This window comes from Pantoea dispersa, assembly GCF_035783935.1.
GTDB classification, from domain to species: domain Bacteria; phylum Pseudomonadota; class Gammaproteobacteria; order Enterobacterales; family Enterobacteriaceae; genus Pantoea; species Pantoea dispersa_C.
Genome location: NZ_JALKOV010000001.1, coordinates 570,201 through 626,870, shown reverse-complemented (window position 1 = coordinate 626,870; position 56,670 = coordinate 570,201). Strand labels below are relative to the sequence as shown.

The following is a 56,670-nucleotide window of genomic DNA, read 5'->3' as shown; positions in this document are numbered from 1 at the left end:
TCGGGTGCTGGCCGCACTCCACCACTTCACCCACCACCACGCCATGAAAGGCACCGGCAACCGCATCAACGCCGTCGACTTCCAGACCGGCCATGGTGATTTGCTCAGACAGCGCAGCGCTGTCCAGGGCTGGATTTACCCATTCGCGTAACCAGAGTTCACTGAATTTCATTGGATAACCTGCCCTTATTTAAATTGTTTGAGGAAACGTAAATCGTTTTCGAAGAAGGCGCGCAGATCGGTCACACCGTAGCGCAGCATGGTCAGACGCTCCATGCCCATACCGAAGGCGAAGCCGGAGTAGATTTCCGGATCGATACCCACGTTGCGCAGCACGTTTGGATGCACCATGCCGCAGCCCAGCACTTCCAGCCATTTGCCGTTTTTGCCCATCACGTCCACTTCCGCGGACGGTTCGGTGAACGGGAAATAGGACGGGCGGAAGCGAATCTGCAGGTTCTCTTCGAAGAAGTTGTTCAGGAAGTCGTGCAGCGTGCCTTTCAGATTGGTGAAGCTGATGTCTTTATCGACGATCAGGCCTTCCATCTGATGGAACATCGGGGTGTGCGTCTGATCGTAATCGTTACGGTAAACGCGGCCCGGCGCGATGATACGAATCGGCGGCTGCTGATTTTTCATGGTGCGGATCTGCACGCCCGACGTCTGGGTACGCAGCAGGCGCGTGGCGTCGAACCAGAACGTGTCATGGTCAGCGCGTGCCGGGTGATGACCCGGAATATTCAGCGCATCGAAGTTGTGATAATCGTCTTCAATTTCCGGACCGGTCGCCACCGCAAAACCCAACTCGCCGAAAAAGGTTTCGATACGATCGATGGTGCGGGTCACCGGATGCAGACCGCCATTCTCAACGCGGCGGCCAGGCAGCGACACGTCGATGGTTTCTGCCGCCAGACGGGCGTTCAGTGCCGCGCTTTCCAGCGTATCTTTGCGCGCGTTGAGGCGGTCCTGCACCTGCTGTTTGGCTTCGTTGATGACCGCACCGGCCGCCGGGCGCTCTTCCGCTGGCAGTTCACGCAGGGTGGTCATTTGCAGCGTCAGGTGCCCTTTTTTACCCAGAAATTCGACGCGCACGGCGTCCAGGGCGGCGATATCCGACGCCTCGTCGATGGCGGCCGTGGCACGGGCCACCAGGTCTGCGAGTTGGGACATGATTTCCTCTTCTTCCAGCCGGGCTGGTCAGTTCTCGTTGGGATCGTGCGATCCGATTAAGTGTCGCCGGAAACAAAAAAGCCTCCACGAGGGAGGCTTTCAGCGCGATTTTTCGTTTCTTTTCTTATGCGCAAAAGCCCCTGACGATCAGGCGCTAAAGTAAAAAAAGAAACGGAAAATAGCAGCGTGCATGCTTGCGTTACCTTGTCTTGATAGAAACCGCACTATTGAAATGCCCTGCGGCTAAAATGTCAATCTTTTGCGTGGGTTGCAGGCAATAAAAAAGGGAGCAAGCTCCCTTTTTTACCTGACTTACGCCAGAGCTGATTTTGCCTTTTCAACCAGTGCAGTGAATGCCACTTTGTCGAATACAGCGATGTCAGCGAGGATTTTACGGTCGATTTCAATGGACGCTTTTTTCAGGCCATTGATGAAACGGCTGTAAGAGATGCCGTTCTGACGCGCCGCAGCGTTGATACGTGCGATCCACAGCTGACGGAACTGACGCTTACGCTGACGACGGTCGCGGTAAGCATACTGACCAGCTTTGATAACAGCCTGGAAGGCAACGCGGTAAACACGTGAACGTGCACCATAGTAGCCTTTAGCTTGTTTTAAGATTTTCTTGTGACGTGCGCGAGCAATTACACCACGTTTTACGCGAGCCATGTGAGCTCTCCTATATCATATTCTGTGATTTCCCCATCATCTTTCGTGCCGCAGTGGCGTTGGCTGCCTTCATTCATCCCGGTCACTTACTGATGTAAGCGCAGGGATTCATTCCGTTGCCGCCTGACTGCAACCCGAAATCTATCGGGGAATTAAAAAAAGGGTTTACTTATGCGTACGGCAGGCAGGCAACAACCAGACCCAGATCGCCTTTAGACACCATGCCTTTTGGACGCAGGTGACGTTTACGCTTGGTAGACTTTTTAGTCAGAATATGACGCAGGTTTGCGTGCTTACGCTTGAAGCCGCCAGAAGCGGTCTTCTTGAAGCGCTTAGCGGCGCCACGTACAGTTTTAATCTTTGGCATTTTTACAAATATCCACTTCGCATTGTTAATAAAATGAACCAGACAGGCGAATAAAATTCCGCGCAGCGCGAACGCTGCGCGGCATTATTACTTGAAAGCCTACTGTTTCTTCTTAGGTGCGAGCACCATAATCATCTGGCGGCCTTCGATCTTCGTCGGGAAGGATTCGACCACTGCCAGTTCATTCAGATCTTCTTTCACGCGGTTAAGCACTTCCATACCGATCTGTTGGTGCGCCATCTCACGACCACGGAAACGCAGCGTGATTTTGGCTTTATCGCCCTCTTCCAGAAAACGAATCAGGCTGCGGAGTTTTACCTGATAGTCGCCTTCATCGGTACCAGGACGGAATTTGATTTCCTTGACCTGGATAACTTTTTGCTTCTTCTTCTGTTCCTTAGAAGATTTGCTCTTTTCATAAAGGAACTTGCCGTAATCCATAATGCGGCAAACCGGCGGTTCGGCGTTCGGGCTAATTTCAACTAAATCTACGCCAGCTTCTTCTGCTTTCTCAATCGCTTCGCGCAGTGAGACAATGCCAAGTTGCTCGCCGTCTACGCCAGTTAAGCGCACTTCGGTGGCACGGATTTCGCCGTTGATACGGTTCGGACGCGTCGGTTGTACTCGTTTTCCGCCTTTAATAACCTTATTCCTCTAATTGGTGAAGATGTCGGCTGCGAATCTCTTGTTGCAGCTTCTCAACAAACACATCTACGTCCATGCTCCCGAGGTCTTTACCACGGCGGGTGCGCACGGCAACTTTGCCTGCTTCCACCTCTTTCTCACCGCAGACCAGCATATAAGGGACGCGACGTAATGTGTGCTCGCGGATTTTAAAGCCTATCTTCTCGTTTCTCAAGTCTGCTTTGACACGAATGCCAGCATTCTGCAATTTCTTCGTCAATTCACTGACATATTCTGCCTGGCCGTCGGTGATATTCATCACCACAGCCTGCACCGGCGCCAGCCAGCTCGGGAAGAAACCGGCGAACTCTTCGGTCAGAATCCCGATGAAGCGTTCCATTGAGCCAAGAATCGCACGGTGAATCATCACTGGCGTCTGACGGTCGTTGGTTTCGCCCACGTAGGTGGCATCCAGACGTTTTGGCAGGGAAAAGTCTAGCTGAACAGTGCCGCACTGCCAGGCGCGATCGAGACAATCGTGCAGGGTAAACTCAATTTTCGGGCCGTAGAAGGCGCCTTCACCCGGCTGATACTCGAACGGAATGTTGTTCTCTTTCAGCGCTTCGGCGAGATCCACTTCGGCACGATCCCACATTTCATCGCTGCCAATGCGTTTTTCAGGACGCGTCGACAGTTTCACCACGATCTTCTCAAAACCGAAGGTGCTGTACATGTCGTACACCATGCGGATGCAGCTGTTCACTTCATCACGCACCTGATCTTCGGTACAGAAAATGTGGGCGTCATCCTGCGTGAAGCCGCGTACGCGCATCAGACCGTGCAGCGCACCTGACGGTTCGTTACGGTGACAGCTACCAAACTCCGCCATACGCAGCGGCAGGTCGCGGTACGATTTCAGACCCTGATTAAAGATCTGCACGTGACCCGGACAGTTCATCGGCTTGATGCAGTATTCACGGTTCTCAGACGACGTGGTGAACATCGCTTCTTTGTAGTTTTCCCAGTGCCCGGTTTTTTCCCACAGCACACGGTCCATCATAAACGGACCTTTCACTTCCTGGTAGTCGTACTCTTTCAGCTTGGTGCGCACAAACACTTCCAGCTCGCGGAAGATGGTCCAGCCGTCGTTGTGCCAGAACACCATGCCCGGTGCTTCTTCCTGCATGTGGTAGAGATCAAGCTGCTTACCGATTTTACGGTGATCGCGTTTCGCGGCCTCTTCGAGGCGCTGCAGATACGCCGCCAGCTGCTTCTTATCCCCCCAGGCCGTACCGTAAATACGCTGCAGCATTTTGTTGTCGCTGTTGCCGCGCCAGTACGCACCGGAGATTTTCTGCAGTTTAAAGTGGTGGCAGAAACGCATATTCGGCACGTGCGGACCGCGGCACATGTCGATGTATTCTTCATGATGATACAGGCCAGGACGATCGTCATGGCTGATGTTTTCGTCAAGAATGGTGGTTTTATAGCTTTCGCCACGCGCGGCAAACACGTCACGCGCTTCCTGCCAGCTCACCTTCTTCTTCACGACGTCGTAATTGGTCTCTGCCAGCTGGTGCATGCGCTTTTCCAGCTGCTCAAGATCTTCCTGCGTCAGCGTATGGTCGAGATCGACATCATAATAGAAGCCGTTATCGATAACCGGGCCGATGGCCATTTTGGTGTTCGGCCACAGCTGTTTAATCGCATGCCCTAACAGGTGCGCACAGGAGTGACGAATGATCTCCAGACCGGCTTCATCTTTGGCGGTAATAATTGCGACCTGCGCATCAGTGGTGATCGGATCGACCGCATCCACCAGCTCGCCATTGACGCGACCGGCGATACAGGCTTTCGCCAGACCCGGACCGATATCCAGCGCAATATCCATCACGCTGACCGGACGGTCGAATACGCGCTGGCTGCCATCAGGAAGAGTAATTACTGGCATTTCATATCCTTAATTGCAGTGGTAAGCCACACGAAAGCCTACATGCAACATTGAGTTCTGGTTTGGTTTACCTGGCGTGATGTCAGACCCACATTGTCGGAATGACGCCAGGCGCGTAAAGCGGCAACGATGATAACAGCTTTCCGCAGTGAGCAAAACCCAGGAAGAAATGCGCTAAGCCAAAGAGAGATCAAAAAAAACCGCCGCGCGGCACTGGCCGGGCGACGGTTGGATAATCCGCGCTCGCTTACATCGCGTAAGAGAGCTGGACCGTGGTTTTGGTGTCGGTACGGTCTGGCGCAGAGGCTGGCGGATTGTTGTTCCAGGTAACGTTGTAGCCCAGTTTCAGCGCGAAGTGGTCATTGATGGCCACCTGCAGCGCAGTTTCTGAGTTCAGCGTGGTGTCATCACCGAAGCTGCTCAGCACGGACACACCCTGGATGAATTTGGTGGTGTCAGTCAGCTGCCACTGGTAGCTCAGTGCGCCATAGCCCAGCGCTTTGGTTTCGTGGCCGCCATCGTGGAAGTCATCGTAACGCACACCCGGACCGAATTCAGCACGCAGCGAGTGCACCGGACCGTTCAGAATCTGACGACCGTAACCGGCGGTCAGCACATCGCGTGAATCATAACCGTTCAGGCGATCGCTCAGCCAGCTTGCCTGACCGAACAGGTAGTCGGCGCTGTTGAGGTTGTAACGGCTACGGCCACCGATGTTGTAGGTTTCTGAAGAACGCTCATCGTTAGATGAGGTGTTCGCGGCGTTGCCCCACAGGCTGTACGCCGTTGAGGTCTGATACCAGGTCATGCTGGTCGACGCCGTCAGGGATGAGCTGGTGGTGTTACCGGTCTGCGCCAGGTAACCGGCTGACGCGGTGCCTTCGAACGGTTTTTTTGCCGTAGAAGGGTCATCCATTGAGGTGAAGACTGCGTTATCTGCAAAGGCCTGGTGACAAAATGCTCCGGCGGAGAGCAACAGAACAGCGGACAGCTTATTAAAGGCTTTCATTAAAAGGTAACCCGTACGACAGTTGAAAAAGAGATGAGTCTGGAGAAATTCCCCGGGCAATCAATGCAATTTACGGTAAGTTTTGTAAAAAAGTATGAAAGCACCAGAATCGCCAGGTTTTGCGCTGGCACCGCGTGTGGATTGGGAATCTTCCCATTTCCGGTGCGCATTATAGGCGGCAAATACCCAAATAGCAGCCTAAATGCTACAAGAATTTTCTGCGCCACCTGACAGGACTTTACGCTGTCAGCAGGGCGGCGGTTGTGCAGAATTCGCTCTATCGGAGGCGCTGGTCTACGCTGAAATCTGTTCGATAACAATGAGGTGAAAAGATGAGCGATCTCGACCTTAAGCGTTACATTGTCACTTTCCGCTATCAGGAAAAGGGGCTCAGCGATCTGCAGGCGCTGAACAGTGCCATGGTGAACGGTGGCTACAGCACCACGCTGCACGATGAGGACGGTCATCCGCATGAGCTGGGCACTAACAGCTTTGGCATCGTCAGCGCGCTGGAGAAACAGGCGCTGGCCGAACACGCAGCGGGGATCGCCGCGGTGGCGCTGGACCAGCAGCCGGAGGTTGACGTCACCACGCTGGATGCGTTTCTCAAGGCCCAAGCCTGACGCACCACGCAAATTGCATATTGCCGCTGGAGTTGTGCAAGTTTTGCGCGTTACAATCGATCTTACGCAGCGAATAAAGAGGATTACCCGATGTGGTCAGCCATTAGTCGTCTGTTAAGCGAATATGCCGGCGATGCCGACATTACGGAACGCCATGAATTGCCCGGTGGCGATGTACACCCCGCGTGGCGCCTGCGCTACGGTGAGCTGGAGGTGTTCGTCAAATGTAATACGCGCGACATGCTGACGCTGTTCAGCTGGGAAGCCGATCAGCTGGATCTGCTGGCGCGGACGCAGACGGTGCGCGTGCCGAAGGTTTACGGCGTCGGCAACGATCGTGATACCAGCTTTCTACTGCTGGAGTACATTCCCCCTCAGCCGCTCGACGCGCACAGCGCCTTTCAGCTCGGCCAGCAGCTGGCGCATCTGCACCAGTGGAGCGAGCAACCGCAGTTTGGTCTCGACTTTGACAACAACATCACCACCACGCCACAGCCCAACAGCTGGCTGCGCCGCTGGTCGGTGTTTTTCGCCGAACAGCGCATCGGCTGGCAGCTACAGCTGGCGGCGGAAAAAGGCGTGCACTATGGCGACATGGAATTGATTGTCGACTGTGTGCAGCGCAGCCTGGCGAACCACCATCCGCAGCCTTCGTTACTGCATGGCGATCTGTGGCCGGCTAACTGCGCCGGTAGCGCCAGCGGTCCGTGGCTCTTTGATCCTGCCTGCTACTGGGGCGATCGCGAATGCGACCTGGCGATGCTCAGCTATTATGCCGATCTGCCGCGCCAGATTTACGAAGGGTATCACGCCGTCTGGCCGCTGCCGGAGGGCTTCTCGCAGCGCCAGCCGGTGTATCAGCTCTACTATCTGCTAAACCGCGCCAACGTGTTTGGCGGCAACTGGGCCGGCGAAGCGCAGTTCGCGATCGGCCAGTTGCTGGATGAGGATGCGCTGGGTCAGCGTCAGGCCAGACCGGCCTGATGCGTTACAGCATGCCGAGCAGTTTTAATACAAAGTAACCGGCGACGGCGATGATCACCGGCAGGATATACAGCGGAAAAATCTGCAGCAAAATGGTGTGGCGCGGCACGTGGATTTTCTCTTCCAGCTGCGCCCGCGTGCGCCCTTCACTGCCCTTCGCCTGCTCCAGAATCATCTGGTCTTCAATGCCTTCTTTGATATGGCGCGCCTGACGACCCATGCGTGCGCCTGACGCCTGCAGAGCGATGCCCACGAATATCAGGATATAGATCAGCCAGAAGCCAATATTGGCCCCGCCGTTGAACTCCGGCACCGGCGAATTGTTCCAGAACACGTTGAGGAACGGCGTGTTGAACTTAATCATATCCACCATCACGTGCACGAAATCGAGCATCACGGCGTCAATGCCGGGCTGCTTTTCGCTGTGTTTGAACATGAAGCCCAGGATGGAGATAAGGGTGGATAACAGCGCCGGAATAAAAATCACCCAGCCAGCCACTCGCTTGAGGATGGCGATGCGGCCAGCCTGTTGATACGTCATGGTGTCTTCCCTTCACAAACAGTAGTTTTGCCCTAAGTCTACCTGCACTACCGTAAATTTTCCTGAAAAATGCGTAACCTGCCGTAAGTCGGTTTTCGCCGCCGGCCATGTTAAGGTAGGGCAAACTGTCAACGGAGCTGTTGTATGACCTATCGTCGCCCTGTGCTGGCCGCTATTTTTGATATGGATGGCTTACTGATTGATTCCGAACCGCTATGGGATCGCGCCGAGCTGGAAGTGTTTGCCAGCCTGAATGTGGACATTAGCCGCCGTCACGAACTACCGGATACGCTCGGCCTGCGCATCGATCAAACCGTGCGCATGTGGTACGAAGCGCTGCCGTGGAACGGGCCGGATCAGGCCGAAGTCACTCAGCGCATTATTGCCCGCGCGCTGGCGCTGGTCGAAGAGACGCGGCCGCTGTTGCCTGGCGTTGTGCAGGCGCTGCAGCTGTGTCAGCAGCAGGGCCTGACGATTGCGCTGGCCTCGGCGTCACCGATGCACATGCTGGAACGCGTGCTGGAGATGTTCGATCTGCGGCACTACTTTAGCGCCCTTGCCTCAGCAGAAGCGCTGCCTTACAGCAAACCGCATCCGCAGGTCTATCTCGATGCTGCGGCAAAGCTGGGGGTTGATCCGCTCAACTGCGTGGCGCTGGAAGACTCGTTCAACGGCATGATCGCCAGTAAAGCCGCACGCATGCGCTCGATTGTGGTGCCCGCTGCCGACCATCGCCACGACGCGCGCTGGACGCTGGCCAATGTGCAGCTGGAGAGCCTGGCACAGCTGCAGGCGCAACATCTGTTTAACTGAGCGGTGGGCCACGCGCGATAACCGGTCTGCTGTGTCGCATTATCACTACGTGAGAAAGTAAGCCAGACCGTTCATTTCCCGCGCTTTTTTCAGGCGCGGGCAGCGAAAAAAATTCACTCTTCGTTACAGCGTCACCGTTCTCATTTACTGGATAAATCCCTATACTGGATGCATCGACAGTTTTTGCAGCCAGGTTTCATCATGACGGCCGAAGGCCACATCATTTTCGCCATCGCCAGTGCCATTTTTGCCAAACGCGCCGAACTGACGCCCGTGATGGCCAGCGCCGACTGGTGGCATCTGGTGCCGGCTGCACTGCTCACCTGTCTGCTGCCGGATATCGATCACCCCAAATCGGTGCTGGGCCAGCGGCTGAGGTGGCTGTCACAGCCCATCGCTCGCGCGTTCGGCCATCGCGGCTTTACCCACAGCCTGCTGGCGGTGGCGGTCAGCCTGTGGCTGTTTCAGATTAACGTGCCGGCCGACTGGTTCCTGCCAGCGGACGTGTTACAGGGCATGACGCTCGGTTATCTCAGCCACATTGTCGCCGATATGCTGACGCCCGCCGGCGTGCCGCTGCTGTGGCCGTGCCGCTGGCGCTTCCGCCTGCCTTTACTGAACAGTCAGAAAGGCAATCAGCTGGAACGTGCGCTGTGCCTGGCGCTGGTGGGTTATGCGCTGTGGTTTCCGCCGGGTATGCCGTCGTTTGGCGCCAATGGCTGGCCGGAACAGCTGTTCAACAACCTGCAGAACGGGATTGGCCGGCTGGTTAACGGCAGCGCGCGCTGATATCCACATCGAAGGTTGCTGAAAAAATCGCCTTAAATTCCATTTAGTTATAATCCAGACGATTTAGATATATTGTTCCCGCAGGGCCAACTGGTACCATGCCGCGACAGTTACAGAGGATCCCTCTGCTATTTTCGGTTACGCGGTGCGATCGCGTGGCGACCTTCAGGAGTTAACAATGAATATTCCTCTGATCCTCAACATCGTGGCATTTGTCGCGCTGCTGATTGCGCTTAACCGCGTCGGCAACCAGAGCTGGAGCCTGTCGAAGCGTGTGCTGACTGGCCTGGTGCTGGGGGTGATTTTTGGCCTGGCGCTGCAGGCCATTTATGGCGAAAACAGCCCGGTGGTGAAAGAGTCAATTGGCTGGTTTAACATCGTCGGCAACGGCTATGTGCAGCTGCTGCAGATGATTGTGATGCCGCTGGTGTTTGCCTCGATTCTCAGTGCGGTCGCGCGGCTGCATAATGCCTCGTCGCTGGGCAAAATCAGCGTGCTGACCATCGGCGTGCTGCTGTTCACCACCGCCATTTCCGCGCTGGTGGGCGTGCTGGTAACCGGTCTGTTCCACCTGAGTGCGGAAGGTCTGGTACAGGGTGCGCAGGAAACCGCGCGTCTCAGCGCCATCCAGAGCAACTACGTCGGTAAAGTCGCCGATCTGAGTACGCCGCAGCTGCTGCTCTCCTTTATCCCGAAAAACCCGTTTGCCGATCTGGCCGGCGCCAATCCGACGTCGATCATCAGCGTAGTGATTTTCGCCGCCTTCCTCGGTGTGGCGGCACTGCAGCTGCTGAAAGATGACAAAGCCAAAGGCGAGCGCGTGCTGGTGGCGATCGATACCCTGCAATCCTGGGTCATGAAGCTGGTGCGTCTGATCATGAAGCTGACGCCGTACGGCGTGCTGGCGCTGATGACCAAAGTGGTTGCCGGTTCCAACCTGCAGGACATTATCAAGCTGGGCGGTTTCGTGGTGGCCTCGTATCTCGGCCTCGCGATTATGTTTGGCGTCCACGCGCTGCTGCTGTCGATCAACGGCATCAACCCGCTGCGCTTCTTCCGTAAAGTGTGGCCGGTGATCACCTTCGCTTTCACCAGCCGCTCCAGCGCCGCCAGTATTCCGCTGAACGTGGAGACGCAGACGCGCCGTCTGGGCGTACCGGAATCCATCGCCAGCTTCTCGGCCTCATTTGGCGCCACCATCGGCCAGAACGGCTGTGCCGGTCTCTATCCCACTATGCTGGCGGTGATGGTAGCGCCGACCGTGGGCATCAACCCGTTTGATCCGGTGTGGATCGCTACGCTGGTCGGTATTGTCACCCTGAGCTCAGCCGGTGTAGCGGGCGTCGGTGGCGGCGCGACCTTTGCCGCGCTGATCGTGCTGCCGGCGATGGGCCTGCCGGTCACGCTGGTGGCGCTGCTGATCTCCATTGAGCCGCTGATTGATATGGGCCGTACCGCGCTCAACGTCAACGGTTCGATGACCGCCGGTTCACTGACCAGCCGCTGGCTGGGGATGACCGACAAGAAAGTGCTGGAAAGCGACGAACACGCGGAACTGGCGCACCGCTGACAGACGCGCTATTCCGCAACGGCAGGCCGGTTAAGCCTGCCGTTTTTTTTTGCCGTTTCTGCACATTTTTGCCCAATCGTGGCGCGCACGTCAGGAAATCGTTAAGCATGGTAAGCAGAGGAAAAATCGCCGGTTTTTCGCTTGAGTTTGCCCGCTGAAAGGCGAATGCTGCGGGGAGTTACCGCAGGAGAACCCCCATGAGAAACGTTATCGCCTCACTGCTGGCGTTAACCCTGTTAGCGCCGACCGTTAGTTTTGCTCATCCCTGGGGCTGGGGTCCTGGCCCCGGCCCGCACTGGGGTGGACCGGGACCACGCTGGGGCCATCCCGGACCGCTGCGTTTTCTGCCAGAGGCCGCCACGGCGGTACTGATTGGCGGACTCACGTATTATCTGCTCAACGGGAACTACTATCAGCGCCACGGCGATACCTACGTGGTGGTCGAGCCCCCGGCAGCGCCGCCGGTCAATGCGATGCGCGTACTGGATTACAACGGCAGACGTTATTACGTGCAGGATGGTCACTATTATCAGCGTGACATCGGCGGCAGCTATGTTGAGGTGCCGCGGCCCTATGGGCTGTAAGCGCACCAACAAAAACGGCCCGTCAGAGACGGGCCGTTTACTGTTCTGCTGCCGTTACTGCGCGGCTTGCGGGTCGGTATCGTAATCTTTACAGCTCTGGAAGCCGTAATTCATGACGCGACCGGTGTCGTTATAGCTCACGAAATAGGTCTGCGGCTTGCCATCGCGCTCACCGATCACATAGGTCTGGCAGGTACCGCGAGCGTGTACCATGGTGATTTCGGTAGAAGCCGGTCCGGCAATCTGGCGTACCTGTTCACGCGTCATGCCTTTTTTAACGTCCTTTACCACAGGCTTAGTCACGTAGCTTTCCGCACGATCGTAAGTTGTACAACCAGACAGGGCTGCCAGCGTCATTGCGGCAGCGATACATCCCAGCACTTTATTCATCTTGTTGTTCCTCATACATTGTCCATGTCTCACTAAGCCTGGAACATAATTCCAGATTTATCAACTCAATGGCTGCGCTTTCAGCGCATTGTTACGCGTCAGGATTTCGTAAAGATGCTGTGTTGCCGCCACCAGCTCCGTATAATCGCGGCGCAAGATACATCTTAAAGCGAAAAATAAAATTGAGGATCAATGACACCTGCACACCCTAACCGGCTGGTTTATGCCATCACGCTCGGCCTGCTGGCCGCGCTTGGCCCCCTTTGTATCGATCTCTATTTGCCCGCCCTGCCCGAGCTGGCACGCGATCTCGGCACTGAAACAGCGACGGCTCAGCTCAGCCTGACCGCCGGTCTGCTGGGGCTGGGTGCCGGACAGCTGCTGTTTGGTCCGATGAGCGACAAATTTGGCCGCATTCGGCCGTTGCTGCTGTCGCTGGCGCTGCTGTTTATCGCCTCGATTGGCTGTGCGCTGGCGAAGGATATTCATGCTTTACTGGTGGCGCGTCTGTTTGAAGGGCTGGCCGGTGCCGGCGGTGCGGTGCTGTCGCGCGCCATTGCCCGCGACATGTACAGCGGCCATGAGCTGACGCGCTTTTTCGCGCTGCTGATGCTGGTCAATGGCCTGGCGCCGATTGGTGCACCGGTGCTGGGCGGCGCGCTGATGACGGTGCTGAACTGGCGCGGCATCTTTGTGGTGCTGGGCGCAATTGCCGTGCTGCTTATTCTGCTGGCGCGCTGGAAGCTGCACGAAACCCTGCCCGCCGAACGCCGCAGCCAGGGATCGATCTTCTCTGCCTGGGCGGCGCTCGGCCAGGTCATCACCCACCGGCCATTCATGGGCTTCTGCCTGACGCAGGGCTTCATGATGTCCGGTATGTTTGCTTACATCGGCGCCTCGCCGTTTGTGCTGCAGCAGATTTACGGCCTGTCACCGCAGGCGTTCAGCCTGTGCTTTGCGGCGAACGGCATTGGCCTGGTGATTGCCTCGCAAACCAGTGCCCGGCTCTGTCCGCTGTGGGGCGAATACCGCGTGCTGAAAGGCGGTCTGACGCTGGCGTTTATTGCCTCCAGCTGCCTGCTGCTGGCCGGCGTGAGCGGCGCACCGCTGCCGCTGGTGCTGGTGGCGCTGTTCTTTACCATTGCCAGCAACGGCGTGATCGCCACTACCGCGTCATCACTGGCGATGCAGAGCCAGGGCCACCGCGCCGGCAGCGCTTCGGCGGTGATTGGCGTGGCGATGTTTTCGCTCGGCGCGCTCAGCGTACCGATCACCGGCCTCGGCGGTACTTCGGTGGTCAGCATGACCGCCACCATCTTTGGCTGCTTTATGCTGGCGATTGTGATGTTCAACCTGCTGGCGCAGAAGCCGAAAAGCGCCTGAATTGCCAGCAGAAACACCGCACAGTAAGCCGTTCGGCTTGTTGTTTTTCAGCGGAGGCGTTAGCTTAAACACAGGATTCGCATTGTGCCGTCAGGCTAAGACTTGAGGAGAGGTTCATGTCACTGCAGCAGGAAATCATTCAGGCCCTGGGTGTTAAGCCAGTTATCGACCCGCAGCAGGAGATCCGCGTCAGCGTCGATTTCCTGAAATCCTATCTGAAAGCCCACCCGTTTTTGAAAACGCTGGTGCTTGGCATCAGCGGCGGTCAGGACTCAACGCTGACCGGCAAGCTGGCGCAGACGGCCATCACTGAACTGCGTGAAGAGACCGGCGATCATGATTACGGTTTCATCGCCGTGCGCCTGCCGTATGGCGTGCAGGCTGATGAGCAGGATTGTCAGGATGCCCTGGCGTTTATCCAGCCGGACCGCACGCTGGTGGTCAACATCAAAGAAGCGGTGCTGGCCAGCGAGCGCGCGCTGCAGGAAGCGGGCATCGCGCTGTCAGATTTTGTGCGCGGCAACGAGAAAGCGCGCGAGCGCATGAAAGCCCAGTACAGCATTGCCGGCATGACCAAAGGCGTGGTGGTGGGCACCGATCACGCGGCTGAAGCGGTGACCGGCTTCTTTACCAAGTACGGCGACGGCGGCAGCGATATCAACCCGATCTTCCGCCTCAACAAGGGCCAGGGCAAACAGCTGCTGAAAGCGCTCGGCTGCCCGGAGCATCTTTATCTCAAGCACCCCACCGCCGATCTGGAGGACGATCGTCCCGGTCTGCAGGATGAAGTGGCGCTCGGCGTAACCTATCAGCAGATTGATGATTTCCTCGAAGGCAAAACCATCGATGCCGACGCGGCGAAAATCATTGAAGGCTGGTACACCAAAACCGAGCATAAACGCCGTCCGCCGATTACGGTGTTCGACGACTTCTGGAAGAAGTAACCCCAACGGCTTCCCGCGCGCTGCGGGAAGCCCGATCACGCCTCGCCGCTGGCGAGAAAACGCGCACGCTGATATACTGTATGCACAACCAGTAAGCGGAGCGTTCTTTGGTCAGACGAGCAAAAAGCCATCGCCTCGAATTTGATGCGGCGGCTATCTATCAATATCCCGAACATCTGCGTCAGTGGCTGGAAGGCTTGCCTAACCAGCCGGGCGTTTATACGTTTCATGGCGATAACGACAACCTGCCGCTGTATATCGGCAAAAGCATCAACCTGCGCAGCCGGGTGATGGCGCATTTTCGCACCGCGGACGAAGCCAGCATGCTGCGCCAGGCGCGACGCGTCAGCTGGATCCCGACTGCCGGGGACGTCGGCGCGCAGCTGCTTGAAGCGCAGATGATCAAAACCCAGCAGCCGCTGTTTAACAAGCGCCTGCGCAAAAACCGTCAGCTCTGCTCACTGCAGCTCGGCGACGGCGCACCGCAGGTGGTTTACGCGCGCGATCTCGATTTCTCCACCTCGCCAGACCTGTACGGATTGTTCCGCAGCCGCTTTGCCGCGTTAGAAAAACTGAAAAGCCTCGCTGATGAGCTGCGCCTGTGTCACGGCCTGCTCGGGCTGGAGCGTCTGCAGCCGGGACGCGGCTGCTTTCGCGCGGCGCTGAAGCGCTGTGCCGGTGCCTGCTGTGGGGCGGAACCGCTGGCGGCGCATCAGCAGCGCCTGCTGGCCGGACTGGAGCAGCTGCGCGTGGTGTGCTGGCCGTGGCAGGGCCCGGTTGGCATGGTGGAGCGCGGTACGGAGATGACGCAGATCCACGTCATCGACCACTGGTTCTGGCTGGGATCGGTCAGCAGTGAGCAGGAAGCGCGCCAGCTGCAGCGTGCGCGTCACGGCTTCGACCATGACGGCTACAAAATCCTCTGCCGCCCGCTGCTGTCCGGCGTTTATCCGCTGATAGAGCTGTAACGCAAAACCGCCGACGCTGCCCAAAGCAGCATGTGCCATGGACAACGTCGGCGGTCTCAAACCGGTAAGCTAAACGGCTTATTCACCTTCAGCCGGCGGTGGCGGCATTTTACCGTCGTGCGGGCCTTTTTCTGTCAGACGTTTCTCAAAGTTAGCGTTGTACTGCTTCTTCTGCTCCGGCGTCAGCACGTTATAGATCTTGTTCTGGGTTTCCAGCATCTTCAGCGCATGCTCTTTCGCATTGGCGCTCATTTTGTCTGCCTGCGCTTCCGCTTTGGCCCGGTCAAAGCTATCGGATGCGATGATGCTGTGGTTAGCACGACGCTCTTCCAGAGATGGACGCTTCATGTCTTTGTGGCTGTCACGCAGGATATCGCGAATCTGGGTTTTCTGCGCGTCAGTCAGATTGAGGTCTTTGAACATCATGTCCATGCCGTGATGGCGCATCGGCTTGTGCATCGGTTTTTCGCTGCCCGCTGGCGGCGGTGTCAGGTTGTCAGCCGCAGCATGGACGATATTGGCTGCGCCGAAAGCCATTGCGGTAGCCAGAAAGAGGGAGGTCAGTTTACGCATAATATTGTCCTTACTTTTCAGTTTAATGACGACAGCCTGTGTCGCGTCTTCGGAAACAAGCATACGACGCTGAACGTCAACTACTCAGAGGCTGAGTAAAGCCCTGCAAGCATAAAAGACAGATATCGGGCAATCATGGAGAGATTGCGAAGAAATGCGTGAGGAATTGCAAAAGAGTATGACGATCAAGGGGAAAGCGCAGGAATTAAGGAGGAGTGTAATGGCTTTGTCGGTTTTGCGGAAGGAAAAATGCCATCAGGATAGGCACTTTTTGTTCTCTACCGGATCCTCTCCCTGCAGCGGGAGAGGATTCCGTTCAGGAGAAGCATCAGGCTTACAGTTCCAGCGCCTGAGTCTGCTCACTCTCCTCCACCAGCATCAGTCCGGCGCGCAGGCCCGGTGCCACATTCGGATTGGGGAACAGCACGTATTCGCGCGCCTGCTGCACGTAATAGCGTCTGTCGCCCTCTTCTGCCAGTAGCGTGCCCTGCGGAAAGGCGGTGAAGTTAAGGGTTTCCGGTCCCATGTGCAGAACAAACTGCTCGCCGTGGCGGGTGATCTGCTGTGCCACGCGATAGTGCCGCGGCGTTTCGCGTACTGCCGGCAGCGCCTCACCATACAGCAGTGCCGCCAGCGCGCGCTGCACGCCGCTGAACTGGGTGAGATCGTTCTCGCCAAACGGCAGCGCTTTGCCCAGCTCCAGCGTGCAGCTGGCCGCTGCATGATGCTCACAGCTGTAGTGAGTGAAAGTGCCGCCGGGCGCACGGTGGAACACCAGCGCCTCCAGCTCGGCCGCTGCCAGCCAGTGTAAAAAATCCGCTGGCCACGGCTGGCTGTTAAGCGGCATCACGCCAAAGCGCGCATGCCAGGAACCGCGAATCGCGGTGTGCAAATCAAGATGCCAGCGAATTTCATGATCGAGGCATTCCCGCCAGAAGTTCTCCAGCGCCTGCTCCAGTTGTAGCGCGCGCTGCGCCTCCGGCACATCAGCCACCTGCTGCCAGCGGCCACCAAACAGCCGGTTGATATCATAATGCTGGTAGCGTTTACCGCTGCGCAGCGCCGACGGGTTACCCAGAATCACCAGCAAGCGCACCGCCAGCGGTTTTTCCCCCTGCAGCAGCGGCGTCAGCAGCAGATTGAGAATCTCCACCGGCGCGGTTTCACTGCCGTGAATCCCGGCGGAAAGCACCAGCGCCTGCTGCGTGGGCGTATGCGGTGTCAGGGACAGGATGCCCTCATCGTGCCACTGCCAGTGCAGATGGGCGTTACTGCCCTGCCGCTGCGCGGGCGGCCTGCCTGACAGGGTTTGCTGTAAAAAGTCCTGCATGTTTACTCCTTTCTGACACAGGGGCACACATTTGCCCCCGGCGTTAACGCTGAAACGCGTAGACACTGCCTAAGTCTAGCAGCTGTGTCAGCTCATCCAGCGCGCTCCGCCCTTCGCTCAGCAGCTGCGGATCGGCGAGATCGGCCTGCGTCAGGCGATCGCGATAGTGACGGTCCACCCAGTCATTCAGACGTGCAAACAGGCGATCGTTCATCAGCACGGCTGGATTGACCGCCTGGCGCTCCGCCTCGGTTAACACCACGCGCAGGCGCAGACAAGCCGGTCCGCCGCCGTTGCACATGCTCTCGCGCAGATCAAACACCTGCAGCTCACGAATCGGGCCGCCGCTCTCTACCAGCTCGCTCAGGTAGCGCCACACGCCGGGATGCTGGCGCGACTCTTCCGGCAGCACCAGCCGCATGCCGCCGTCCGGATGCTGCAGCAGCTGACTGTTGAACAGATAGGTATTCACCGCATCGGTCACCGACACGCGATCGCGCGGCACCACAATCGGCTGGAAGCCCGGCACCTGCGCCGCCAGTTGTTGCAGCAGCTGCGGCTGATCGACAAACGCCTCTTCGTGACAGAAAAACACCTGCTGATTGCTGACCGCAATCACGTCGTTGTGGAACACGCCCTGATCGATCACCGCCGGATTTTGCTGCGCGAACAGCGTGCGCGCGCTGTCGAGCTGATGCAATCTCGCCACCGCCGCGCTGGCTTCACGCGTCTGACGCGCCGGATAGCGCGCCGGTGCGCTGCCCGCCGGCTGGCCGTCGCGGCCGTAAACAAACAGCTGCACGCCGGGCGCGCCATAATCAGCGCCGAAGCGGTTATGGTTGGCCGCGCCTTCGTCACCGAACAGCGCCACCTGCGGCAGCGCGTCGTGCACGCTGAAGTGGCGGCCATCGCGGAAGATGGCGCGCAGCAGGTCAGCAGTTTCCGGCGCTTCGATCGCCCTGTGAAACTTATTGTTGAGGTTGGCAACGGTCAAATGCACTTTGCCATCGGCGCTGTCGGCAGAGGGCGAAACCGTGGCCGCATTGGCCACCCACATCGCCGACGCCGAACTGGCCGCTGACAGCAGTTGCGGTGCCTGCTGCGCCGCTTTGGCCAGCACCTGCGCATCGCTGCCGCTGAATCCCAGCTGGCGCAGCAGCGGCAGGTTGGGCCGCTCGTGCGGGGGAATCACGCCCTGGACATAGCCCATGTCGGCCAGCGCCTTCATTTTCAGCAGCCCCTGTTTGGCCGCCAGACGCGGATTGGAGGGCTGTAGCTGGTTACGCGTGGAGGCTTCGTTGCCAAACGACAGGCCGGCGTAGTGGTGCGTCAGGCCAACCAGACCATCAAAGTTTGCTTCAAACGCCTTCATGACGAAGCTCCTGCGGCAGAGAAATCGAGGCCCGGCGACAGGCTGCCCGGCAGCGCTAAACTGCTGCTCTCCAGCGAGGCCATCGGCCAGGCGCAGTAATCCGCTGCATACCAGGCGCTGGCACGGTGGTTACCGGAGGCGCCCACGCCGCCAAACGGTGCTGAGCTGGCGGCGCCGGTCAGCGGTTTATTCCAGTTCACGATCCCGGCACGCGCTTCCAGCAGCAGCTGATCAAACTGCGCACGCTGCGGTGACACCAGCCCGCACGACAATCCATAGCGCGTGTCATTGGCGAGACCAATTGCCTGCTCATAGTGGTCATAGCGAATCACCTGCAGCAGCGGTCCGAACACCTCTTCGTCAGGCAGCCCGGCGACGCCGGTCATGTCGATGATGCCGGGCGTGATAATCGCGCTGTCGCGATCCGGCCAGCGCATCGCCAGCAGCACCTCGCCACCCAGCTCAACCCGCTGCTGCCAGGCGGCGAAGATCTGCCCGGCGGCGGCCGGAGAAATCACGCTGCCCATAAACGGCTGCGGTTCGGCGTCCCACGCTGCCGGTTTGAGGCGCGCGCTCACCTCGACCAGGCGCTGCAGGAAGGCGTCGCCCGCCGCACCGCGCTTCACCAGCAAGCGACGTGCGCAGGTGCAGCGCTGACCGGCCGTAATAAAGGCCGACTGAATGGCGATGTGCACTGCGCCGTCAATGTCGGCCGGATCCTCCACGATCAGCGCATTATTGCCGCCCATCTCCAGCGCCAGCATCTTCTCCGGCTGCCCGGCGAACTGACGGTGCAGGTGATAGCCGGTGGCCGCGCTGCCGGTAAACAGCAGACCGTCAATCTGCGACGCCTGCGCCAGCGCCTGACCGGTTTCGCGCCCGCCCTGCAACAGCGCCAGCGTGCCCGCCGGCAGGCCCGCTTCCTGCCACAGCTGCACAGTTTTCTCTGCGGTTGCAGGCGTCAGTTCGCTCGGTTTAAACAGAACGCAGTTGCCCGCCAGCAGCGCCGGCACGATATGTCCGTTTGGCAGATGGCCAGGGAAGTTATACGGCCCAAACACCGCCAGCACGCCATGCGGCCGGTGGCGCAGTGAACTCTCGCCCTCCGCCTGCTCGCCGGTGCGGGTGTGATAAGCCTTGATCGAAATGGCCACTTTATTGATCATCGCCTGCACTTCGGTCAGGGTTTCCCAGCGTGGTTTGCCGGTCTCACGCGCGATGATTGCCGCCAGTTCCGCTTTGTCCCGCTCCAGCAGCCGGGCAAAATCCTCCACCCGCGCCTGACGCGCCGCAAACGGCTGACGCGCCCACGCCGGGAACGCGGCACGCGCCGCCTCACAGGCTTCAGCCACCTGCGCCACAGACGCTGCGTTGCCCTGCCATAAAGTCTCGCCACTCACCGGATTACTTTTACTTAAGCTCTCCGCGCCGCCCGCCAGCCATTCACCGTTAATAAACTGCGTCATGCATTATTCTCCTCGCGACCGACGGTAACCACCCGCAGCGTGTCGCCATAGTCGCAGCGCAGCGCCGTGCGCTGCTGCTGATTCATCTGTACCTGACCGGATGCCACATCCACCGGCAGCAGCGCCACACGGAACTGGTGATAGTCACAGTTCGCCACCAGACACAGCGGCCAGCGCGCATCGGCTTCGCCCTCGCTGGCGGTCAGCACTTTGCTCTTGCGGATAGCGCGGATGCGGTCGATCTCGCACTCCAGCGTCGGGCCGCCGTCGAAGATGTCGATATAGTTGAGGTAGCGGAAACCCTCGGCTTCCAGTACCGCGCGCGCCGGCGCGGTTTTCGGGTGCACTTCGCCAATCACCTGCTGTGCCGCTTCCGACAGATAGTGGATATACAGCGGATGCTTGGGCATCAGCTCGGCGATAAACGCTTTCTGGCCGGTGCCGCTGAGAAAATCGGCCTGGCGAAACTCCATCGAGAAGAAACGGCTGCCCACGCTGTCCCAGAACGGTGAATGTCCCTGCTCGTCGCTGACGCCGCGCATCTCGGCTACCACGTGCTTCATAAAGCGTTCGCGGAAGTTCGCCATAAACAGAAAGCGCGACTTGGACAGCAGATGGCCATTTTTCCCGTCGCGGTAGTCAGGATCGAGGAACAGGGTGCACAGCTCGCTGCTGCCGGTGTGATCGTTACTCAGCGACAGCGTCGGCAAACTGGCGTAGACGTTCAGCTCTTTCGAAGCGTGCACCTGGGTGCCGACGCGAAAGTTGTACCAGGGATCCTGCAGGCCCACCGCCACTTCAATGGCACAGATGCCAACGGCGCGATTGTCGCTGCTGTCCGCCAGCACAAACACGTAGCCCTGTTCGGCGCGCGGCAGTGCGTCCTGCCAGGTCTGCAGCGAGCGCTCAATGCGCGCCTTCAGCGTCTCGCTGTCGACGGGCAGCGACGTGAGCCCGCCGCCGGTTTTACCCGCCAGCGCCAGCAGCTGCGGCAGATCGTCACGTTCGACGGGGCGAATCACCATCATGATGTGGCTCCTTTGAGCACGCGTGCGCAGGCGCGTTCAAAGCGTGCCAGCCCCTCTTTCACTTCACCCTCGCTGATATTCAGCGCCGGCGCAAAGCGCACCACGTTCGCACCGGCAATCAGCACCATCACGCCCTCTTCGGCCGCTGTCAGGTTGAACTGTTTGGCCTTACCGGCAAAATCGTCATTCAGCACCGCGCCAATCAGCAGGCCCAGGCCGCGAATCTCTTTAAATACCGGCAGCCGCTGGTTGATCTCCTGCAGCGCCGTGACAAACCACTGATGACGCTCGGCCACGCCAGCCATAAAGTCGGGCTGGTTGATCAGCTCCATCACTTTACCGGCCACCGCACCGGCCAGCGGGTTGCCGCCGTAGGTGGTGCCGTGCGTACCGACGCCCATCACCTGCGCCAGATCTTCGCGCGTCAGCATGGCACCTATCGGGAAGCCGCCACCCAGCGCCTTGGCGGTGCTCAGCACATCAGGCGTCACGCCGTAATGCATATAAGCGTACAGCGAGCCGGTACGACCGACGCCGCTCTGCACTTCATCAAAAATCAGCAGTGCCTGGTGGCGATCGCACAGCTCGCGCAGCCCGCGCAGGAACGCCGGATCCGCCGGCAGTACGCCGCCCTCACCCTGAATCGGCTCGACGATCACCGCGCAGGTCTGGTCATTAATTAAGGCCGCCGCCGAGGCCAGATCGTTAAAGGTGGCATGCTGAATGGCAGGCGGTAACGGGGCGAAATCGCGTGAATAGGCGGGCTGGCCACCGGCCGATACGGTAAACAGCGTGCGACCGTGGAAGGCATTGGTGAAGGCAACGATGCCGTTTTTCTCAGGCCCGACGCGGTCATGCGCCACTTTGCGCGCCAGCTTCAGCGCGGCTTCGTTGGCTTCCGCCCCGGAGTTACAGAAGAACACGCGGTCGGCAAAGGTGGCATCAATCAGCTGCTTCGCCAGGCGCAGAATCGGTTCATTGGTATAGCCGTTACCGGTATGCCACAGTTTGCCGGCCTGTTCGGTCAGCGCCTGCTGCAGCGCGGGATGGGCATGGCCAAGCGCGTTCACCGCGATGCCACCGGCAAAATCGATGTACTCTTTGCCCTGCTGATCCCACAGCGTAGAACCTTCAGCACGCACCGGCACAAAAGCCGCTGGGGCATAAACCGGCATCATCCATTGATCGAAATCGTGACGTGAAACCTGCAGTGACATAGCCATTTCTCCTGCCTCACTTCGGGTGAAGCTTTTGTTTTAAAATTGTTAAAATTTGCTGAGTTGCAGCTCGACTATAGAGTGCAGTTAACGTGCCAGCCAGAGGAAAAAATGCATAAATCAGGTTCGTTAACGAAATATCAATAAGTTACACCCTTTCGCTATGCACATTTAATGCATAAAAAGTGAATAACCATCCGATGACAGCGGCACCGCAGTAATTTGTTTAGCGGATTTATGCATTCGCAAAATGAAATATTGCTTTTGTGATCGCACAGCGGATATTTCGCCAAAATGAGGCGTCTGCTGCGCCATTTTGGGGCGCGCTGCGCTTAGCGGGTGCAAGCAGCACATCATTGTGCGCATTAAATTTGTGCAGTCAGCCCTAAAGGTATTAACAACTAATTAACTCGTTCCGTGCATTATTCGCGCACCGTGTCCGCGCTTAAATAACAGCCTTAACCGGATTATTATTGCTGTTAATAAAACGATACTTCAGGTAAACGCAGATAATTCATTCAGTGATTATCAGTCTGCTTTGATTTATGCGCATTGAACTTTATGACATAGGCTTGTGCTATTTTCAGAAATAAAAGGCTATTTCATTTAAGGTTTTTAAGGATATTAATAGTGATTAAATATCAATAGATTAGATATTTATTGCTGGTAAAGTAGCCAGATTAAAACGATAAGAAAAACCGATTCTCATTTCCGGATAATGGAATGAACGCATAAAAATCGCACAAATAGCCAATCCGAAATTTTCTGTTACAACTATTGCACTACTGATCTTTACCATTTTGTGTCATTTTCTTGTCACCCCACAGGGGGTTAAAAAATTAGAAAATAACACAGGGTAAAAAATTAAATGATGAAGCGCACTTTACTGGCAGCAGTCATGCCACTGCTGCTGGGAGTTTCTGTGGCTCAGGCTGCGGAGATCTATAATAAGGATGGTAACAAGCTGGATTTGGTGGGCAAGATTAATGTGTCGCACCTGTTCTCCCATGACGCCAGCAATGATGGCGACACCTCGTCTTACGCACGCTTCGGTTTCAAGGGCGAAACCAAAATCAACGATCAGCTGACCGGCTACGGTTTCTGGCAATCGCAATTCAGCCTGCGTAACACCGAAGGCGCAGATGCGCAGACCGGTAACAAAACCCGTCTCGGCTATGCCGGCCTGAAAATGGGTCAGTTTGGCTCTGTTGACTACGGCCGTAACTATGGCCTGATTTACGACGTGCTGGGCTATACCGATATGCTGCCTTTCTTCGGCGGTGACTCCGGCTATGTTGATGCTTTCCTGTCCGGTCGCTCCACCGGCGTGCTGACGTGGCGTAACAAAGACTTCTTCGGTCTGGTGAAAGGCTGGAACGTCGCGGCCCAGTACGAAGGGAAAAACGAGCGCAGCGACAGCGCGGCAACACCTAACCTGGCAGTGCGCCGTTCCAACGGTGACGGTTTTGCCGTTTCCACTTCGTATGACACCGACTTTGGCCTGAGCGCGGTGGCCGCCTATGCCAGCCTCGATCGCGTTAGCGCGCAGAACCGTGCCACTTTCGGCCGCGGTGAAAAAGCGGAACACTGGGAAACCGGCCTGAAATATGATGCTAACCAGCTGTATCTGGCCACCATCTACGGCGAATCGCATAACGCTACGCCAGTCGGTAACAACGGTTTCGCCAACAAAGCGGTAAACTTTGAAGCCGTCGCGCAGTATCAGTTCCTCAATGGTTTGCGTCCGTCACTGGGCTACGTGACCTCGAAAGGCAAGGATCTTGAGAACGTTGGCGACGCCTGGCTGTTCAAATACGCGTCCGTCGGTGCCACTTACTACTTCAACAAGAACATGTCAGTGTACAGCGAATACCGCATCAACCTGCTGAAAGATGACAACGCGCTGCGCCTGAAAACCGATGATATTACCGCGGTAGGTCTGGTGTACCAGTTCTGATAGTGATTTACCCTCATCGCATCCCGGCTTGTGTCGGCTGAGGATTCGCCAGGGGCAGCGCAGGCTGCCCTTTTTTCTTGGGTGCCGCGCGGATTACGGTGCCAGCAGGTCGAAGCGGTTTTCGCTCGCCTGATCCAGCATCATCGGCGGTTGCACCTGCAGCGTAATCCAGTTGGACGTCACGCGTTGCTGCTTGCTGTCCTCCAGCGTCACCGACAGACGATAGCTGTTACTGGCCTCAGGCGAGGCATCCCAGGCCGGCATAATAATGCTCCAGCCCTGCGGATCGTCGGGATTCGCCCCGGGCGTCAGGCTCAGCGCCTGCGTATCGCCCTGCCAGCTCACTTTACGGATCGGATTGGCGCTGCGGATCTGCAGTTTCAGCGGCAGGCTCTCACCCGCATTGAGCTGCCACGGCGGCGTGGCGAGGAACACCGACAGGGTTTTACGCTGGCGGAACTCCAGTACCGGCGTATTACTGCGCGTGACCAAATCATAGCGGCTGCCGCGCAGCGAACGCGCGGCGGCGACATTATCCGGATTGAGCTGCTGGCTGAGCGCCACGCCAAAACGGTAGTTGAGGCGTAACCCGAGCTGATCCTGGCTCTCGCCTTCATTACTGGTTTTGTGGCTGGCCGATACCGTGACCAGTGGCACCGGCGTATAGGAAACGCCGAGCGTCAGCGCCGATGGATTGTGATAGCTGTTGCCGGAATTAAACAGATCGACATTGTTGCCGAGATATTGCTGCCAGCTGACCGACACGCCCAGCTGGCGGTAAAACGGCAGATAACCCTGAGTGGTGACATCATACCCGCGCGCCAGCCGCTGCTGCTGGAACGGATTGCGGTTGCGCCAGCCGGACAGCGGCGTGTAGTAGTTGGCGGATAAGCGCAGATAATCGCTCCAGGCTTCGGTGCCCAGCGAGGCGCGCTGCAGTCCGCTGTCAAACAGCCGGTCAACAAAGCCGTTGTAGCCCAGCAGCCAGCCGCCCGCGGTCCAGCGCTGGCCCAGCCCGGCATTGCCCACCATGCCGTCATCGGTCTGGTGCACGCCAAGCTGGCTAAACGTGAGGTAATTGTAGCGATCGGCCCACGGTGTCAGCAGCGAGGCGCCGCTGCCGCTGAAGTTACCGTCCATATCGACGTTAAGATCGATCTGCGCCTGGCCATAAGGCGACAGCAGCGACTGCCCTTCATCCGCCACGCGGGTGGCGACCTCATCGCGAAAATGGTTAAACGCCCAGATACCGGCCTGCTGGCCAAGCGTGGTGTCGCTGTCGCTGTTCTGGCTGGCCTCGCCGATGGTTTTGGCGATGCCCGCCAGCTTTTTGCTGAATGCCGCGGTATCGTCCTGATAGCCCAGTGCCGGTAAGGTTTCGGCGATTTTCTGGAAACGCGCGGGGTCGGCGAACGGCGTCGCGGAAACTTCGGTGTCGTCGGTGAAGGCCTGCGCAGGCGCAACGGCAACAAGAACGGGGGCACCGAGGGCGGTGGCAGCGAAAATTTTGCGGGTCAGAACAAGTGGCAGCATAGCAAAAGAGTATTCGTTTCAGTTTAGAATTTGAGGTAGCTCACAAAACTGTACGACTTTACCTTAACATATCCTCATGCCAACGTAGGACTTGTCTTGCTATGTTTCAGATTTTACGCCGCCAGCGGGCGTAGCAGGAAATCAGGCGGGAAATGTGCCATGCAATACCCTCTCCCGCGCGGGAGAGGGTCGGAATCAGGAGGCACGAGCCCTCCGCTTTAAAAACCTAGACTGTCCAGCAGGTCGTCAACCTGGTCCTGGCTGGAGACGACGCCCGGCGCATTCGCGTGAATCTGCGGACCGTTCAGCAGGCTGTTGCCCTCTTTACGCGCCGCCGCATTGGCTTCCGGCATGTTTTCCAGCAGCACCATCAGCAGCTGACGTTCGATCTCCTGGATCACATCCATCATGCGCTTGATCACCTGACCGGTCAGGTCCTGGAAATCCTGCGCCATCATGATCTCCAGCAGCTGCTTGTTGGTGTACGCAGTGTGAGACGGCACGTCGTCAAGGAACTGGCGCGTATCCGAAACCAACTCGCGTGCATCCGCCAGCTCGATCGGGTTCTCAAACCAGGCATCCCAGCGGCCTTTCAGCTGGCTGGCGCTGGCTTCCATCTGGTCCTGGTGTGGCTGCGCGGCTTCCACACAGTTCAGCGCACGTTCCGCTGCCTGTGCGGTCATCTGCACCACATAATCCAGACGATCGCGCGCGTCCGGAATCGCTTCTGCCGCTTCGGCAATCGCCTGATCCAGCCCCAGTTCGCGCAGGCTGTCACGCAGCATACGCGTCAGTGAGCCAATCCGGGCAATAATGTCGTGTGCCGAGGCTTCGTCAGTTGGTTTCGAAAGGTCGCTCATCACATCTCCTTACATACCCAGTTTTTCGAAGATTTTACCCAGCTTCTCTTCCAGCGTGGCGGCGGTGAAAGGCTTCACCACGTAGCCGCTGGCACCGGCCTGTGCGGCAGCGATGATGTTCTCTTTCTTGGCTTCGGCGGTCACCATCAGCACCGGCAGTTTGCCCAGCGTGGCATCGGCGCGAATGGTCTGCAGCAGTTCCAGGCCGTCCATGTTCGGCATGTTCCAGTCAGAGACGACGAAATCGAAGCCGCCGGCACGCAGTTTGGTCAGGGCATCGACGCCGTCCTCGGCCTCTTCCACGTTATTGAAACCCAGCTCTTTCAGCAGGTTACGCACGATACGACGCATCGTATTGAAGTCGTCCACCACCAAAAAGCGCATATTTTTATCAGCCATATCTACTCCTGTGTTGTCTTGTCCGGCAGGACCGGCTCGTTAAATTCGCAATGCCTGTCCGGCGCTAATTTTTGCCAGCATGTGCTGGCTGATGTGGCCTAAATCGACCACTTCACTGGTGCCGCCCATCGCTATCGCTTCGCGCGGCATACCAAATACCACACAGCTGGCTTCATCCTGGGCGATGGTCCACGCGCCGGCGCGATGCATTTCCAGCATCCCGGCCGCGCCGTCGTTACCCATGCCCGTCAGAATGACGCCCACTGCATTTCGTCCTGCGTTGACCGCAACCGAGCGGAACAGCACGTCCACCGACGGTTTATGGCGGTTGACCGGCGGCCCGTCGTTCAGTTTCACCACGTAGTTGGCACCGCTGCGCGCCAGCTCCATGTGCATCGCACCCGGCGCGATGTAAGCGTGGCCGGGCAGGATACGCTCGCCGTCTTCCGCCTCTTTCACGGTGATCTGGCACAGCTTGTTCAGCCGCTCGGCAAACGAGCGGGTAAAGCCGGGCGGCATGTGCTGGGTGATCAGCAGCGCCGGGCTGGTGGCCGGCAGCGGCTGCAGCACGTGGCGAATCGCTTCGGTACCGCCGGTGGACGAGCCGATGGCGATCAGCTTTTCACTGCTCAGCAGCGGTCCGGCTTTCAGCATCACCGGCTGCGGCGTGGCGGCACGCGCATGCAGTTTGGCGCGCGCGGCGGCGCGGATTTTATCGGCGATCATCTGGCTATAGGCCAGCATGCCTTCGCGGATACCGAGCTGCGGCTTGGTAACGAAATCCACCGCGCCCAACTCCAGCGCGCGCAGCGTCACCTCCGAGCCTTTCCCGGTCAGCGACGACACCATCACCACCGGCATCGGTCGCAGGCGCATCAGTTTTTCAAGGAAGTCGAGGCCATCCATACGCGGCATCTCGACATCCAGCGTCAGCACCTGCGGGTTGTACTGTTTGATCAAATCCCGCGCCACCAGCGGGTCCGGCGCCGTCGCGACCATCTCCATATCGGGATGGCTGTTGATGATCTCCGTCATCAACTGGCGCATCAGCGCGGAGTCATCCACGCACATCACGGTGATTTTGCTCATCGTCTTTCCTTGGTCAGTCCATAGACAGTCTGTCCACGCAGCCAGAACTCTTTACTGATCTGACTGAAGTTTTCCGAATGCCCGGCAAACAGCAGACCGCCCGGCTTCAGCAGGGGTACAAAACGGCGCAGAATTTTTTCCTGCGTCTCTTTATCGAAATAGATCATCACGTTACGACAGAAAATCGCATCGAACGGTCCCGGTAGCGCCCAGTCGTTCGCCAGCAGGTTGAGCTGCGAATAGTTGACCATGTTGGCCAGCTCGCTGCGTACGCGCACCATGCCGGCGTGCGGACCGGTGCCCCGCAGGAAGAAGCGCTGCAGCTGCGACTGCGATAAGGTGCGCAGCTCCTCCTGGCGATACACGCCCGCCACCGCTTTCTCCAGCACCTGGGTATCAATATCGCTGGCGTGGACGGAAAATTTCCCCGGTCCGGTGCCCAGCGTTTCCGCCAGCGTCATGGCAATCGAGTACGGCTCTTCGCCGGTTGAGGCGGCGGTACTCCACACGCTGTAGCTGCCGCTGCGCTGGCGCGCATGCTCTGCGAGGATCGGAAAATGGTGCGCCTCACGGAAAAATGACGTCAGGTTGGTGGTCAGCGCGTTAATAAATGCCTGCCACTCGGCACTGTTCGGGTCCTGCTCCAGCAGCGCCAGGTAGCGACCAAAATCATCAATATTCAGCATGCGCAGACGACGCACTAAACGGTTGTACACCATCTCCCGTTTGTGGTCGGCCAGCACGATGCCCGCACGCTGATAGATCAGCTGGCTGATACGACGAAAATGTGTATCGGAAAGCGGCAGGCGCTGCACCATTTGTGAGAGCAGCGTCGTGGCTTCATTTTGATCCAATAACGTCGATTTCTTCATTTCGGGTCACCCGGCAACAAACTGATTAAATTGTGATACTGCGGTTGCTACTGTGCTGCCAGTGCACACCATTCACACGGGCCGCCCTGCGGCGGCCACAAGGGTTAAAAGGTTTCCCAGTTATCGTCAGCGCCACGTGCTCCTGCCGGTTGCGCCAGCGCCTGTGGCGCCGACTGACGCGCAATTTTTGGCGCTGTAGTTACGTTAACGGCCTGGGCGACAAATTCTTTACCAATATTGAACACTGCGACCGACTGTTTCAGTCGGCTGGCCTGATCTTCCAGCGCGGCAGCAGCCGTCGCCGACTCTTCGACCAGCGCGGCGTTCTGCTGGGTCACGCGATCCATCTCGTTCACCGCCAGGCCAACCTGGTCGATACCGCGGCTCTGCTCATCGGAAGCCGAGGCGATTTCACCCATGATGTCGGTCACGCGGGTGACCGCATTGACGATTTCGCTCATGGTCTCGCCCGCACTCTCCACCAGCACCGAACCGGTGTTGACGCGGCTGACGGAATCTTCAATCAGGCCTTTGATCTCCTTCGCCGCCTGCGCGCTGCGCTGGGCCAGACTGCGCACTTCACCGGCAACCACGGCGAAACCACGCCCCTGCTCACCGGCGCGAGCGGCTTCCACCGCGGCGTTGAGCGCAAGGATATTGGTCTGGAAGGCGATGCCGTCGATCACGCTGGTGATATCGGCAATCTTCTTCGAGCTGCCGGCGATGTCCTTCATGGTGGTGACGACGCCGTCGACCACTTTGCCACCCTGCTGCGCCGTTTCGGACGCATTCAGCGCCAGCTTCGACGCCTGACGGGCGTTTTCCGCGTTCTGCTTCACGGTGGCGGTGAGCTGCTCCATGCTGGCGGCAGTCTGCTCCAGCGACGCGGCCTGCTGTTCGGTTCGCGAGGAGAGATCGTTGTTGCCCATGGCGATTTCGCTGGCGCCGGTGTAGATGGCGTCCGAACCGTCGCGCACGATGCGCACGGTGCGCGCCAGCTCCTGCTGCATGTGCTGCAGCGAACTGAGCAGATCGCCCATTTCGTTGCGCACGCTGACATCGACCGGCTGCGTCAGATCGCCGCGCGCAATATGGCGGATGTGCTCAATGCTCTGCTGCAGCGGACGGATCAGCGCCGTACGCATGCCGCTCCACACCAGCGCGATCACCAGCAGCGTCACCAGCAGCGTGCCGATCACCAGCATCATCGCGTGCTGATAGGCGCTCTGGTTGGCGTCAATGCCCTGTTTCGCCAGCACGATGTTGTAGGCCAGCCAGGCGTTGTAATCCTTTTCAAATTTGTCCTGAAAACCCTGCGTTGGCTGATCGACAAAGCCCTTAAAGTTGCCGGCACTGAGAAAATCAATCAGCTCGGCCAGCGCACCGCGAAACGCGTTGTAGTTGGCCTGCAGCGTCAGGACGTTTTCCGCGCTTTTACCTTTTTCCGACAGGTTGGCATTAAACTCGGCAAAGCTCTGATCGGCGGTCTTCAGCTCTGCGGTGGCCAGCGCCACCAGATCTTTCACCGTGGCGCCGGAACCGGCCTGCTGGCTATCCAGCAGATAACGGATACCGGCACGGTTCAGCGTGTTACGCGCCTGTACCAGTGAAACCCATGAGGTGCCCATTGCCCGCTGCAGGGTGCTAAGGCGTTGGTTATACGCAAAATTCTCTTTATCGGCTTTCACCGTTGAAAAAAACATTCCTCCGGAAAACAGCTGCAGTAAGGCAAATAACGCCAGCACGCACAGCAGGCCGGATACCACTCGAACACGACTAAACATAAACACCTCATTAATTGGCGGATCGCTGGTGTTATCGGCGCGCAGGCGCGGATCTTTATGCGGAGTGATGAGGGTAAGGCCGGCAGGAAGCCCTCTCCCGGCTGGGGAGAGGGTAAAACTCAGCGAAACATTAAAACGTTTCCCAGTTTCCGTCCGTCACCGGGGCGGTGACGGCGCTGCGCCGCGTCGGCTGTGCCGGTGCCACAACGGCGCGCACGGCGGCGGGCGCGACAACACGCGGAATGCGGAATACCGCTACCGACTGGCTGAGGCGACTGGCCTGCTCTTCCAGCGAGGCCGCGGCGGCGGCCGACTCTTCCACCAGCGAGGCGTTCTGCTGGGTGACGCGGTCCATCTCGGTCACTGCCTGACCCACCTGGTCGATGCCGCGGCTCTGCTCATCCGAGGCCGACGCGATTTCGCCCATGATGTCCGTCACGCGCGTTACTGCGCCGACGATATCCTGCATGGTGTCACCTGCGGTGCCGACCAGTTGCGAACCGGCATTGACCCGGCTGACCGAATCCTCAATCAGGCCTTTGATCTCCTTCGCTGCCTGGGCGCTGCGCTGCGCCAGATTCCGCACCTCACCGGCCACCACGGCAAAACCGCGCCCCTGCTCGCCAGCACGCGCCGCTTCGACGGCGGCGTTGAGCGCGAGGATGTTAGTCTGGAAGGCGATACCGTCGATCACGCTGATGATGTCAGCGATTTTCTTCGAGCTGCCGGCGATATCATGCATGGTGCGCACTACGCCATCGACCACCTCGCCCCCTTTGCGCGCGGTATCTGATGCGCTGAGCGCCAGCTGCGAGGCCTGGCGGGCGTTTTCGGCGTTCTGTTTCACCGTGGCGGTGAGCTGCTCCATGCTGGCCGCGGTCTGTTCCAGCGACGCCGCCTGCTGCTCGGTACGCGCCGAGAGATCGTTATTGCCGGCGGAAATTTCGCTGGCACCGGTAAAGATGGCGTCCGAGCCGTCACGCACGTTGCCGACGGTGTGCACCAGCGACTGCTGCATCTCGTGCAGGCTGCTCGCCAGCTGGCTCATCTCATTGCGTCCTTCCACGGCAATGGTTTGCGTCAGATCGCCGGCGGCGATGTGGCGAATGTGCCCGAGCAGCTGATGCAGCGGCTGAATCAGCACTGTGCGCAGGCCAAACCAGCAGGCGACGATGACCGCGATCACCATCACGGCAACAATCGCCAGCAGCCACATCATGGTGTGGAAGGCACGCTGGTTCTGCGCCACGCCTTCGGCGGCTAAAGCACTTTGCGCGCTGCGCCACTCCTCGTAGGTGGCTTTCATTTTCACCTGTTTGGCTTCGATGTTCTGATCAAACATGCCCTGCAGATCGTTGGCTTTCAGCCGGGCCAGCATTGCCTTCAGGCCGTTATTGAACGCGGCATAATCCGCTTCCAGCCGGTCGCGCAGCGCATCCGGCAGCCCCGGCGTCGCCGGCAGATCGTAATAGCGCTGATAGTGGCCGGCCGCGGTGTCGAGCTGTTTCTCCGTCTGCGCAATCAGCGCGTTGAGCTGGCCGCCGTTGGTTTGTGATGCCATGCTGCCCTGCATGCGCAGCATGGCGCGGTTGAGCACGGTACGGGTCTGGTTGAGTTCAATCCAGGCATCGGACATGGCAGCGACGTTATTGCTTGACGTTTGTGCCACGGCAAACGCCTCTTTATCTTTTTGTAATGCCGACCAGAACAGCCCGCCGGACAGTAATTGCATAGCACCGAACACCAGCAGGACCGCGATCAGGCTGGTGACGACATTGATTCGTTTTAACATGGTGTCTCCAAAAAGGGGGTTAACGCCCTGTTTATCGACCGCTGCGCTGAATATTTGAGAGGGTTTACCGGACTTTACGAGGGATAATGCTGAATTAAAGCTTTTTTACAGCGTTTTATAAGTAAAGAAAGCAGGGGATGCGGGAGCGGCGCGTTGTCCGCTCCCGTTTCAGCTTAGAACGTTTCCCAGTTGGCGTCGCTGACCGGCGCGGTCAGCGCTTTGCGCGGCACGCTGGCCTGCGGCGGGGCGATTTGCGGATGACGCACGCCCGTGCTGCTGCCAGGCTGCGCGCCACGTGGAATGCGGAACACCGCCACCGACTGGCTGAGGCGACTGGCCTGCTCCTCCAGCGAGGCCGCTGCCGCCGCCGACTCTTCCACCAGCGAGGCGTTCTGCTGCGTCACGCGATCCATCTCGGTGACCGCCTGACCGACCTGATCGATACCGCGACTCTGCTCGTCCGACGCCGAGGCAATCTCGCCCATGATGTCGGTCACGCGCGTCACCGCATTAACGATTTCGCCCATGGTTTCGCCCGCCGTGCCGACCAGCTGCGAGCCGCTGTCAACGCGCCGTACCGAATCTTCGATCAGCCCTTTGATCTCCTTCGCCGCCTGCGCGCTGCGCTGGGCGAGGTTGCGCACTTCACCGGCCACCACCGCGAAGCCGCGGCCCTGCTCACCGGCGCGTGCCGCTTCGACGGCGGCGTTGAGCGCCAGAATATTGGTCTGGAAAGCGATGCCGTCAATCACGCTGGTAATATCGGCGATCTTCTTCGAGCTGCCGGCAATATCCTGCATGGTGCGCACCACCCCTTCCACCACTTCGCCGCCCTTCTGCGCGGTTTCCGACGCGCTGAGCGCCAGCTGCGAGGCCTGACGCGCGTTTTCGGCGTTCTGCTTCACCGTGGCGGTGAGCTGCTCCATGCTGGCCGCGGTCTGCTCCAGCGAGGCCGCCTGCTGCTCGGTACGCGCCGAGAGATCGTTATTGCCGGCCGAGATTTCGCTGGCCCCGGTGAAGATGGCGTCCGAACCGTCGCGCACGTTGCTGACGGTGCGCACCAGCGCCTGCTGCATCTCCTGCAGCTTGCCTGCCAGCTGGCTCATTTCGTTACGTCCTTCGACGACGATGGCCTGGGTTAAATCGCCCTGCGCAATGTGTTCGATGTGCTGGATGCTGTCATTGAGCGGCTTGATCAGCACCTTACGCAGGCCGAACCAGCACAGCACGATCACGCCCACCACCAGCGCCAGCACCAGACCCAGCAGCCACATCATGTGCTCGTAAGCCGCACTGTTCGCCGCCACGCCCGCCGCCGTCAGACGATCCTGGTCGGCGCGCCATTGGGTGTAGTTTTCCAGAAACGCGCTCTGCGTCGGTGCGACCGGCACTTTGCCCGCCGCCACGGTGTCGTTACGCTGCAGCACCTGCTCCATTTCTGCCAGTGCGCTGGCGTATGCCTTATAGGTCTGTTCCAGCTGCTGATTGAGCTGCAGGTTCTGGCCCGGCGTGTCCGGTGTGTTTTTAAACAGCGTAAAGTTATCCTGCGCCGCCTGCAGGAATGTCCTGCTCTGCCCGAACAGCGTACCGATGTCGGCTTCGGTGCCGGTCAGTTTGCTGGTGGCGATGCGCAGCTGAATGCGCGTCAGGATCACCCGGCTTTGGTTAAGGCTCATGTATGCATCATTGATGGCGGCAATATTTTTGCTCGCCAGCTGAGAGGTATTGAAACTTTTTTTGTCGTCACTCAGCGCTTTAAAAAACAGCGAGCCGGAAGCCAGCTGCAGTACGCCAAACACCAACAACACCAGCAACAGGCTGGTCACAACGCGGATTTTCGTAAACATAGTTTGCCCTGGGAAATGAAGAAAAATCGTGCAATACAGTTATCGACCTGGCGGCGGGAATATTGAGCGAGGGCAGGAAATATTTGTCGGCTTTGCTATTGATTTATAACGGTTTAATAAAGGATGTAATAGTCACGGGCCGCATCAGCGACCCGTGACTCTCTGCGAACGATTATGCGCTACGCAGCGTATCGACCAGCGCCATCTCTTCACTGCTCAGCAGTTTTTCGATGTCGACCAGAATCAGCATGCGCTCGCCCAGCGCGCCAAGACCGGTGAGGTACTCGGTCGACATGGTGACGGCAAATTCCGGTGCCGGACGGATTTGATCCTGGGTCAGCGACAGCACGTCAGACACGCCATCGACCACGATGCCGACCACGCGATGCTCCAGATTCAGCACGATCACCACGGTGTTTTCATTGTACTCAACGTCCGGCTGCGAGAACTTCACGCGCAGGTCGATAATCGGCACAATCACGCCGCGCAGGTTAGTCACGCCCTTGATGAACTCCGGCGTGTTAGCGATACGCGTTACCTGATCGTAACCGCGAATCTCCTGCACTTTAAGGATGTCGATGCCGTACTCTTCGTCACCGAGGGTGAAAACCAGGAACTCCTGGCCAACGGTTTCGCCGGCGATTTTCGTCACGGTTGCCATGTCAGTCATTTTTTTACCCTTTCGTTATTTGTTACGCTGCGGCACCGGCCACACGCTTCTCACGGTTCAATGATTGCAGTGCCGATACGTCGACAATCAGCGCAACGCTGCCATCGCCGAGGATGGTGGCGGCGGAAATGCCCGGCACTTTGCGGTAGTTGCTCTCCAGGTTCTTCACCACCACCTGATGCTGACCAATCAGCTGATCGACCAGCAGCGCATAGCGACGTCCCGCGCTCTGCAGGATCACCACGATGCCCTGCGTGGCGTCGGTTTTGGCGTTCTGCACGTCAAACACGTTCCACAACTCCACCAGCGGCAGGTATTCGCCGCGCACTTCCAGCACGCGCTCGCCACCGGCCAGCGGCTTCAGCTCTTCGGCGGTCGGCTGCAGCGACTCCATCACCGCATTCAGCGGCAGGATGAACACTTCGTCCGCCACGCGCACTGACATGCCGTCGAGGATCGCCAGCGTCAGCGGCAGCAGAATGCGAATGGTGGTACCTTTGCCCTGCTTCGAGGAGATTTCAACGTGACCGCCCATCTCCTGAATATTACGTTTCACCACGTCCATGCCGACGCCGCGCCCTGACACATCGGTCACCTGCTCGGCGGTCGAGAAGCCCGGCGCGAAGATCAGCATGCCGACTTCTTCATCGCTCATGCTGTCGCTGACCGGCAGACCCGAGGACAGCGCTTTCGCCAGGATGCGTTCGCGGTTGAGGCCGGCACCGTCATCGATCACTTCAATGCAGATGTTACCGCCCTGATGTTCCGCCGACAGCGTCAGATTACCGACCGCCGTTTTGTTGGCTGCCAGCCGTTTTTCCGGCGTTTCGATGCCGTGGTCGAGGCTGTTACGCACCAGGTGCGTTAACGGATCGATAATGCGCTCAATCAGGCTCTTATCCAGTTCGGTCGAGCTGCCGAGCAGCGTCAGTTCAACCTCTTTGCCCAGCTTGCTGGCCAGATCGCGCACCAGGCGCGGGAAGCGGCTGAACACGTACTCCATCGGCATCATACGAATCGACATCACCGATTCCTGCAGATCGCGGGCGTTACGCTCCAGCTGACCCATGCTGTTGAGCAGGTCACCATGTGCCACCGGATCCAGCGCACCGGAACGCTGCGCCAGCATCGACTGGGTAATCACCAGCTCGCCGACCAGGTTGATCAGCTGATCCACTTTTTCCACCGCGACGCGAATACTGCTGGATTCGCTGCTTTTAGCAGGTGCGGCAGCACGCTTGCTCTCACGCTTCACCGCCGGAGTGATGTCAGTAACGGTAGCGGTTTGCTGCAGCGGCGCTTCGGCGTCGGCCCCGGCTGCAACGGCGGGCGCAGCGGCGATGGCGGGCGCGGCGTCCTGCGGGAACTGAATCTGCGCTTCATCAATCACGAAGCACAGCACCGCCACGATATCGTCTTTGCCGACACCGTCGATGGTGGCTTCCAGCGTGTTGGTGCCTTTTACCACATCGGTCAGGGTGCCGAGATTGCCCAGCTCTTCCAGCAGCAGGTCCGGCTCTTTCTCTTTCAGATTGATCAGCTGCAGGCGCAGACCGCTGCTGGCGGGTGCGGCAGGTACTGCCACGTCGGCGAGCGCCACGACAGGGGCTGCCACTGCCGGAGCGATTCCTTTGGCTTCCAGCGCCAGCTGGCGCAGGGCTTCGCAGATGTAGTTAAAGTTTTCTGCGTTCGGCTCCTGCGCGGTTTTATAAGCATCGAGCTGTTCCTGCATAATATCTTTGGTTTCCAAAAACAGGTTGATGATGTCGGTGCTGAGCTGCATTTCGCCACGGCGCGCACCATCCAGAATGTTTTCCAGGATGTGGGTGGTTTCCTGTAAAACCGTAAAGCCAAACGTACCGGCTCCGCCCTTAATGGAGTGGGCGGCGCGGAAGATGGCATTCAACTGCTCGGAATCGGGCTCCTGGGGATCCAGTCCCAACAGGTGTTGCTCCATATCCGCTAACAGCTCATCGGCTTCATCAAAAAACGTCTGGTAAAAATCGCTGATGTCCATGCTCACGGGATCACCTCGGCTGTGAGGGTTGGTCTGGTGTCACCGCGCTGGCGGCGGGCGTCGCCGCTGCCGGCGGATTCGCCGCAGCGGCCGGGGTTGCCGGTGCTGCGGTGGAACCCGTGGGGGCAGTTGGCGCCGTCGGACCAGCCGGTGCGGTAATGCTTGGTAAAATTTGCGCCGGGTCACTCACCTGGACGGCATCGCTCTCGGCATTCTCTTTTTCAATCGCCGCTTCGGTGTCATGGTTCAACACCAGCAGACTGATACGACGGTTCACCGCGTCATTGGCGCCACGGTTTTTTAGCTTCATGGTGTCGGCCATGCCGACCACGCGCAGCATTTTGCCGCCGTCCAGACCGCCCGCGACCAGCTCACGACGTGAGGCATTGGCGCGGTCCGCTGACAGTTCCCAGTTGCTGTAGCCGCGATCGCCGCTGGCGTACTGGAAGTCATCGGTGTGGCCGGACAGGCTGATTTTGTTGGGTATATCGTTCAGCAGCGGTGCAATGGCGCGCAGGATATCGCGCATATACGGCTCCACTTCGGCGCTGCCGGTTTTAAACATCGGGCGGTTCTGGCTATCGATAATCTGAATGCGCAGTCCCTCTTCCACCATGTTGATGATCAGATGCGGACGCAGCGCTTTCAGGCGCGGATCGGCCTCGATCAGCTGGTCGAGCTTTTCACGCAGCCGGTTCAGGCGGATGTCATCCAGCTGGCGCTTTTGCGCATCCATATCGACCTGCTTTTGCACTTCGCCTTTTTTCTGCGTCGGATCATCACCGCCGCCGGGAATCGGGCTTTCGCTGTCGCTGCTGCGCTGGCCACCGGTCAGAGCAACCTTGAGCGGCGTTTTAAAGTATTCTGCAATCTGCACCAGCTCCTGCGGGTTGGCGATCGAGATCAGCCACATCACCATAAAGAACGCCATCATCGCCGTCATAAAGTCGGCATAGGCAATCTTCCACGAGCCATGGCTGCCTTCATGCTTTTTATGTTTGCGCCGTTTGACCAGCACAATCGGGCGATTTCCGTGCTTCATGAAGGCGTATCCGAGGTCTGCTTAGCCGGGTTTTTCGCGTTACGCACGTGCTCTTCCAGTTCGGTAAAGGACGGACGCTCGGTGGAATACAGGGTCTTACGGCCAAACTCGACGGCAATCTGCGGCGCGTAACCGTTCAGGCTGGAGAGCAGCGTGACTTTGACGCACTGCATCATCTTGGTGGTTTCCGCGCACTTCTGGCGCAGCACCGAGGCCAGCGGCGAAATGAAGCCGTACGCCAGCAGAATACCGAGGAAGGTTCCCACCATGGCGTGTGCAATCAGCGCGCCCAGCTCGGCCGCCGGACGGTCCGCCGATGCCAGCGCGTGCACCACGCCCATTACCGCGGCGACGATACCGAACGCCGGCAGGCCATCACCGACCGCCGCTAAGCTTTGTGCTGGTACTTCGCACTCGTGTTCGTAGGTTTCGATCTCTTCGTCCATCAGGGCTTCGATCTCGAAGGCATTCATATTTCCGCTCACCATCAGACGTAAATAGTCGGTAATAAAATCCACTAAAGGTTTATCGGACAAAATACGCGGATAGTTAGCAAAAATTTCGCTCTGGCTGGGATCTTCGATATCGCGTTCCAGCGACAGCATGCCCTGCTGACGTGATTTCGCCATCAGGCGATACAGCAGCGCCATTAAATCCATGTATACGGCTTTGTTATATTTTGAGCCGCGCATTAACAACGGCAGCGCTTTCAGTGTCTTTTTAATCGATTTGCCGTTGTTGCCCACCAGAAAGGCACCAATACCGGCGCCGCCGATAATCAGCAGCTCCGACGGCTGGTAAAGTGCGCCAAGATGGCCACCTACCATCATGTAACCGCCCAGCACGGAACCGAGGACTACGATATAACCCACAATAATCAGCACAAAAACATCCTTACGTCCGTAACGTGTTGGTGGAAGTTAAGCCAGAGAGCCGCAGGTGTTATTCGCATCGTGTGGGCAAAAAAAAAGCAGCGGTATTAACCGCTGCTGGATGTTTTCCACGATGCGAACAAACTTAAACGGCGCGTTTAACCTGTTCATCCAGCAGTTGTGGAAAGGTATCGGCAGAATCTGCAGAAAGTTTACGTCTTTTTACGGCACGTGACGGCGGCTGGCACAGGCTGCAAACGAAGCTGCCCGGCGGCTGATGCGCGTGGTTGATGAAGCTTCCGCCACAGCATTTGCAGTCAGATAATTCCAGCATGCCACTTTCAACGAATCGCACCAGGGTCCAGGCGCGGGTCAGCGCCAACAGCGGGCCCTCGTCCGATTGCGGACACTGCTCAAGATACAGGCGATAGGCTTTGATGACCGCCTCTACGCCACTGCTCAGCCGGGTTTTCAGCAGAAACTGCCAGGCGTTGCAGAACATCGACGCATGAATATTTTGTTCCCAGGTCATGAACCAGTCGGTAGAGAATGGCAGCATACCTTTCGGTGGCGGTGCACCGCGCAGCTCTTTGTACAGTTTAATCAGGCGACCGCGGCTCAGCTGGGTTTCACTTTCCAGCATCTGCAGTCGTGCGCCTAATGTAATCAGCTCCATTGCCAGCTGAATATCACGCGCTTCCTGAACGATACTTTTTTCGGTCATTACACCGCCCTCTTTTTAGCAGTCGCATCATCTTTCGACGCGCTGCGCAATAAACGGCTGGATAATAAAATACCGGTGTGGATTTGCTGCAAATCATCCACACGTGATTCCTGCGTCAGACGGTTAATGAGATTGTGATCGGTAAAGCGGAACTGGCAAACCAGTTGATTGGTTTCCGCTAATTTTACCATCTCAGGTAAAGTCAATTGCTGCAATGCATCCGCCATTGGCTCATCGATACCTAAACGAAACATTGCTGAAGCTTTTTCCTGGTTAATTAAACGCTGTGCAAGTAATAAATATGACAGATTGATGTCATATATATGTTTTAGTAATTCTGATGTACCCATTTTTTTCCATCCTGATAGACGCGACATATATACGGCCACAGAATTAAGTGTTCTATGGTTCGGGTTGCTGGTTGGTAAATCTAAAGATGGCAAAAAAATAATCAGGCATAAGCCAACGTGTACTGAACTGTTTCACTTCCCACCGGGATATTGATCAGTAGTAGTCAAAACTCCAGGCCAATCTTTTCTTGAGTTGTAACCATCTTCCGTGACGTCTGCTTACAGTTTTTTAAGACTAATCCGAAAACAAGGCAAATCTATATCGTCTGATTTCGACATACAACGTGACTGGCATGAAATTTTAGATAAAGTGTGATCCAGGTCACATTTTTAAGGCAAATTTTTCAACTAAAGCTTCAGTAATGCTTTTCTGTTGTTCCTTTTTTGAGCAATTTTGAAACGTTTCGCTAATATTTCACAGGAAAAGTCTTAATTTTGCAGTGTGTCGCCGATTGTCGCCGTGAGGCGATCTTTTATCTGCTTCGTTGGCTTTAGGCAAAGACAAGACGCCGGATTAGACCGAAATAACAGCATAAAACTCCAAAAACAGAGGGAATTATTCGTTTTTAAATTAATCACTTACAGGGAATATTGCCTGGCAGGACTAAAGCAGAGGTGTTAGCGAAGCGCAAAGAGTGAGGACCGCGTGCTGGCGCAGTGTAAGGAGTTTATCCGGAACGTTTAGCGGGCAATAAGGGATGTAACAGCACGTTACATTAGCGATATGAATGAGTTGACTAACTAACGCACTGATGTATCAGAACTATCGGCCTGGCCAGCCGAATCTTTAGGGTTGCGCGGAAAAATTTATGTTTTTGCCTGCTGAATGGCTGGATTTTAACCAATCCGTGCGCTTTTGGGTGCCGGGGCAGCGGTTTAGCGCTTATCAAAATGAAATCGATTTCATCAGATAACCCTGTCACGTGGAAACGCTGTGCAGCGCTGGCCTGGATTTGCCTTCTGAGCCAGCCCTTCCCGGTTGACGGGAAAAGACGCTCCGCGACGGCAATCGGTGTTGATGACCCCGGAGGCGATCAGAAAATTCGCCTCCGGGTGATTGCCTCTCCCGCAGGCGGGAGAGGATGCAGGTGCGGGGAAAAAGGCTTCTCCCCGCTTAATTACGCCAGCTTCTGGAACGTCGCGACTTTATTATCGCTGCCGTGGCTGGCGCTGCGCGCCGGCAGCGTATGCAGATCTTTCAGGAAGCTCTCGCGCCAGTGCGAAATATCCTGCTTGCGCAGCACCGCCATCATGTCGTTGTAGCGCGAAATACGCTCGGTGCGCGGCATGGTCAGGGCGCGGTCCAGCGCCGCCGCCACATCATCACGGTCGTACGGGTTGACGATCAGCGCGGAGGTCAGCTCGTTGGCTGCCCCGGCGAAGCGCGACAGCACCAGCACGCCCGGGTCGTCCGGATCCTGGGCGGCGATATACTCTTTCGCCACCAGGTTCATGCCGTCGCGCAGCGGCGTCACCAGCCCGACGTCGGTCAGCCGGAAAATCTTCATCAGCAGGCGACGGTCAAAATGCTGGTTGAGATAGTAGAGTGGCGTCCAGCCCAGCGTGCCGTACTTACCGTTGATGCGCCCTGCTTCTGTTTCCAGCTGATGACGAATATCCTGATACGCCTGCACGTCACCGCGCGAGGTCGGCGCAATCTGCGAATAGCGGATTTTGCCCCGGTGCTGCGGGAAATTTTCCAGCAGCGCTTCGTACGCGAGGAAACGCTCTGGCAATCCTTTGGAGTAGTCGAGACGCTCACAGGCGATAATGTTCTGCAAATCGCCCAGCTCGCGCTTCATGGCGGCCATCTTCGGTGGCAGCGGCCCTTCCGCCATCTCTTTGATGCTGTCCGGCTCGATACCGATCGGATAGACCTCGGTCATAAAGGTGTTGCCAAAGGCGCGGTGCTTCTTCTCGCCTTTGTTCTGCAGCTGCGTCAGCTGGCTCAGGCTGTCGAGGAACGCCACGCGGTCGGATTCTGTCTGGAAACCCAGCAGATCGTAATCACACAGCATTTCCAGCAGTTCCTGATGCGGCGGCAGCGCATTGAAAATTTCCGGCGTCGGGAACGGGATATGCAGAAAGAATCCGATACGGTTGTTGATGCCCTGCTTACGCAGCTCAGCGGCAAACGGCAGCAGGTGATAATCGTGGATCCACAGAATATCGTCGGGCTTGATCAGCGGTTTCAGCCGCTGCGCCAGCAGGGTATTAACCCGGCAGTAGCCTTCCCAGGCTTCACGCTGGTACTCCACCAGATCGAGGCGATAGTGGAACGCTGGCCAGATCACCGTATTGGAAAACTGGCAGTAATACTGATCGTAATCGTTTTGATTAAGGGGGAATGAGGCATAGGTAATGCCGTCTTGTTCGATCTGCGTAAGTTCTTCATCCTCTTCACCGGAAAACTCGCTGATCTCTCCGTTCCAGCCAAACCACAATCCTCCGGTGGTCTGCAACGCATCCAGAATACCGACGGCGAGACCGCCCGCGCTGGTTTTGCTTCCATCAGGAATAGCGATACGGTTAGATACGACGACTAAACGACTCATAACCTAAACTCCTTACCGACGTTGTCATGTTCTAGTTGTAATAATAGTTGTTCCAGCCAGTGCCAGACCGCTGCCACATCGGGCAGACGATAATTCGCCTGGCTTGGACCTTCACCGACCTTGACCGAAATGCCGTGCATGGCATTGACCGCAAGAAAGCCTTTCTCATCGGTCAGATCGTCGCCCACAAATACCGGAATGCGACCGGTAAATGGCGCTTCCTGCATAAATTCGCGTACCGCAGCACCTTTATCGATGCCCTGCGGTTTCAGTTCCACCACGCATTTACCTGGCTGCAGCGCCAGCGCCGGAAAGCGGCTTACCGCTTCTTCGGCCAGTTGCATGATGGCGTTCTCATACTGCGGCGCGTTGCGATAGTGCAGCGCAAAGGCCATACCTTTCACTTCCAGCAGCGTGCCGGGCCATTGGTCCAGCGCCTGCTGCAGCTCAACCTGCAGCGTTTGCGCCACCGCATCGGGCAGCGACTGGCGATGCACACGCCCGCTGGCATCGCGGCGCTCCGCGCCGTGCACGCCCGCCGCCGGCGCTTCCAGCGGCGCGGCCAGTTCATCGAGCTGGCTGATCGGACGGCCGGAAACCAGCGCCAGCGCGCCGTGACTCAGACGGGAAAGTTGTTGCAGATGCTGGCGCACCGATGCGGGGATGGAAACCAGCTCGGGCTGCGACTGAAGCGCGGCCAGCGTGCCGTCAACATCAAAAAAGAAGGCATAAAGTCCGCCGCTTAGCGACGGCAGGGTGCTGTTCTCATTAACCGCAGGGGTCACGTCTCCTCCTGTATCTGAACGTAAACGGGCAGTCTGTTCGCAGGCGGGCCGGAAGTGAGGAGGTTTTTCCGTAAACATGGAAATTGAGAGGGTAACGCTCCAGAACTAAACGAAATTTTCATCAACACAGCAACCGCACTACGAACATCGGCAACATTAAGTGTAGACAACAATTGAGGTTTCGCCAGACGGGCGCACAGAGTGCTTACAGAAGAGTGCGCTTTTCAGCGGTTTGCGCAGCAAAAAACAGAATTCTGCTGTTTTTCATACGCTTCGCTTTTTTTACCGCAGGCGCACTTGATCATAGCAAAAATCGCCTGATACTGTATATAAAAACAGTATTCACGGAATGTTCGCTATGACGCGCTTCTTTTTGCCACAGCTTTCACCGCCTTCGCGCTCCCGCCCGCTGTTCCTTGACGCGGTGCACGGCGGTTTCCCCTCACCCGCTCAGGACTACATCGAGCGCCAGATTGATCTCAATGAACTGCTGGTGGCACGACCGAGCGCCACCTATTTTGTGCGCGTTGAAGGTGACTCGATGCGCGACGCCAATATTGGCGAAGGCGATCTGCTGGTGGTCGACAGCTCACTCAATGCAAAGCACGACGACATCGTGATCGCCGCCATTAACGGCGAGTTCACCGTCAAACGGCTGCAGACGCATCCCTGCATCCAGCTGGTGCCGATGAATCCGCGCTATCAGCCCATCCGGCTGCGTGAAGAGGAGGAGCTGGAAATTTTTGGCGTGGTGACGTTTATTATTTACGCCGCGCGCGTCCAGCGTTAGCGCATCGTTTCGGCGCGGATCATCTCAATCAGCCGGCGTAAGCCGGGGTGCAGCTGGCGACGGTCGGGGTAATACATCACCAGCGGTTCGTCTTCGCTGCACCATTCCGTCAGCACGCGCACCAGCTGCCCGCTCGCCAGCTGTGCCTGTACGTAGCGCTCCGGGCAGTAGCCGAGACCGTAACCACCAGCGACCGCATCAATGATCATGTCGCTCTCATTGAGCGTCAGCGTGCCCGGCACATCGACCTCATACGCTACCTTGCCCTGCGCCAGCGGCCACTTATACAGCGTGCCATTGCCAAGGCGCATGCGAATACAGCGATGGTTGCGCAGATCGTCCGGATGCTGCAGCGGTGGCGCGTCGCGCAGGTAATCGGGGGACGCCACCACGATCCAGCGCAGTTTGGGTGTCAGCGGCATGGCGATCATATCTTTCGGTACGCTGGTGCCGTAACGAATCCCGGCGTCATAGCCGCTGCCGATGATATCCACCAGATTGTTATCCACCGTAATTTCCAGACTGAGTTCCGGATAGGTCGCCATAAAGCGCGCCAGGATTGGCCGAAACAGCAGCTGCCCGGCATCACGCGGGATGTTCAGCCGCAGGCGGCCGCTGGGGGATTCGCGGTACAGATGCAGATCGTTCAGCGCCAGCTCAATCTGCGCAAAGCCGGTTTCCAGATGGCGCAGAAAAGCGGCACCGGCGTCCGTTGGCACCACCGCCCGGCTGGTGCGGTTGAGCAGGCGCACGCCAAGACGCGTTTCAAGACTGCGCAACGTGTGGCTGATGGCCGACGTGGTGACCCCCAGTTCCAGCGCGGCGAGGCGGAAGCTCTTGCGCCGGCAAATCAGCAGAAAAACATTCAGATCGGCCAGTTCATTGCGTTGCAGGGCTGGCATTTTCGTGTCTCCTGACTCATTGCCACGTTGAATCTGATTCAACTTCAGATGAGCTATCATAGCGAAGCTGCCGTACCGGACGCTATGCGTGCGTGCCATGGCAGGCAAAACGTCACTGTTAACCCTGAGCTCATCATGCTGCCCGAAGACCGAAAAGACGCGATTTATTGCTACCTGTTTGCCAAACGATCGGCCACCATTCACGAACTGGCGACGCTGATGGCGGTGTCGGCGATGACCATCCGCCGCGATATTAAACGCCTGCAGGACGCCGGCCTGGTGGTCGGCATACACGGCGGCGCCAGGCTGCCTGCCGTGGTCCATCAGGCATTGCCGTATGTGGAGAAGGCGCAGCTGCACGCGCACGCCAAACAACATCTCGGCCGTTATGCTGCGTCACTGGTACAGGATGGCCAGGTTGTCTATCTTGATGCCGGCACCACCAGCTATGAAATTGCGCGTGCGTTAGGCGATCAGGCAAGTCTCACCGTGCTGACTAACGACTTTACGATTGCCGCCTGGCTGATGCGCCACCGCCATATCACGCTGTTTCATACCGGTGGCAAAGTCGATCAACGGCATATTGCCAGCGTGAGTGCCATGGCGGCGAGCGCCCTTGCCTCGTTCAATATTGATCTGGCCTTCCTCAGCGCCAGCGCGTGGGATGTCACGCACGGCCTCTCGACGCCTGATGAAGACACCTGGCTGGTGAATCAGGCGGTGCTGGCCGCCTCAGCGCAGCGTTATCTGGTGGCTGACAGCAGTAAATATGGTCGTTACAGCGTGTATTCCGTGTGTAAGCTGCAGCAACTGGACGGGGTGATCACCGATGACGATTGCCCCTGTGCTGCCGTTGAGGAGATGAAACAGCGTGATATTCGTCTGCACCGGGTAAATCGCCGCGGCTGAGCGGCTCGCTGCGCATCCCGGCAAAGGTCATTAATTAAAAAGGAGGCGCGAACGCCTCCGGTGGCTACAGGGAAATCACATCGACTCTCTCTCGCAGGGCACGGTTTACGGCGTAGGGGCGACTTTAGGATTGGAGCTGAACCAGCCACGGCGATCCTGCCAGTTGCCATACTCATCCACTATCGCCCCTTTACTGTTGGCCATCAGGAAATGATAGCTCTCCAGTTTTTTCAGCGACAGCGTTTCGCCCTGATGCTGAATGACGACATTGTGGCTTTGCACCGGGCCAAAACTTTTCGGCGTCGACGGCATATCCGCTGACGCGGCACCAATTTCTGAGAAGTTATATACCCAGCCATCCAGTACGCGCCATGACTCATGTTTTGCCGGACGTGCCGGCGGCGCGCTAATCGGCATATGCCGATGTTCCGGAATCATCTGGTTCGGCAACAGATACATGGTCATGGCGTAATAACCGTAATCCAGATTATTGACCCAGGTGATGCTGGCCAGGCCAACATGCTGATAATCGCCCAGCCCGAAATCATTGACCCACAGCTGCTGGCGCATGGACGGCGTCAGCGTATGGCCGTAAGAGGCAAGCAGTTGCGCTATCGCATCTTTCGCCACCTCTTTCTGGAAGACGCCATTTTTATAGAAATCTTTATTGGTATAAACGTGATGCGGCTGAGCCGCAACGGATGCGGTGGCATTGAGCGCCAGTAAAGCCGCAGCGAAAGCCAGAGCAGGTTTTGTCATAATTCACCTCCTGTTTATGACAGCCATGTTGATGCAAATAAAAATTTCACCGGCCGGTAAAACACAAGGGTGGCCAGCGCGGAGAACAGCGTTGCAGATGGCGATGCGGAGGGGAAATTCATTTAGAGAATCGGATCTATCTAATTATCAGATACGGCTGTGCTTTTTTGTGATTATTAACAAATAATCACAGACTATTCTGCCCGGTAAAGCATCCAACGGATGGCGGGCGCAATTTATCTGCCGCTAAAGAAATTCTTAAAATGTTGGTTGCGCTCGCAATTGTGACAGGCGCGCGGCCAATTGTGTTTGACCTGCTTTTCACATCAATGCACACTGGCGGGCGTGAAAAACGGCAGATGAAGAGCCACGAGATGTTGCAGAATTATAGTCAGCGCGTCCATTTCTATTACTGCATTCTGGTTGCGTTAAAACTCTATGTGAACAGCAAGAAATCCGGCGGTGTACGCGGGAAAAATAACTTTTTGCTGAAGTGGTTACGCAACGCGCAAAACAACACCATTTTTCATCCTGATATCACCAGTGAAATTGAATGGCTGCGTGGCAAAATTATCAGCGCCGGACCGGATGCCGATTTAGAACCGATGCTGCAATACGTTTACGAGACAGCAAAACGCGCCGAAACACTGCGTCTGGGGCCGTAATCGCCTGGCTGCGCATTGCATTACCCATGCAAGCAGGCAAAAAAAAGGGGGCAACGCGCCCCCAACCACTACAAAAAGTTAATCCCTGGCGCCCTGGTGCAGATTCCCTTCCGGCTGGCGCTGATTCTCTTCGCACTGGATACGCATTACAGGGTTAGCACCAGTACGCTGATCAATAACCAGCAGCCCGCACAAAATGCGCCCATTGCCACCCAGGTTAGCGCCCGGGTATTTAAATTGCAGATATCGCGTTGCGAACGTTTAACCGGCGGCATAAAAAACTCCTGGAAGCACATCGCCATCATGCATGGCAGATCATTGCCCTGAACAGGACAAAAGATTGCCACGGATACCTATTTCTGACCATCAGACGTGATGACCTATTATGTAGGCGCGGGACTACAGCCATTTAATTAATGGGCGGGGTATCGGGTGAAACCCATGTATTAATCAGACAAGCGGAAAAGCATTGCAGGCGCTGGATGACAACCTAATGATGCATATTGTTTGCCCTTTATTCCTGTGCCAGAGTGAGATGAATACTGGTGCGAATAATATCAGGACGCTTATGGCGAATTTTATCATCGTGGACGATCACCCGCTTGCCCGTCTGGCCATGCGCATTATGCTGGAGAACGCCGGGCACCATATTGTCGCAGAGAGCGAAATGGCGGAGAATGTCGAAAAGCTGATATTACAGCATGACGTTTCCGCGCTGATTATTGATATTGGCCTGCCAGGTATGACCGGCATTGAACTGATCGCCACGCTGCGAAATGCCGGCGTGCAATTACCGGTCATTGTCATGAGCGGCAAAGATCCCGGCTACTATTCCGCAGAAAGCATTAAAGCCGGCGCAAATGGTTTTATCAGCAAAAAAAATCATATGAACGATTTGCTGCAGGCGGTGCACGCCGTCTTTTCCGGTTATGGTTATTTTCCGCTGCGCATGCAGGAAAGCGCGGGCATCAGCAGAATCAAAAGCGACGCGGAAAGAGTCCGGTTACTATCCTGGCGGGAACGGGAAGTGCTGAAGCTTTTGTCGCAGGGTAAAGAGATTATTTATATTGCTCATCAACTGCAAATCAGTAATAAAACGGTCAGCACATATAAAGCCAGGCTGATGGAGAAACTGGGGTTGAAGAACCAGCGCGATCTGCTGGAGTTTTCGCGCCGCAATCATATTGACCAGCAGATGAAGTGACCTCCGGACCGTGGCTTATCTTTAAGGTGACCGGCCAGTGTTATTGTGACAATGGCACGCAGAAAGTTATGCTGTGGCATTACGCGGTGAGTGTAGCTTTGACCCGCGTGGCAACATCAACATTGAATCTGTGCTGCTTTAAGGACACCGACATGAGCCCTTTTTATCAGTTTTCGGCCACCAGCCTGACCGGTCAACCTATCCCGATGGCCGATTACGCTGGCAAGGTGGTTCTGGTGGTGAATACCGCCAGTCATTGCGGCTTTACACCGCAATACGCCGGCCTTGAAGCGCTCTACCAGAAATATGCCGCACAGGGTCTGGTGGTGCTTGGTTATCCCTGCAATCAATTCGGTAAGCAGGAACCGGGAGATGCTGATGACATCTCACAAACCTGTCATGTTAATTACGGGGTGAGCTTCCCGATGTTCGGTAAAGTTGAGGTTAACGGCAGCGCAGCGCATCCGCTATTTCGCTATCTGAAAGCGCAGCTACCCGGCGTGCTGGGCGGACGGATTAAGTGGAACTTCACCAAGTTTCTCATCGGACGCGACGGCCAGCCGCTGAAACGCTTTGCACCGATCACGCCCCCGGAGAAAATAGAAGCCGCGATACTCGCTGCACTCTAAGGTGCCGACATCAATAAAGATGATTATTTGCGCACAAATCAGGGCTTCTTTGGCCGTTTATTGAAAAAACGCTTATGACGCTTTTTCATTCACCGTCATGATAAAGTTCAGCGTGTTTTCTCCCTGGTTTGCGTAGAAGTGGGGAACATCAGTTTTGGCAGTAACAGAGGATCCCGCCGTTACCTGAAACACGCTCTCTTTCACGCCAAGCGTGAGGGTTCCGGATTTTACGTGCAGCAGCTCCAGCGTGCCTGAGGTATGTCCCGGTGACTCAAACTTTTCGCCTGGCCGCATTTCCCATAGCCACAGCTCGAGCATATCGGGTCCACCCGAGCCGGCCAGCAGCCTGGCGCTCCCCCCTTTGTCTCCTTTCCAGAGTTCGGGGATGTCCGTATCAGCGATGATGTGCACATCAGGCCTGGCGCTGACATCAACAAAATCCGCCACTGACACGCCCATGGCAGCAGCAAGCCGGCATAGCAGCGCAATGCTGGGATTAGCCTTGCACCCTTCTATCTCAACCAGCATCCCCTTACTGACACTGGCTTTCCGGGATAACTCATCGAGAGAAATTTTTCTTTGTTTACGAAACTGCTTAATCCGCAGGGATACGGCTTCGTTAACCGTGTTGACATCTGCGCCGGCGAAGGTCACTAAATTGACTTTTTTGGTCATTGGTCGATATTATGAGATAAAATGGTCATTACAGGATTATCGCGTGTTAATCGTTTCCCCGTCAATTTCCCCTGAAGTCTATCAAATTGCCCCTGGCTTTCGGGCGCTCAGTATCAGTGTGCAGGCAGCGCCTGTCGTGAATCCGCACGCCGGGGTAACGGCACTGAAGTCGGCCTGTGAAGCGGTGCTGTCAGATTCCCCCGACTGGGCGGAATCCCATCTGGCCGCATGGGCAGATGTGTTTCAGAAGTTTGGTGCCAAACCTAAACGCACTCCCTGTTCTGCTGATGCGCTACGCAAACGCGTGCTTCGCGATGGCACCCTGCCCGCGCTCGATCCGATCGTTGATCTGTATAACGCTGTCAGTCTGCGCTATGCCGTACCCGTAGGGGGAGAAAATATTGCCGCGTACCAGGGTGCACCTCGCCTGACGGTGGCAACAGGCACTGAAGCCTTTGATACCATAAAAGAAGGAGTTCTGGCGGTGGAGTCTCCTGCGCCTGGCGAAGTCGTCTGGTGTGATGATGCCGGTGTAACCTGCCGTCGCTGGAACTGGCGGCAGGGAATCAGGACCCGCTTAAGCATTGAAGCGCAACACATGTGGTTTATTCTGGAAAGTCTGCCGCAGATGCCACCCGATCAGCTTCAGGAAGCAGGAAAGATGCTGACCGACGGCCTTGAAGAAATGATGCCGGGACGGCAGTGTAACGTCACCCTCATCGGCGAGTAACGCCTTTAACTCAGTTCTGGAGAATCTGCATGTTCACCGGCTTGTCTGCTTTTCCGTTAACGCCTGTCACCGCGCGTGGTGTCGATGAACAGGGATTCACAAAGATTCTGGCTCGCCTGACGGCAGCCCGTGTCGATTCGTTGGGAGTTCTGGGTTCAACCGGCAGCTATGCGTATCTGAGCAGAGAACAGCGCAAACGCACCGCAACGCTGGCCCGTCAGATTGCCGGGGAGATTCCCATGATGGTTTGCGTGGGTGCGATCAGTACCGATGCCGTACTGCATCTGGCTGAAGATGCCCAGTCCGCAGGCGCTGATGCGCTATTGCTCCCGGCGATGAGTTACCAGCCGCTGCGTAATGAAGAGGTGTATGCCCTCTTTGAGACGGTTACCCGCCATGCTTCAGTACCGGTTTGTGTTTATGACAATCCCGGAACCACGCATTTCCGTTTTACCGATGAACTGCTCGGGCAGCTGTCGTCACTGAAAGGGATTCGCTCGGTGAAAATTCCGGGATTACCGGATACCCCCATCGCAGCAGCTGAACGCGTCGCAGCATTACGACAACATCTTCCTCCTGATGTGACCGTTGGCATCAGCGGTGACGCCAGTGCCGGGCTGGGGCTGAATGCCGGTTGCGAAGTCTGGTATTCCGTTTGTGGCGGTATCTTCCCGGAAACCGCTAAACAAATTACGCAGGCCGCAGCCATTAACGACCCTGAACGCGTTACGGCCTTAACAAACCGCCTGAAACCTTTATGGGATTTGTTCCGTAAGCATGGCGGAAGTATCCGCGTGATCGCAGCGACAGCAGGCATACTGGGGCTGACCGAAGCAGACTGTCTGCCTCGCCCCCTGTTACCCTTATCGGCCGCAGAGGTGGCAGAAGTAGCAGCAGTGATGGCCGCTCTGGACCTGAAGTAACGCGCCGGCGGAATCGGCCCTGCGCCAGGCCGTTGATAGAAAGTAGGGTTTGAAGGGTGCACAAAAGGTCATGGTGCCTGCATGTATCAGCTTCTGATAAAGAATGCCCGGAGATAAACATCACCGGGCATAAAGCCGTGTTTAAGCGGATTTGTAACGCGCTTCGAGCTTATCCATGAAACCAAAAAGTACCTGATTCATTTCGCTGTAATCGTGCGCACGAAGTTCTTCTGGCGTATGAACAAAGCGATACTCTGCGGCTCGGCTCAGGTCTTGTTGCGAATGAGCGATGAGCCGTTCTACAACATCCAGCGTCAGTTCCATGTGGCACTGAAAACCAAAGACGCGATCTGAATAGGAAACGATCTGGCGGGGACAGCCTTCGCTGTAGGCGATGATTTTTGCATCCGCAGTCAGGCCCGGCATGTCGTTATGCCAGTGACCGACCTCAAGCGACTTCGCAAAGTGAGAAAACAACGCATCCTCGCGAGCCTCTTCAGTTAGCGTGATCGGGAACTTACCAATCTCTTTTTCAGGGCTGTGAGCAAACGGCGCGCCCAGCGCCTCACCGATCAGCTGTGAGCCAAGGCAGATGCCGATAACGGCTTTACCGGTTTTAACAGCAGCAGCAATCAGCGCCTGCTCGCCTTTCGCATCGAAGTGCGGACACTCTCTCTGGGTCGTGGACGGGTCCTGCGGACCGCCCATCACGATCAGGAAATCAATACCTTCGGCGTCCACGGGTAGCTCATCGCCTGCGTATACACGCGAGTAAGTCACATTATGACCTTGATTTCTGGCCCATGTTTCATAAGCCCCTGGCGCTTCAAAACTTTCATGTACGATAAAGTGTACCCGCATGAGGATAGGCTCCTGTTATACCTGTGATAATCTGACCGATAAACGACACACTCATCCAGTGAGTTGGTACACCGGATGGTTTCGAGGCAGCATCATAGTTGCAGGACCCTAATCTGAAATGCCAGGTAGTATAGATAAAGCGCCAAGACATGAAGCATCCACTGGCTGGTCCGGCACAGCGATTAGCTATCAGCGAGGAGAAACCGATCCTCCTCATCATCACCTTGAAGGGCAGCTCCTCTATGCAACCAGAGGCGTTATGCTGGTCGAAACGGAAAACAACCGCTGGGTTATCCCCCCTCAGCGTGCATTGTGGCTACCGCCTCTGCAGATACATAGTTACAATCTGCTGTCTCACACCGATCTCAGGGCCGTCTATTTCAGTGGCAGCCTTATCGCGGAATGTACAAATTTTGCGAAGAGTGACCAGGTGCATGTCATTACGGCTACGCCACTGGTGAAAGAACTGATAACCGGTCTGTTCAGTGATCACTACAACAGACCGAGCCAGCGGAAAATGGCTCTGTTGCTTCTGGAAATACTCAGCGAAGCGCCTTCTCTTACTGCGGAACTTCCAATGCCACGTGATGAGCGATTATTCTCTGCGGCCAGAGAACTTATGGTAAATCATCGCTGGGAAATACCACTGAGCGATCTGGCTTTTATCGCGTCAATGTCTGAACGTACCTTTTCGCGATGGTTTATTAAGGATACGGGTTTTAGTTTCAGAACCTGGAAGCAAAGAGCAAGAATTTATGCTTCGTTAGATCTCCTTGCGAATAACATCCCTATCAAACAGATCGCTTACAAGCTTGGTTTTTCATGTCCGGCTGCCTATACCGCTGCTTTTCGTTCCATCCTGAATGCAACGCCGCGCGATTATTTGCCTTAATCTATGAATCAATGCCTGCTTCTCACTCCAGACAGACATTTTCCTGTGAGTCAATCTGCCTTATCCCAGGAACTGACGTTGCCGTTTCAGGCCATTTAATGGCTGTGCGCTGTGTCAGGGTAAGTTTATCAGGCGATGTCTCTTAATCACCTGAGCAATAGCCACCCTGAGTTTCCACATCCCGTTAAACACGAGGCCGCGATGACCTCCCCGATGACACAACGGGGGGTCATTCAGCCTTTAGCGTTTTCGGGCTGGCACCGGTGTTCAGCGCCAGCACGGCAGCCTTTATGGTTTCAGCGGTTCCGCCAGCGTTATGATAAACAACTCACTGTCCGAGCCGGCTTTGTCCAGCGGCTTCACGCTGATGGTGGTGGCAACCGGCTTATCATCTACCGTCAGCCTCCCCTGGTCGTTGACCCGATAGTCCTTGCGCTTCTTACCTTCCACCGGGTTTTGCAGCACCGTTTTCACGCCGAAGTCATTGTCATTGATGACCGCCAGCGTATTGCTGTCGATCAGCGCTAGCCCTTCGGCCTTCTCCTGCTGCCAGCCGAGTTGACGCAGATCCACCACCCGCGTTTTCGTTGCCAGCACGATGCCGCGCTGCGCCAGCGTTTTTGCGTCGTCAAACTCCGGGTAGTCACCGGCCTTATCGAATGCGGCCAGATCGCTAGCCTGGCTGAGATCCACCTTATAAATAAGGTTACGCATCGCGTCGTCTTTGTCGCTGCCCTGCTCAATCAGCAGGATGTGCTGATTATCGATCGCCACGATATCGCCAATTTTCGCATCGCTGTTTTTACTGTACGCCTCGCTGTCGATAGGATAACCATACATCGCGGTTTTCCCGGTCGCCGGATCGAAGCTAACAAGACGGGTAAAGCGCGCCTGCTTTTTACTTTTACCGTTGATATCCAGCGTGCTCTGCACCGCGGCGATGATGCGTCCGTCCGGCATGCGCGTAATCCCTTCAAAGCCACGATTTGGCTGACGCCATTTAAGAACGTTCGGCAGACCACCCGCGATCGATTTTTCCCCTTGCATGGCCTGCGGCCCGTGAATCGCCAGGATCCTGCCCTGCTTATCAACGTTAATCAGGAACGGACCATACTCATCGCACAGCCAGTATCCGCCCTTCCCGTCCAGCGTAATGCCTTCCGTATCCAGACCCCGGTTATCGCCCTGCAGCACCTTCAACTTATCGCTTAGCGCGATTTCATTGGTTGACCCGATGACGTCATTCTGCAGCGGCAAGCCATTAATATTGCCCTTTGCGTCGTGCAGCGGTCGGGCGTCCGTCGCCTGCGCTTTGCCGTTCTTCACCTGAATATTCATCAGCAGCGGGGCGAAGTCTGGCGTGACGAAAATTTTCGACTCCTGTTTACCCATGTCAGGCGAGTCGGCATTCGGCCCGCGATCGGTGACGGTCACGAAGTTGAGCGTATCTCCCTGCCTGCCGGTAAACAGCAAACCAGAACCGATGCCCACCGGCAAACCCTGCGGAAACGCGCTGGCGAACGCACCGCTGTAGCTTACGCGCGTCCCCTCAGGAAAAGTGACGCTATAGTGTTCGGTCTGCGGCTGCGCCGCCTGCGTGGATAAAGAGAGGGTACAACCGAGAACCAGAGGAAGCGTTTTTCTTTTCATATTATTCATGTCCATACAGAGGAGCTGACACCCTAAAGACTAAAAATGACAGAAAAATGATATGGCAGGGAAACAGTGGCGGCTGACCCTATCCCGGGAGATATCCCCGGCTCGCAACCGAATCGATTTTGCTTCACTCATCAGGGACCGGCTTTCCTGTTCCCTCTTCAGTCCACCCGACACAGCAGACATTTCTCAGCCTTTTCCTACAACCTGACGCAGGCCGTCTGATATCGGCTCAGCGCGGTTTCCGTTCAAATGGGTTACCGCGTGAACAGGAGGAAACAATGCTGAATATCTTCACTATGGATAGCGACCGCTGGATTACGGAAGGCCTGCGCCTCTATTTTTCCGGGCAGATGATAAGCTGCCTTGCGCTCGGCTCGCCGGATTACCCGCTGCCGTTGCCCACCGGCACCGGGCGTAACGTGGTGATCAGCGAACTGCACTTTGCCGATAAAAATCTCGAGGAGACGTTGCGGAGCCTGATGCTGTTGCAGATCAAAACGCCGGGCGTGGAGCTGGTGATCCTGACCGACATCAATGATGACGCGGTGCTGAATTACGTGGCCCGCCACCTGAAGAAAGCCATCATCCTGAGTAAAAAGTGCCCGCTGTCAACGCTGGTCAGTGCGGTGCTGATGCCGGAAAAGGTGGCCATTGCCGCCGCACCGTATGGCAACGCCGATGTGCTGACCGAGCGCGAGTTTTCGCTGCTGCGCTGGCTGGCCGGTCCGCGCCGCATGACGGAGATTGGTCACGCGCTGCACCTCAGCAATAAAACGATTAGCCATTATAAGAACACCATCTCACGCAAGCTGGGCTGTAAAAATCACATGGATTTTTACCATCGCCTCACCAGTTACGGCTTTTAATTAGCGCCACCTGCCTCTACCCAGGATGTTCAGCACGCTGGACATCCTGCGTCTGCCTGCCTTCTTACCGGTTAAAATATTCAATACATTCAGCCATTATCCCTGGCGTAAAAGGGATGACAGCGGGTGTGAATCGCGCATAATGACGGGTCACCTGTACGGGCAGGATGCTCGCCGACACCGATCACTCTGCTGCGACGCAGGATAAAACATAAAAAACTGAAGGAAGACTGGCATGGAATTCACCATACGCAACGCGCAGCCAGAAGATGCCGAATTGCTGCATCATCTGGGTCGCATGACCTACAGCGCCCACTTCAAACATATGTGGGTCTCCGAAGCCGAGCTGGATGAATTCATCGACAAAGAGTACGGACTGGCCGAACTGCACAGCAGCCTGGTCGCCCCCAACGAAAGCTGGCTGATCGCCGAAACCGACAAACCTATCGGCTTCGCCAAAGTGACCTGGAACACGCCGGTGCCGGACTCCGGCATGACCGGCGCACTGCTGAATAAGCTGTACCTCAATCCGCAGGAAACCGGTAAAAACTATGGCCGGCGCATGTTTGAAAGCATTATTCACGCCGCGCGCGATAAGCAGGAAGGCTATCTGTGGCTGGAAGTGCTCGGCGCAAATGTTCGTGCACGCAAATTTTATGAAGCCTTTGGCATGCAGCACATCAAGGATATTCC

58 protein-coding genes and 1 other annotated feature (2 of these 59 running past the window's edge) are annotated in these 56,670 nt (G+C 57.0%); of the genes, 21 read left to right on the top strand and 37 right to left on the bottom strand.

Translation table 11 applies throughout. The features are described 5' to 3' along the window. From pheT to MXF20_RS03095, 8 genes are all read right to left on the bottom strand, one after another. Positions 1-172, bottom strand: the 5' portion of a protein-coding gene (gene pheT, locus MXF20_RS03130) for a phenylalanine--tRNA ligase subunit beta (RefSeq protein ID WP_325967628.1). 2,216 nt of this gene lie to the left of the window's left edge; 172 of the gene's 2,388 nt are visible here — the first part of the coding sequence; the start codon lies at positions 170-172; the stop codon falls past the left edge of the window. Positions 173-186: 14 nt separating this feature from the next. Next, on the bottom strand, positions 187-1,170 hold the full coding sequence (gene pheS / locus MXF20_RS03125; RefSeq protein WP_325967627.1) for a phenylalanine--tRNA ligase subunit alpha: 984 nt from the start codon (positions 1,168-1,170) through the stop codon (positions 187-189). 71 nt (positions 1,171-1,241) lie between these two features. Continuing rightward, positions 1,242-1,367, bottom strand: a sequence feature (Phe leader region). After that, positions 1,318-1,362 (bottom strand): pheST operon leader peptide PheM, encoded by a 45-nt coding sequence (gene pheM / locus MXF20_RS03120; protein ID WP_121626058.1) that lies wholly within the window; start codon positions 1,360-1,362, stop codon positions 1,318-1,320. Its footprint overlaps the feature before it by 45 nt. 115 nt (positions 1,368-1,482) lie before the next feature. After that, positions 1,483-1,839, bottom strand: a complete 357-nt coding sequence (gene rplT / locus MXF20_RS03115) for a 50S ribosomal protein L20 (RefSeq protein ID WP_010616241.1) — start codon at positions 1,837-1,839, stop codon at positions 1,483-1,485. A 169-nt stretch (positions 1,840-2,008) separates the two neighbouring features. Next, a complete protein-coding gene (gene rpmI / locus MXF20_RS03110) occupies positions 2,009-2,206 on the bottom strand; it encodes a 50S ribosomal protein L35 (RefSeq protein WP_006118955.1) in 198 nt (65 codons plus the stop codon). Between the two features lie 99 nt (positions 2,207-2,305). Continuing rightward, positions 2,306-2,848: a translation initiation factor IF-3 gene (gene infC, locus MXF20_RS03105; protein WP_058757673.1), complete on the bottom strand. Its 543-nt coding sequence runs from the start codon at positions 2,846-2,848 to the stop codon at positions 2,306-2,308. 4 nt (positions 2,849-2,852) lie between these two features. Then, positions 2,853-4,781: a threonine--tRNA ligase gene (gene thrS, locus MXF20_RS03100; RefSeq protein WP_325967626.1), complete on the bottom strand. Its 1,929-nt coding sequence runs from the start codon at positions 4,779-4,781 to the stop codon at positions 2,853-2,855. 247 nt (positions 4,782-5,028) lie between these two features. Then, entirely contained in the window at positions 5,029-5,790 is a 762-nt protein-coding gene (locus MXF20_RS03095) for a DUF481 domain-containing protein (RefSeq protein WP_325967625.1), read from the bottom strand. A gap of 332 nt (positions 5,791-6,122) precedes the next feature. Between MXF20_RS03095 and ghoS the strand changes: the two genes are divergently transcribed. Then, positions 6,123-6,413 (top strand): type V toxin-antitoxin system endoribonuclease antitoxin GhoS, encoded by a 291-nt coding sequence (gene ghoS, locus MXF20_RS03090; protein ID WP_325967624.1) that lies wholly within the window; start codon positions 6,123-6,125, stop codon positions 6,411-6,413. 90 nt (positions 6,414-6,503) lie between these two features. Next, complete coding sequence (locus MXF20_RS03085) at positions 6,504-7,397, top strand: fructosamine kinase family protein (RefSeq protein ID WP_325967623.1); 894 nt, start codon at positions 6,504-6,506, stop codon at positions 7,395-7,397. A 4-nt stretch (positions 7,398-7,401) separates the two neighbouring features. Here MXF20_RS03085 and MXF20_RS03080 read toward each other — a convergent pair whose 3' ends face one another. After that, positions 7,402-7,938: a YniB family protein gene (locus MXF20_RS03080; RefSeq protein WP_058776249.1), complete on the bottom strand. Its 537-nt coding sequence runs from the start codon at positions 7,936-7,938 to the stop codon at positions 7,402-7,404. 144 nt (positions 7,939-8,082) lie between these two features. On the opposite strand from MXF20_RS03080, the gene hxpB reads away from it, so the two are divergent. The 4 genes from hxpB to MXF20_RS03060 all read left to right on the top strand — a co-directional run bounded on the left by hxpB (position 8,083) and on the right by MXF20_RS03060 (position 11,694). Next, the gene (gene hxpB, locus MXF20_RS03075) at positions 8,083-8,751 is read left to right on the top strand and encodes a hexitol phosphatase HxpB (protein WP_325967622.1); all 669 of its coding nucleotides are present in this window, start codon (positions 8,083-8,085) and stop codon (positions 8,749-8,751) included. 201 nt (positions 8,752-8,952) lie between these two features. Next, positions 8,953-9,540 carry a metal-dependent hydrolase gene (locus tag MXF20_RS03070; RefSeq protein ID WP_325967621.1) on the top strand — a complete coding sequence of 196 codons (588 nt, stop codon included), beginning with the start codon at positions 8,953-8,955 and terminating at the stop codon, positions 9,538-9,540. A 178-nt stretch (positions 9,541-9,718) separates the two neighbouring features. Next, complete coding sequence (locus tag MXF20_RS03065; protein ID WP_325967620.1) at positions 9,719-11,110, top strand: L-cystine transporter; 1,392 nt, start codon at positions 9,719-9,721, stop codon at positions 11,108-11,110. Between the two features lie 197 nt (positions 11,111-11,307). Beyond that, entirely contained in the window at positions 11,308-11,694 is a 387-nt protein-coding gene (locus MXF20_RS03060; RefSeq protein WP_325967619.1) for a DUF6515 family protein, read from the top strand. Positions 11,695-11,748: 54 nt separating this feature from the next. On the opposite strand, the gene osmE is transcribed toward MXF20_RS03060, so the two are convergent. Next, positions 11,749-12,084 carry an osmotically-inducible lipoprotein OsmE gene (gene osmE, locus MXF20_RS03055; protein ID WP_132462817.1) on the bottom strand — a complete coding sequence of 112 codons (336 nt, stop codon included), beginning with the start codon at positions 12,082-12,084 and terminating at the stop codon, positions 11,749-11,751. 192 nt (positions 12,085-12,276) lie between these two features. On the opposite strand from osmE, the gene MXF20_RS03050 reads away from it, so the two are divergent. The 3 genes from MXF20_RS03050 (at position 12,277) to cho (ending at position 15,379) form a co-directional block, all read left to right on the top strand. Further along, positions 12,277-13,467 (top strand): multidrug effflux MFS transporter, encoded by a 1,191-nt coding sequence (locus tag MXF20_RS03050; protein ID WP_325967618.1) that lies wholly within the window; start codon positions 12,277-12,279, stop codon positions 13,465-13,467. 116 nt (positions 13,468-13,583) lie between these two features. After that, on the top strand, positions 13,584-14,411 hold the full coding sequence (gene nadE / locus MXF20_RS03045; protein WP_325967617.1) for an ammonia-dependent NAD(+) synthetase: 828 nt from the start codon (positions 13,584-13,586) through the stop codon (positions 14,409-14,411). Positions 14,412-14,518: 107 nt separating this feature from the next. Continuing rightward, entirely contained in the window at positions 14,519-15,379 is an 861-nt protein-coding gene (gene cho, locus MXF20_RS03040) for an excinuclease Cho (protein ID WP_325967616.1), read from the top strand. Positions 15,380-15,457: 78 nt separating this feature from the next. Here the strand turns inward: cho and spy are convergent, their stop codons facing one another. The 6 genes from spy to MXF20_RS03010 all read right to left on the bottom strand — a co-directional run bounded on the left by spy (position 15,458) and on the right by MXF20_RS03010 (position 22,365). Further along, a complete protein-coding gene (gene spy / locus MXF20_RS03035; RefSeq protein WP_325967615.1) occupies positions 15,458-15,952 on the bottom strand; it encodes an ATP-independent periplasmic protein-refolding chaperone Spy in 495 nt (164 codons plus the stop codon). 334 nt (positions 15,953-16,286) lie between these two features. Further along, a complete protein-coding gene (gene astE / locus MXF20_RS03030; protein WP_325967614.1) occupies positions 16,287-17,282 on the bottom strand; it encodes a succinylglutamate desuccinylase in 996 nt (331 codons plus the stop codon). A gap of 43 nt (positions 17,283-17,325) precedes the next feature. Then, the gene (astB, locus tag MXF20_RS03025; RefSeq protein WP_325967613.1) at positions 17,326-18,654 is read right to left on the bottom strand and encodes an N-succinylarginine dihydrolase; all 1,329 of its coding nucleotides are present in this window, start codon (positions 18,652-18,654) and stop codon (positions 17,326-17,328) included. Further along, entirely contained in the window at positions 18,651-20,120 is a 1,470-nt protein-coding gene (gene astD / locus MXF20_RS03020) for a succinylglutamate-semialdehyde dehydrogenase (RefSeq protein ID WP_325967612.1), read from the bottom strand. The genes astB and astD overlap by 4 nt, the downstream gene beginning before the upstream one ends. Beyond that, complete coding sequence (astA, locus tag MXF20_RS03015) at positions 20,117-21,148, bottom strand: arginine N-succinyltransferase (protein WP_325967611.1); 1,032 nt, start codon at positions 21,146-21,148, stop codon at positions 20,117-20,119. The genes astD and astA overlap by 4 nt, the downstream gene beginning before the upstream one ends. Then, positions 21,145-22,365, bottom strand: a complete 1,221-nt coding sequence (locus tag MXF20_RS03010; protein ID WP_325967610.1) for an aspartate aminotransferase family protein — start codon at positions 22,363-22,365, stop codon at positions 21,145-21,147. Before MXF20_RS03010 ends, astA begins: the two co-directional genes overlap by 4 nt. An 868-nt stretch (positions 22,366-23,233) precedes the next feature. Between MXF20_RS03010 and MXF20_RS03005 the strand changes: the two genes are divergently transcribed. Then, positions 23,234-24,322 carry a porin gene (locus MXF20_RS03005; protein WP_325967609.1) on the top strand — a complete coding sequence of 363 codons (1,089 nt, stop codon included), beginning with the start codon at positions 23,234-23,236 and terminating at the stop codon, positions 24,320-24,322. A gap of 93 nt (positions 24,323-24,415) precedes the next feature. Here the strand turns inward: MXF20_RS03005 and MXF20_RS03000 are convergent, their stop codons facing one another. The 16 genes from MXF20_RS03000 to otsB form a co-directional block, all read right to left on the bottom strand. Beyond that, positions 24,416-25,855 carry a YchO/YchP family invasin gene (locus MXF20_RS03000; RefSeq protein WP_325967608.1) on the bottom strand — a complete coding sequence of 480 codons (1,440 nt, stop codon included), beginning with the start codon at positions 25,853-25,855 and terminating at the stop codon, positions 24,416-24,418. A 218-nt stretch (positions 25,856-26,073) separates the two neighbouring features. Continuing rightward, entirely contained in the window at positions 26,074-26,715 is a 642-nt protein-coding gene (cheZ, locus tag MXF20_RS02995) for a protein phosphatase CheZ (protein WP_325967607.1), read from the bottom strand. Between the two features lie 9 nt (positions 26,716-26,724). Continuing rightward, positions 26,725-27,114, bottom strand: a complete 390-nt coding sequence (cheY, locus tag MXF20_RS02990; protein WP_325967606.1) for a chemotaxis response regulator CheY — start codon at positions 27,112-27,114, stop codon at positions 26,725-26,727. Positions 27,115-27,153: 39 nt separating this feature from the next. Next, positions 27,154-28,203, bottom strand: coding sequence for a protein-glutamate methylesterase/protein-glutamine glutaminase (locus tag MXF20_RS02985; protein ID WP_021506273.1), 1,050 nt, complete (start codon positions 28,201-28,203; stop codon positions 27,154-27,156). Beyond that, positions 28,200-29,075 (bottom strand): protein-glutamate O-methyltransferase CheR, encoded by an 876-nt coding sequence (gene cheR, locus MXF20_RS02980; protein ID WP_325967605.1) that lies wholly within the window; start codon positions 29,073-29,075, stop codon positions 28,200-28,202. Before cheR ends, MXF20_RS02985 begins: the two co-directional genes overlap by 4 nt. Positions 29,076-29,179: 104 nt before the next feature. Continuing rightward, positions 29,180-30,859: a methyl-accepting chemotaxis protein gene (locus tag MXF20_RS02975; RefSeq protein ID WP_325967604.1), complete on the bottom strand. Its 1,680-nt coding sequence runs from the start codon at positions 30,857-30,859 to the stop codon at positions 29,180-29,182. 130 nt (positions 30,860-30,989) lie between these two features. After that, complete coding sequence (locus MXF20_RS02970; protein WP_325967603.1) at positions 30,990-32,651, bottom strand: methyl-accepting chemotaxis protein; 1,662 nt, start codon at positions 32,649-32,651, stop codon at positions 30,990-30,992. A 173-nt stretch (positions 32,652-32,824) separates the two neighbouring features. Then, positions 32,825-34,498, bottom strand: a complete 1,674-nt coding sequence (locus tag MXF20_RS02965) for a methyl-accepting chemotaxis protein (protein WP_325967602.1) — start codon at positions 34,496-34,498, stop codon at positions 32,825-32,827. 172 nt (positions 34,499-34,670) lie between these two features. Then, positions 34,671-35,168, bottom strand: a complete 498-nt coding sequence (gene cheW / locus MXF20_RS02960; RefSeq protein ID WP_021506278.1) for a chemotaxis protein CheW — start codon at positions 35,166-35,168, stop codon at positions 34,671-34,673. A gap of 22 nt (positions 35,169-35,190) precedes the next feature. Next, positions 35,191-37,185, bottom strand: coding sequence for a chemotaxis protein CheA (gene cheA / locus MXF20_RS02955; RefSeq protein WP_325967948.1), 1,995 nt, complete (start codon positions 37,183-37,185; stop codon positions 35,191-35,193). Positions 37,186-37,195: 10 nt separating this feature from the next. Next, positions 37,196-38,227, bottom strand: a complete 1,032-nt coding sequence (motB, locus tag MXF20_RS02950; protein ID WP_325967601.1) for a flagellar motor protein MotB — start codon at positions 38,225-38,227, stop codon at positions 37,196-37,198. Beyond that, positions 38,224-39,111 carry a flagellar motor stator protein MotA gene (gene motA / locus MXF20_RS02945; RefSeq protein WP_021506281.1) on the bottom strand — a complete coding sequence of 296 codons (888 nt, stop codon included), beginning with the start codon at positions 39,109-39,111 and terminating at the stop codon, positions 38,224-38,226. The genes motB and motA overlap by 4 nt, the downstream gene beginning before the upstream one ends. Positions 39,112-39,244: 133 nt before the next feature. Beyond that, on the bottom strand, positions 39,245-39,823 hold the full coding sequence (flhC, locus tag MXF20_RS02940) for a flagellar transcriptional regulator FlhC (RefSeq protein WP_021506282.1): 579 nt from the start codon (positions 39,821-39,823) through the stop codon (positions 39,245-39,247). Further along, the gene (flhD, locus tag MXF20_RS02935; RefSeq protein ID WP_325967600.1) at positions 39,823-40,173 is read right to left on the bottom strand and encodes a flagellar transcriptional regulator FlhD; all 351 of its coding nucleotides are present in this window, start codon (positions 40,171-40,173) and stop codon (positions 39,823-39,825) included. Before flhD ends, flhC begins: the two co-directional genes overlap by 1 nt. Positions 40,174-41,291: 1,118 nt before the next feature. Continuing rightward, entirely contained in the window at positions 41,292-42,728 is a 1,437-nt protein-coding gene (gene otsA, locus MXF20_RS02930) for an alpha,alpha-trehalose-phosphate synthase (RefSeq protein WP_325967599.1), read from the bottom strand. Continuing rightward, on the bottom strand, positions 42,725-43,513 hold the full coding sequence (otsB, locus tag MXF20_RS02925; protein WP_325967598.1) for a trehalose-phosphatase: 789 nt from the start codon (positions 43,511-43,513) through the stop codon (positions 42,725-42,727). The genes otsA and otsB overlap by 4 nt, the downstream gene beginning before the upstream one ends. A gap of 358 nt (positions 43,514-43,871) precedes the next feature. On the opposite strand from otsB, the gene umuD reads away from it, so the two are divergent. Then, positions 43,872-44,303, top strand: a complete 432-nt coding sequence (umuD, locus tag MXF20_RS02920) for a translesion error-prone DNA polymerase V autoproteolytic subunit (RefSeq protein ID WP_325967597.1) — start codon at positions 43,872-43,874, stop codon at positions 44,301-44,303. On the opposite strand, the gene MXF20_RS02915 is transcribed toward umuD, so the two are convergent. After that, positions 44,300-45,205 (bottom strand): LysR family transcriptional regulator, encoded by a 906-nt coding sequence (locus MXF20_RS02915; protein ID WP_325967596.1) that lies wholly within the window; start codon positions 45,203-45,205, stop codon positions 44,300-44,302. The two genes, umuD and MXF20_RS02915, sit on opposite strands and share 4 nt — an antisense overlap. A 135-nt stretch (positions 45,206-45,340) precedes the next feature. Here MXF20_RS02915 and MXF20_RS02910 point away from each other — a divergent pair, with 135 nt between their 5' ends. Next, a complete protein-coding gene (locus MXF20_RS02910) occupies positions 45,341-46,114 on the top strand; it encodes a DeoR/GlpR family DNA-binding transcription regulator (protein WP_325967595.1) in 774 nt (257 codons plus the stop codon). Between the two features lie 105 nt (positions 46,115-46,219). On the opposite strand, the gene MXF20_RS02905 is transcribed toward MXF20_RS02910, so the two are convergent. Continuing rightward, positions 46,220-46,873 (bottom strand): hypothetical protein, encoded by a 654-nt coding sequence (locus MXF20_RS02905; protein ID WP_325967594.1) that lies wholly within the window; start codon positions 46,871-46,873, stop codon positions 46,220-46,222. Positions 46,874-47,247: 374 nt separating this feature from the next. On the opposite strand from MXF20_RS02905, the gene MXF20_RS02900 reads away from it, so the two are divergent. The 4 genes from MXF20_RS02900 to MXF20_RS02885 all read left to right on the top strand — a co-directional run bounded on the left by MXF20_RS02900 (position 47,248) and on the right by MXF20_RS02885 (position 49,371). Next, positions 47,248-47,538, top strand: coding sequence for a hypothetical protein (locus MXF20_RS02900; protein WP_031279201.1), 291 nt, complete (start codon positions 47,248-47,250; stop codon positions 47,536-47,538). A 96-nt stretch (positions 47,539-47,634) separates the two neighbouring features. Then, entirely contained in the window at positions 47,635-47,865 is a 231-nt protein-coding gene (locus tag MXF20_RS02895) for a hypothetical protein (protein WP_325967593.1), read from the top strand. Positions 47,866-48,031: 166 nt separating this feature from the next. Further along, entirely contained in the window at positions 48,032-48,742 is a 711-nt protein-coding gene (locus MXF20_RS02890; RefSeq protein WP_325967592.1) for a response regulator, read from the top strand. Positions 48,743-48,894: 152 nt separating this feature from the next. Beyond that, the gene (locus MXF20_RS02885) at positions 48,895-49,371 is read left to right on the top strand and encodes a glutathione peroxidase (protein ID WP_325967947.1); all 477 of its coding nucleotides are present in this window, start codon (positions 48,895-48,897) and stop codon (positions 49,369-49,371) included. Between the two features lie 72 nt (positions 49,372-49,443). On the opposite strand, the gene MXF20_RS02880 is transcribed toward MXF20_RS02885, so the two are convergent. Then, positions 49,444-50,046 carry a helix-turn-helix domain-containing protein gene (locus tag MXF20_RS02880; RefSeq protein ID WP_325967591.1) on the bottom strand — a complete coding sequence of 201 codons (603 nt, stop codon included), beginning with the start codon at positions 50,044-50,046 and terminating at the stop codon, positions 49,444-49,446. A 43-nt stretch (positions 50,047-50,089) separates the two neighbouring features. On the opposite strand from MXF20_RS02880, the gene MXF20_RS02875 reads away from it, so the two are divergent. Together MXF20_RS02875 and MXF20_RS02870 are read left to right on the top strand one after the other, a co-directional pair. Continuing rightward, positions 50,090-50,776: a B3/4 domain-containing protein gene (locus MXF20_RS02875; protein WP_325967946.1), complete on the top strand. Its 687-nt coding sequence runs from the start codon at positions 50,090-50,092 to the stop codon at positions 50,774-50,776. Positions 50,777-50,805: 29 nt separating this feature from the next. Beyond that, the gene (locus tag MXF20_RS02870; RefSeq protein WP_325967590.1) at positions 50,806-51,699 is read left to right on the top strand and encodes a dihydrodipicolinate synthase family protein; all 894 of its coding nucleotides are present in this window, start codon (positions 50,806-50,808) and stop codon (positions 51,697-51,699) included. 141 nt (positions 51,700-51,840) lie between these two features. Here MXF20_RS02870 and MXF20_RS02865 read toward each other — a convergent pair whose 3' ends face one another. After that, positions 51,841-52,560: a type 1 glutamine amidotransferase gene (locus tag MXF20_RS02865; RefSeq protein WP_088515888.1), complete on the bottom strand. Its 720-nt coding sequence runs from the start codon at positions 52,558-52,560 to the stop codon at positions 51,841-51,843. Between the two features lie 118 nt (positions 52,561-52,678). Between MXF20_RS02865 and MXF20_RS02860 the strand changes: the two genes are divergently transcribed. Beyond that, a complete protein-coding gene (locus MXF20_RS02860; protein WP_325967589.1) occupies positions 52,679-53,452 on the top strand; it encodes a helix-turn-helix transcriptional regulator in 774 nt (257 codons plus the stop codon). Positions 53,453-53,740: 288 nt separating this feature from the next. On the opposite strand, the gene MXF20_RS02855 is transcribed toward MXF20_RS02860, so the two are convergent. Continuing rightward, positions 53,741-55,102 (bottom strand): esterase-like activity of phytase family protein, encoded by a 1,362-nt coding sequence (locus MXF20_RS02855; protein WP_325967588.1) that lies wholly within the window; start codon positions 55,100-55,102, stop codon positions 53,741-53,743. A 287-nt stretch (positions 55,103-55,389) separates the two neighbouring features. On the opposite strand from MXF20_RS02855, the gene MXF20_RS02850 reads away from it, so the two are divergent. After that, positions 55,390-55,977, top strand: coding sequence for a helix-turn-helix transcriptional regulator (locus MXF20_RS02850; RefSeq protein WP_325967587.1), 588 nt, complete (start codon positions 55,390-55,392; stop codon positions 55,975-55,977). Between the two features lie 235 nt (positions 55,978-56,212). Continuing rightward, positions 56,213-56,670, top strand: the 5' portion of a protein-coding gene (locus tag MXF20_RS02845; RefSeq protein ID WP_211725505.1) for a GNAT family N-acetyltransferase. Its footprint extends 55 nt past the window's final position; only the first 458 of its 513 coding nucleotides appear in the window; it begins with the start codon at positions 56,213-56,215; its stop codon lies beyond the right edge, outside the window.

Bases quoted from the DNA above. Each gene is read 5' to 3' on its own strand.
- pheS (WP_325967627.1), bottom strand. From the start codon at position 1,170: ATGTCCCAACTCGCAGACCTGGTGGCCCGTGCCACGGCCGCCATCGAC.
- rplT (WP_010616241.1), bottom strand. From the start codon at position 1,839: ATGGCTCGCGTAAAACGTGGTGTAATTGCTCGCGCACGTCACAAGAAA.
- rpmI (WP_006118955.1), bottom strand. From the start codon at position 2,206: ATGCCAAAGATTAAAACTGTACGTGGCGCCGCTAAGCGCTTCAAGAAG.
- thrS (WP_325967626.1), bottom strand. From the start codon at position 4,781: ATGCCAGTAATTACTCTTCCTGATGGCAGCCAGCGCGTATTCGACCGT.
- MXF20_RS03095 (WP_325967625.1), bottom strand. From the start codon at position 5,790: ATGAAAGCCTTTAATAAGCTGTCCGCTGTTCTGTTGCTCTCCGCCGGA.
- ghoS (WP_325967624.1), top strand. From the start codon at position 6,123: ATGAGCGATCTCGACCTTAAGCGTTACATTGTCACTTTCCGCTATCAG.
- MXF20_RS03085 (WP_325967623.1), top strand. From the start codon at position 6,504: ATGTGGTCAGCCATTAGTCGTCTGTTAAGCGAATATGCCGGCGATGCC.
- MXF20_RS03080 (WP_058776249.1), bottom strand. From the start codon at position 7,938: ATGACGTATCAACAGGCTGGCCGCATCGCCATCCTCAAGCGAGTGGCT.
- hxpB (WP_325967622.1), top strand. From the start codon at position 8,083: ATGACCTATCGTCGCCCTGTGCTGGCCGCTATTTTTGATATGGATGGC.
- MXF20_RS03070 (WP_325967621.1), top strand. From the start codon at position 8,953: ATGACGGCCGAAGGCCACATCATTTTCGCCATCGCCAGTGCCATTTTT.
- MXF20_RS03065 (WP_325967620.1), top strand. From the start codon at position 9,719: ATGAATATTCCTCTGATCCTCAACATCGTGGCATTTGTCGCGCTGCTG.
- MXF20_RS03060 (WP_325967619.1), top strand. From the start codon at position 11,308: ATGAGAAACGTTATCGCCTCACTGCTGGCGTTAACCCTGTTAGCGCCG.
- osmE (WP_132462817.1), bottom strand. From the start codon at position 12,084: ATGAATAAAGTGCTGGGATGTATCGCTGCCGCAATGACGCTGGCAGCC.
- MXF20_RS03050 (WP_325967618.1), top strand. From the start codon at position 12,277: ATGACACCTGCACACCCTAACCGGCTGGTTTATGCCATCACGCTCGGC.
- nadE (WP_325967617.1), top strand. From the start codon at position 13,584: ATGTCACTGCAGCAGGAAATCATTCAGGCCCTGGGTGTTAAGCCAGTT.
- spy (WP_325967615.1), bottom strand. From the start codon at position 15,952: ATGCGTAAACTGACCTCCCTCTTTCTGGCTACCGCAATGGCTTTCGGC.
- astE (WP_325967614.1), bottom strand. From the start codon at position 17,282: ATGCAGGACTTTTTACAGCAAACCCTGTCAGGCAGGCCGCCCGCGCAG.
- astB (WP_325967613.1), bottom strand. From the start codon at position 18,654: ATGAAGGCGTTTGAAGCAAACTTTGATGGTCTGGTTGGCCTGACGCAC.
- astD (WP_325967612.1), bottom strand. From the start codon at position 20,120: ATGACGCAGTTTATTAACGGTGAATGGCTGGCGGGCGGCGCGGAGAGC.
- astA (WP_325967611.1), bottom strand. From the start codon at position 21,148: ATGATGGTGATTCGCCCCGTCGAACGTGACGATCTGCCGCAGCTGCTG.
- MXF20_RS03010 (WP_325967610.1), bottom strand. From the start codon at position 22,365: ATGTCACTGCAGGTTTCACGTCACGATTTCGATCAATGGATGATGCCG.
- MXF20_RS03005 (WP_325967609.1), top strand. From the start codon at position 23,234: ATGATGAAGCGCACTTTACTGGCAGCAGTCATGCCACTGCTGCTGGGA.
- MXF20_RS03000 (WP_325967608.1), bottom strand. From the start codon at position 25,855: ATGCTGCCACTTGTTCTGACCCGCAAAATTTTCGCTGCCACCGCCCTC.
- cheZ (WP_325967607.1), bottom strand. From the start codon at position 26,715: ATGAGCGACCTTTCGAAACCAACTGACGAAGCCTCGGCACACGACATT.
- cheY (WP_325967606.1), bottom strand. From the start codon at position 27,114: ATGGCTGATAAAAATATGCGCTTTTTGGTGGTGGACGACTTCAATACG.
- MXF20_RS02985 (WP_021506273.1), bottom strand. From the start codon at position 28,203: ATGAGCAAAATCACCGTGATGTGCGTGGATGACTCCGCGCTGATGCGC.
- cheR (WP_325967605.1), bottom strand. From the start codon at position 29,075: ATGAAGAAATCGACGTTATTGGATCAAAATGAAGCCACGACGCTGCTC.
- MXF20_RS02975 (WP_325967604.1), bottom strand. From the start codon at position 30,859: ATGTTTAGTCGTGTTCGAGTGGTATCCGGCCTGCTGTGCGTGCTGGCG.
- MXF20_RS02970 (WP_325967603.1), bottom strand. From the start codon at position 32,651: ATGTTAAAACGAATCAATGTCGTCACCAGCCTGATCGCGGTCCTGCTG.
- MXF20_RS02965 (WP_325967602.1), bottom strand. From the start codon at position 34,498: ATGTTTACGAAAATCCGCGTTGTGACCAGCCTGTTGCTGGTGTTGTTG.
- cheW (WP_021506278.1), bottom strand. From the start codon at position 35,168: ATGACTGACATGGCAACCGTGACGAAAATCGCCGGCGAAACCGTTGGC.
- cheA (WP_325967948.1), bottom strand. From the start codon at position 37,185: ATGGACATCAGCGATTTTTACCAGACGTTTTTTGATGAAGCCGATGAG.
- motB (WP_325967601.1), bottom strand. From the start codon at position 38,227: ATGAAGCACGGAAATCGCCCGATTGTGCTGGTCAAACGGCGCAAACAT.
- flhC (WP_021506282.1), bottom strand. From the start codon at position 39,823: ATGACCGAAAAAAGTATCGTTCAGGAAGCGCGTGATATTCAGCTGGCA.
- flhD (WP_325967600.1), bottom strand. From the start codon at position 40,173: ATGGGTACATCAGAATTACTAAAACATATATATGACATCAATCTGTCA.
- otsA (WP_325967599.1), bottom strand. From the start codon at position 42,728: ATGAGTCGTTTAGTCGTCGTATCTAACCGTATCGCTATTCCTGATGGA.
- umuD (WP_325967597.1), top strand. From the start codon at position 43,872: ATGACGCGCTTCTTTTTGCCACAGCTTTCACCGCCTTCGCGCTCCCGC.
- MXF20_RS02915 (WP_325967596.1), bottom strand. From the start codon at position 45,205: ATGCCAGCCCTGCAACGCAATGAACTGGCCGATCTGAATGTTTTTCTG.
- MXF20_RS02910 (WP_325967595.1), top strand. From the start codon at position 45,341: ATGCTGCCCGAAGACCGAAAAGACGCGATTTATTGCTACCTGTTTGCC.
- MXF20_RS02905 (WP_325967594.1), bottom strand. From the start codon at position 46,873: ATGACAAAACCTGCTCTGGCTTTCGCTGCGGCTTTACTGGCGCTCAAT.
- MXF20_RS02900 (WP_031279201.1), top strand. From the start codon at position 47,248: ATGTTGCAGAATTATAGTCAGCGCGTCCATTTCTATTACTGCATTCTG.
- MXF20_RS02890 (WP_325967592.1), top strand. From the start codon at position 48,032: ATGATGCATATTGTTTGCCCTTTATTCCTGTGCCAGAGTGAGATGAAT.
- MXF20_RS02885 (WP_325967947.1), top strand. From the start codon at position 48,895: ATGAGCCCTTTTTATCAGTTTTCGGCCACCAGCCTGACCGGTCAACCT.
- MXF20_RS02880 (WP_325967591.1), bottom strand. From the start codon at position 50,046: ATGACCAAAAAAGTCAATTTAGTGACCTTCGCCGGCGCAGATGTCAAC.
- MXF20_RS02870 (WP_325967590.1), top strand. From the start codon at position 50,806: ATGTTCACCGGCTTGTCTGCTTTTCCGTTAACGCCTGTCACCGCGCGT.
- MXF20_RS02865 (WP_088515888.1), bottom strand. From the start codon at position 52,560: ATGCGGGTACACTTTATCGTACATGAAAGTTTTGAAGCGCCAGGGGCT.
- MXF20_RS02860 (WP_325967589.1), top strand. From the start codon at position 52,679: ATGCCAGGTAGTATAGATAAAGCGCCAAGACATGAAGCATCCACTGGC.
- MXF20_RS02855 (WP_325967588.1), bottom strand. From the start codon at position 55,102: ATGAAAAGAAAAACGCTTCCTCTGGTTCTCGGTTGTACCCTCTCTTTA.
- MXF20_RS02850 (WP_325967587.1), top strand. From the start codon at position 55,390: ATGCTGAATATCTTCACTATGGATAGCGACCGCTGGATTACGGAAGGC.